Origin of the sequence: Consotaella aegiceratis, assembly GCF_036541425.1 — a bacterium.
GTDB classification, from domain to species: domain Bacteria; phylum Pseudomonadota; class Alphaproteobacteria; order Rhizobiales; family Rhizobiaceae; genus Consotaella; species Consotaella aegiceratis.
In genome coordinates this window covers 1-56,930 of the sequence record NZ_JAZHFT010000018.1, presented here as the reverse complement: position 1 = coordinate 56,930, position 56,930 = coordinate 1, and the positions used below count along the sequence as shown (strand labels likewise).

At 65.0% G+C, this 56,930-nt stretch carries 46 protein-coding genes and 1 pseudogene (1 of these 47 running past the window's edge); 24 read left to right on the top strand and 23 right to left on the bottom strand.

The features are described 5' to 3' along the window. Both SMD10_RS13560 and SMD10_RS13555 read left to right on the top strand, forming a co-directional pair. Window positions 1-1,659: the 3' portion of a thiamine pyrophosphate-requiring protein gene (locus SMD10_RS13560; protein ID WP_331686241.1), read on the top strand. It extends 117 nt beyond the left edge of the window; 1,659 of the gene's 1,776 nt are visible here — the last part of the coding sequence; its start codon lies beyond the left edge, outside the window; it ends in the stop codon at window positions 1,657-1,659. 10 nt (window positions 1,660-1,669) lie between these two features. After that, a complete protein-coding gene (locus SMD10_RS13555; protein ID WP_331686240.1) occupies window positions 1,670-2,770 on the top strand; it encodes an enolase C-terminal domain-like protein in 1,101 nt (366 codons plus the stop codon). Between the two features lie 95 nt (window positions 2,771-2,865). Here the strand turns inward: SMD10_RS13555 and SMD10_RS13550 are convergent, their stop codons facing one another. From SMD10_RS13550 to SMD10_RS13535, 4 genes are read right to left on the bottom strand one after another with little or no spacing between them, the layout of a single operon-like run. Continuing rightward, the gene (locus SMD10_RS13550; RefSeq protein ID WP_331686239.1) at window positions 2,866-4,371 is read right to left on the bottom strand and encodes a sulfatase; all 1,506 of its coding nucleotides are present in this window, start codon (window positions 4,369-4,371) and stop codon (window positions 2,866-2,868) included. 42 nt (window positions 4,372-4,413) lie between these two features. Continuing rightward, window positions 4,414-5,268, bottom strand: coding sequence for a carbohydrate ABC transporter permease (locus SMD10_RS13545; protein WP_331686238.1), 855 nt, complete (start codon window positions 5,266-5,268; stop codon window positions 4,414-4,416). Window positions 5,269-5,280: 12 nt separating this feature from the next. After that, on the bottom strand, window positions 5,281-6,225 hold the full coding sequence (locus SMD10_RS13540) for a carbohydrate ABC transporter permease (protein WP_331686237.1): 945 nt from the start codon (window positions 6,223-6,225) through the stop codon (window positions 5,281-5,283). 5 nt (window positions 6,226-6,230) lie between these two features. Continuing rightward, window positions 6,231-7,514, bottom strand: a complete 1,284-nt coding sequence (locus tag SMD10_RS13535; protein ID WP_331686236.1) for an ABC transporter substrate-binding protein — start codon at window positions 7,512-7,514, stop codon at window positions 6,231-6,233. Between the two features lie 266 nt (window positions 7,515-7,780). On the opposite strand from SMD10_RS13535, the gene SMD10_RS13530 reads away from it, so the two are divergent. Next, window positions 7,781-8,713, top strand: a complete 933-nt coding sequence (locus tag SMD10_RS13530; RefSeq protein WP_331686235.1) for a LysR family transcriptional regulator — start codon at window positions 7,781-7,783, stop codon at window positions 8,711-8,713. 242 nt (window positions 8,714-8,955) lie between these two features. Here SMD10_RS13530 and SMD10_RS13525 read toward each other — a convergent pair whose 3' ends face one another. Genes SMD10_RS13525 through SMD10_RS13515 form a run of 3 tightly spaced genes read right to left on the bottom strand, consistent with a single transcriptional unit; the run spans window position 8,956 to window position 11,963 of the window. Beyond that, window positions 8,956-9,600: a ThuA domain-containing protein gene (locus tag SMD10_RS13525; protein ID WP_331686234.1), complete on the bottom strand. Its 645-nt coding sequence runs from the start codon at window positions 9,598-9,600 to the stop codon at window positions 8,956-8,958. A 19-nt stretch (window positions 9,601-9,619) separates the two neighbouring features. Then, a complete protein-coding gene (locus tag SMD10_RS13520) occupies window positions 9,620-10,726 on the bottom strand; it encodes a Gfo/Idh/MocA family protein (RefSeq protein WP_331686233.1) in 1,107 nt (368 codons plus the stop codon). Between the two features lies 1 nt (window position 10,727). Beyond that, on the bottom strand, window positions 10,728-11,963 hold the full coding sequence (locus tag SMD10_RS13515; protein ID WP_331686232.1) for an ROK family transcriptional regulator: 1,236 nt from the start codon (window positions 11,961-11,963) through the stop codon (window positions 10,728-10,730). Window positions 11,964-12,178: 215 nt separating this feature from the next. On the opposite strand from SMD10_RS13515, the gene SMD10_RS13510 reads away from it, so the two are divergent. From SMD10_RS13510 to SMD10_RS13500, 3 genes are all read left to right on the top strand, one after another. After that, on the top strand, window positions 12,179-13,474 hold the full coding sequence (locus SMD10_RS13510; RefSeq protein ID WP_331686231.1) for an extracellular solute-binding protein: 1,296 nt from the start codon (window positions 12,179-12,181) through the stop codon (window positions 13,472-13,474). 170 nt (window positions 13,475-13,644) lie between these two features. Continuing rightward, complete coding sequence (locus tag SMD10_RS13505; RefSeq protein WP_331686230.1) at window positions 13,645-14,589, top strand: carbohydrate ABC transporter permease; 945 nt, start codon at window positions 13,645-13,647, stop codon at window positions 14,587-14,589. Continuing rightward, the gene (locus SMD10_RS13500) at window positions 14,582-15,457 is read left to right on the top strand and encodes a carbohydrate ABC transporter permease (protein WP_331686229.1); all 876 of its coding nucleotides are present in this window, start codon (window positions 14,582-14,584) and stop codon (window positions 15,455-15,457) included. Before SMD10_RS13505 ends, SMD10_RS13500 begins: the two co-directional genes overlap by 8 nt. Window positions 15,458-15,533: 76 nt before the next feature. On the opposite strand, the gene SMD10_RS13495 is transcribed toward SMD10_RS13500, so the two are convergent. Both SMD10_RS13495 and SMD10_RS13490 read right to left on the bottom strand, forming a co-directional pair. Continuing rightward, window positions 15,534-16,631 carry an ABC transporter ATP-binding protein gene (locus SMD10_RS13495; protein WP_331686228.1) on the bottom strand — a complete coding sequence of 366 codons (1,098 nt, stop codon included), beginning with the start codon at window positions 16,629-16,631 and terminating at the stop codon, window positions 15,534-15,536. A gap of 124 nt (window positions 16,632-16,755) precedes the next feature. After that, window positions 16,756-17,871: a mandelate racemase/muconate lactonizing enzyme family protein gene (locus tag SMD10_RS13490; RefSeq protein ID WP_331686227.1), complete on the bottom strand. Its 1,116-nt coding sequence runs from the start codon at window positions 17,869-17,871 to the stop codon at window positions 16,756-16,758. 490 nt (window positions 17,872-18,361) lie between these two features. Between SMD10_RS13490 and SMD10_RS13485 the strand changes: the two genes are divergently transcribed. Next, window positions 18,362-19,231, top strand: coding sequence for an IclR family transcriptional regulator (locus SMD10_RS13485; RefSeq protein WP_331686226.1), 870 nt, complete (start codon window positions 18,362-18,364; stop codon window positions 19,229-19,231). Continuing rightward, entirely contained in the window at window positions 19,228-20,298 is a 1,071-nt protein-coding gene (locus SMD10_RS13480) for an ABC transporter ATP-binding protein (RefSeq protein WP_331686225.1), read from the top strand. The genes SMD10_RS13485 and SMD10_RS13480 overlap by 4 nt, the downstream gene beginning before the upstream one ends. Window positions 20,299-20,313: 15 nt before the next feature. On the opposite strand, the gene SMD10_RS13475 is transcribed toward SMD10_RS13480, so the two are convergent. Continuing rightward, window positions 20,314-21,186 carry a LysR family transcriptional regulator gene (locus SMD10_RS13475; protein ID WP_331686224.1) on the bottom strand — a complete coding sequence of 291 codons (873 nt, stop codon included), beginning with the start codon at window positions 21,184-21,186 and terminating at the stop codon, window positions 20,314-20,316. A gap of 124 nt (window positions 21,187-21,310) precedes the next feature. Between SMD10_RS13475 and SMD10_RS13470 the strand changes: the two genes are divergently transcribed. Continuing rightward, complete coding sequence (locus tag SMD10_RS13470; RefSeq protein WP_331686223.1) at window positions 21,311-21,961, top strand: NADPH-dependent F420 reductase; 651 nt, start codon at window positions 21,311-21,313, stop codon at window positions 21,959-21,961. Between the two features lie 93 nt (window positions 21,962-22,054). Here the strand turns inward: SMD10_RS13470 and SMD10_RS13465 are convergent, their stop codons facing one another. Further along, window positions 22,055-23,989, bottom strand: coding sequence for a beta-galactosidase (locus tag SMD10_RS13465; protein ID WP_331686222.1), 1,935 nt, complete (start codon window positions 23,987-23,989; stop codon window positions 22,055-22,057). A gap of 261 nt (window positions 23,990-24,250) precedes the next feature. Here SMD10_RS13465 and SMD10_RS13460 point away from each other — a divergent pair, with 261 nt between their 5' ends. From SMD10_RS13460 to SMD10_RS13450, 3 genes are all read left to right on the top strand, one after another. Then, window positions 24,251-25,540 carry an ABC transporter substrate-binding protein gene (locus SMD10_RS13460; protein WP_331686221.1) on the top strand — a complete coding sequence of 430 codons (1,290 nt, stop codon included), beginning with the start codon at window positions 24,251-24,253 and terminating at the stop codon, window positions 25,538-25,540. 63 nt (window positions 25,541-25,603) lie between these two features. Further along, window positions 25,604-26,458, top strand: coding sequence for a carbohydrate ABC transporter permease (locus tag SMD10_RS13455; RefSeq protein ID WP_331686220.1), 855 nt, complete (start codon window positions 25,604-25,606; stop codon window positions 26,456-26,458). Next, window positions 26,455-27,282, top strand: a complete 828-nt coding sequence (locus tag SMD10_RS13450) for a carbohydrate ABC transporter permease (protein ID WP_331686219.1) — start codon at window positions 26,455-26,457, stop codon at window positions 27,280-27,282. Before SMD10_RS13455 ends, SMD10_RS13450 begins: the two co-directional genes overlap by 4 nt. A 157-nt stretch (window positions 27,283-27,439) precedes the next feature. Here the strand turns inward: SMD10_RS13450 and SMD10_RS13445 are convergent, their stop codons facing one another. From SMD10_RS13445 to SMD10_RS13425, 5 genes are all read right to left on the bottom strand, one after another. Then, on the bottom strand, window positions 27,440-27,967 hold the full coding sequence (locus SMD10_RS13445) for an exo-alpha-sialidase (RefSeq protein WP_331686275.1): 528 nt from the start codon (window positions 27,965-27,967) through the stop codon (window positions 27,440-27,442). Window positions 27,968-27,996: 29 nt separating this feature from the next. Continuing rightward, window positions 27,997-28,617, bottom strand: a complete 621-nt coding sequence (locus tag SMD10_RS13440) for an exo-alpha-sialidase (RefSeq protein ID WP_331686218.1) — start codon at window positions 28,615-28,617, stop codon at window positions 27,997-27,999. 70 nt (window positions 28,618-28,687) lie between these two features. Then, complete coding sequence (locus tag SMD10_RS13435; RefSeq protein WP_331686217.1) at window positions 28,688-29,989, bottom strand: TRAP transporter large permease; 1,302 nt, start codon at window positions 29,987-29,989, stop codon at window positions 28,688-28,690. 110 nt (window positions 29,990-30,099) lie between these two features. Then, the gene (locus SMD10_RS13430) at window positions 30,100-30,579 is read right to left on the bottom strand and encodes a TRAP transporter small permease (protein ID WP_331686216.1); all 480 of its coding nucleotides are present in this window, start codon (window positions 30,577-30,579) and stop codon (window positions 30,100-30,102) included. Window positions 30,580-30,618: 39 nt separating this feature from the next. Beyond that, complete coding sequence (locus SMD10_RS13425; protein WP_331686215.1) at window positions 30,619-31,617, bottom strand: sialic acid TRAP transporter substrate-binding protein SiaP; 999 nt, start codon at window positions 31,615-31,617, stop codon at window positions 30,619-30,621. A gap of 170 nt (window positions 31,618-31,787) precedes the next feature. Between SMD10_RS13425 and SMD10_RS13420 the strand changes: the two genes are divergently transcribed. From SMD10_RS13420 to SMD10_RS13410, 3 genes are read left to right on the top strand one after another with little or no spacing between them, the layout of a single operon-like run. Further along, entirely contained in the window at window positions 31,788-32,699 is a 912-nt protein-coding gene (locus SMD10_RS13420; protein WP_331686214.1) for a dihydrodipicolinate synthase family protein, read from the top strand. 28 nt (window positions 32,700-32,727) lie between these two features. Beyond that, window positions 32,728-33,420 carry a GntR family transcriptional regulator gene (locus tag SMD10_RS13415; RefSeq protein WP_331686213.1) on the top strand — a complete coding sequence of 231 codons (693 nt, stop codon included), beginning with the start codon at window positions 32,728-32,730 and terminating at the stop codon, window positions 33,418-33,420. Between the two features lie 39 nt (window positions 33,421-33,459). After that, a complete protein-coding gene (locus SMD10_RS13410; protein ID WP_331686212.1) occupies window positions 33,460-36,171 on the top strand; it encodes a family 78 glycoside hydrolase catalytic domain in 2,712 nt (903 codons plus the stop codon). 33 nt (window positions 36,172-36,204) lie between these two features. Here the strand turns inward: SMD10_RS13410 and SMD10_RS13405 are convergent, their stop codons facing one another. Then, window positions 36,205-37,407, bottom strand: a complete 1,203-nt coding sequence (locus tag SMD10_RS13405; RefSeq protein WP_331686211.1) for a CaiB/BaiF CoA transferase family protein — start codon at window positions 37,405-37,407, stop codon at window positions 36,205-36,207. Between the two features lie 319 nt (window positions 37,408-37,726). On the opposite strand from SMD10_RS13405, the gene SMD10_RS13400 reads away from it, so the two are divergent. The 4 genes from SMD10_RS13400 to SMD10_RS13385 all read left to right on the top strand — a co-directional run bounded on the left by SMD10_RS13400 (window position 37,727) and on the right by SMD10_RS13385 (window position 42,079). Next, a complete protein-coding gene (locus tag SMD10_RS13400; RefSeq protein ID WP_331686210.1) occupies window positions 37,727-39,340 on the top strand; it encodes a glycoside hydrolase family 43 protein in 1,614 nt (537 codons plus the stop codon). 175 nt (window positions 39,341-39,515) lie between these two features. After that, entirely contained in the window at window positions 39,516-40,460 is a 945-nt protein-coding gene (locus SMD10_RS13395; RefSeq protein ID WP_331686209.1) for an ABC transporter substrate-binding protein, read from the top strand. A 66-nt stretch (window positions 40,461-40,526) separates the two neighbouring features. Next, complete coding sequence (locus SMD10_RS13390; RefSeq protein WP_331686208.1) at window positions 40,527-41,300, top strand: ABC transporter permease; 774 nt, start codon at window positions 40,527-40,529, stop codon at window positions 41,298-41,300. Beyond that, the gene (locus tag SMD10_RS13385) at window positions 41,297-42,079 is read left to right on the top strand and encodes an ABC transporter ATP-binding protein (RefSeq protein WP_331686207.1); all 783 of its coding nucleotides are present in this window, start codon (window positions 41,297-41,299) and stop codon (window positions 42,077-42,079) included. The genes SMD10_RS13390 and SMD10_RS13385 overlap by 4 nt, the downstream gene beginning before the upstream one ends. 62 nt (window positions 42,080-42,141) lie before the next feature. Here SMD10_RS13385 and SMD10_RS13380 read toward each other — a convergent pair whose 3' ends face one another. Next, window positions 42,142-42,780: a S24 family peptidase gene (locus SMD10_RS13380; RefSeq protein ID WP_331686205.1), complete on the bottom strand. Its 639-nt coding sequence runs from the start codon at window positions 42,778-42,780 to the stop codon at window positions 42,142-42,144. A 289-nt stretch (window positions 42,781-43,069) separates the two neighbouring features. Here SMD10_RS13380 and SMD10_RS13375 point away from each other — a divergent pair, with 289 nt between their 5' ends. Both SMD10_RS13375 and SMD10_RS13370 read left to right on the top strand, forming a co-directional pair. Then, the gene (locus SMD10_RS13375) at window positions 43,070-44,815 is read left to right on the top strand and encodes a DEAD/DEAH box helicase (protein WP_331686204.1); all 1,746 of its coding nucleotides are present in this window, start codon (window positions 43,070-43,072) and stop codon (window positions 44,813-44,815) included. A 322-nt stretch (window positions 44,816-45,137) separates the two neighbouring features. Beyond that, a complete protein-coding gene (locus SMD10_RS13370; protein ID WP_331686203.1) occupies window positions 45,138-46,199 on the top strand; it encodes a YihY/virulence factor BrkB family protein in 1,062 nt (353 codons plus the stop codon). A 79-nt stretch (window positions 46,200-46,278) separates the two neighbouring features. Here SMD10_RS13370 and SMD10_RS13365 read toward each other — a convergent pair whose 3' ends face one another. Beyond that, window positions 46,279-46,749, bottom strand: coding sequence for a MerR family transcriptional regulator (locus SMD10_RS13365; RefSeq protein WP_331686202.1), 471 nt, complete (start codon window positions 46,747-46,749; stop codon window positions 46,279-46,281). Window positions 46,750-47,212: 463 nt separating this feature from the next. Here SMD10_RS13365 and SMD10_RS13360 point away from each other — a divergent pair, with 463 nt between their 5' ends. Next, complete coding sequence (locus SMD10_RS13360) at window positions 47,213-50,899, top strand: peptidoglycan-binding protein (protein WP_331686201.1); 3,687 nt, start codon at window positions 47,213-47,215, stop codon at window positions 50,897-50,899. Window positions 50,900-50,987: 88 nt separating this feature from the next. Here SMD10_RS13360 and SMD10_RS13355 read toward each other — a convergent pair whose 3' ends face one another. The 4 genes from SMD10_RS13355 to SMD10_RS13340 all read right to left on the bottom strand — a co-directional run bounded on the left by SMD10_RS13355 (window position 50,988) and on the right by SMD10_RS13340 (window position 55,758). Beyond that, on the bottom strand, window positions 50,988-52,040 hold the full coding sequence (locus SMD10_RS13355; protein WP_331686200.1) for a DUF2336 domain-containing protein: 1,053 nt from the start codon (window positions 52,038-52,040) through the stop codon (window positions 50,988-50,990). Between the two features lie 335 nt (window positions 52,041-52,375). Next, entirely contained in the window at window positions 52,376-52,981 is a 606-nt protein-coding gene (locus tag SMD10_RS13350; protein ID WP_331686199.1) for a DUF1254 domain-containing protein, read from the bottom strand. Then, the gene (locus tag SMD10_RS13345; protein ID WP_331686198.1) at window positions 52,974-53,558 is read right to left on the bottom strand and encodes a DUF1214 domain-containing protein; all 585 of its coding nucleotides are present in this window, start codon (window positions 53,556-53,558) and stop codon (window positions 52,974-52,976) included. The genes SMD10_RS13350 and SMD10_RS13345 overlap by 8 nt, the downstream gene beginning before the upstream one ends. A gap of 10 nt (window positions 53,559-53,568) precedes the next feature. Further along, window positions 53,569-55,758 carry a transglycosylase domain-containing protein gene (locus SMD10_RS13340; RefSeq protein ID WP_331686197.1) on the bottom strand — a complete coding sequence of 730 codons (2,190 nt, stop codon included), beginning with the start codon at window positions 55,756-55,758 and terminating at the stop codon, window positions 53,569-53,571. Between the two features lie 106 nt (window positions 55,759-55,864). On the opposite strand from SMD10_RS13340, the gene SMD10_RS13335 reads away from it, so the two are divergent. Then, on the top strand, window positions 55,865-56,335 hold the full coding sequence (locus tag SMD10_RS13335; RefSeq protein WP_331686196.1) for a YcgN family cysteine cluster protein: 471 nt from the start codon (window positions 55,865-55,867) through the stop codon (window positions 56,333-56,335). Between the two features lie 17 nt (window positions 56,336-56,352). After that, window positions 56,353-56,778, top strand: a pseudogene (locus tag SMD10_RS13330) (transposase); the annotation flags it as partial. Window positions 56,779-56,930: the final 152 nt, after the last annotated feature.

Here is a 56,930-nt window from a genome sequence, read left to right as displayed (position 1 = left end):
GACGGCGAGACGGCCCTCGACTTCATTCAGGTCCGTCACGAGGAAAGCGCGGCCTTCATGGCCTGCGCCCACGCCAAGTTCACCGGCGAGCCGGGTGTGTGCATGGCGACCTCCGGTCCCGGCGCGATCCATCTTCTCAACGGCCTCTACGACGCCAAGCTCGACCATCAGCCGGTGGTGGCCATCGTCGGCCAACAGTCGCGCGCGGCGCTCGGCGGAAACTATCAGCAGGAGGTCGATCTCCAGACGCTCTTCAAGGATGTGGCCAGCGACTATGTCGAGACCTGCATGTCGCCCACCCAGGCCAAGCATCTGATCGACCGCGCCTTCCGCATCGCCAAGTCGCGAAAGACCGTGACCTGCGTCATCTTCCCGAACGACGTCCAGGAGGCCAAGGCGGTCGAGGAGCCGCCTCAGGCACACGGTACCGTGCACACCAGTGAAGCCTATACGCCGGCGCAGGTCGCGCCGGCGCCCGCCGACCTGCAGCGAGCCGCCGAGATTCTCAACGACGGCGAGAAGGTCGGCATCCTGGTCGGGGCAGGCGCGCTGGGCGCTGCTGCCGAGGTGACGCAGGTCGCCAACATCCTCGGCGCAGGCGTTGCCAAGGCACTGCTCGGCAAGGCCGCGCTGCCGGACGATCTGCCATTCGTGACGGGCTCCATCGGCCTGCTCGGCACCGAGCCGTCCGACTGGATGATGCAGCACTGCGACACACTCCTGATGATCGGCTCGCGCTTTCCCTATTCGGAATTCCTGCCGAAGATCGGCAAGGCGCGAGGGGTTCAGATCGACATCGACCCAACCATGCTGTCGATCCGCTATCCGATGGAGGTGGCGCTCACCGGCGATTCCGCAGAGACGCTGAAAGGCCTGATCCCGCTTCTGAAGAAGAAGGAGGACCGGGGCTGGCGCGAGGAGATCGAAAAGCGCGTCGCCAAATGGTGGAGCGAGGAAGAAGAGCGGGCGATGAAGGAGGCCGATCCGGTCAATCCGGAGCGGGTGTTCTGGGAGCTGTCGTCGCGCTTGCCCGCTACCGCGATCATCTCGGCCGATTCCGGATCGTCGGCGAACTGGTATGCGCGGGCGCTGAAGTTCAAGCCCGGCATGATGGGCTCGCTCTCCGGCACGCTCGCCACCATGTGTCCCGGCGTTCCCTATGCGGTGGCCGCCAAGTTCGCCTATCCCGACCGCGTGCCGATCGCCTTTGCCGGCGACGGCGCGATGCAGATGCTCGGCATCACCGATCTCATCACGGTTTCCAAGTACTGGCGGGAATGGGCGGATCCGCGTTTCATCGTGTGCGTCCTGTCGAACGGCGACCTCAACCAGGTCACCTGGGAGCTGCGCGCCATGGCCGATTCGCCGAAGGTGCCGGAGACCCAGGACCTGCCTGCCTTCTCCTTCTCCGGCTATGCCGAGATGCTCGGCCTCAAGGGGATCAAGGTCGACAAGCCCGAGCAGGTCGGCCCGGCCTGGGATGCGGCGCTCGCTGCCGACCGACCCTGCGTCATCGACGCGTATGTCGATCCGGACGTCGCCAGTCTGCCGCCGCATATCACCCTGTCACAGGCGAAGTCCTTCACCGAGGCGATCGTCAAGGGCGACCCCGACGATGCCGGGATCATCAAGCAGACCATCAAGCGCGTCTTCTCATAAGGCGTCGGCAATGGCTCTCACCGACAGCCGCGTGCCGATCGAAAAGCTCGGCGCGCGGGCCTTTACGATCCCGACCGACAAGCCGGAATCCGACGGCACCCTCGAGTGGAACTCGACGACCCTCGTCCTCGCCAGCGTTTCGGCCGGCGGCAAGACCGGGATCGGCTATAGCTACAGCGACGCCTCGATCGTTCGGCTGATCGAGACCAAACTCGCATCGGTCGTCGAGGGCAACGATGCGCTCGGCATCGAGGCACTTTGGCATGCGATGCAGGTTAAGCTGCGCAATCTCGGCCATGAAGGCCTGGCGGCGATGGCAATCGCGGCGGTCGACACTGCGCTTTGGGATCTCAAGGGCAAGCTTCTCGGGCTTCCCGTCGCCGATCTGCTCGGCAAGGCGCGGACGTCGATCCCCACCTATGGGTCCGGCGGCTTTACATCCTACAACGACGAACAATTACGGGAGCAGCTCGCAGGCTGGGCCGCGGACGGCCATTTCGCCGTCAAGATGAAGGTCGGCCGTGACCCCGCCGCCGACCCGCGCCGCATGACCGTCGCGCGGGAGGCGATCGGCTCCGGAACTCAGCTCTTCATCGATGCCAATGGCGCGCTCTCGCGAAAACAGGCGCTGGCCTTTGCCGAAGAGGCCAAATCCTTCGACGTGCGCTGGTTCGAAGAGCCGGTGTCCTCCAACGATATCGAGGGGTTACGCTTGATGCGCGACCGCGGTCCGACCGGCATGGCGATCACCACCGGCGAATACGGATTTGGGCTCTGGACGTTTCGCGATCTGCTCAAGGCCAGCGCCGTCGACATTCTTCAGGCGGACGCGACGCGCTGCGCCGGGATCACCGGATTCATGAAGGTTGCGGCGCTGGCAGAGGCGCATGAAGTGCCGCTTTCTTCGCACTGCGCGCCGGCGCTTCATCTTCACCCGTGTCTGGCCGCCGGGCCGGCCGTGCACATGGAGTGGTTCCACGACCATGTGCGGATCGAACCGATGCTGTTCGATGGCGCGCCTGTCCCTCGACAGGGAGAAGTTTCCACCAATGGCGAGCCGGGGCTCGGCCTCGTCCTGAAAGAGGCCGACGCCGCCGAATTCGCCGATTGATGCGGGTCGACATCGGATGTTGCGGAACGCCGGAATCGGTGCAGGCGGTCCGAGGATGGTGCGAGTAGCGAAGCGAACCCTCCCGCGCCAAGCCGTCACTCGGAGGGACGACGCAGGTGCAGCCTGTCGTAAAGTTCGTCCGGGGCACCGCTTTCCGATACGAGGTTCGCCATCAACGAAAGCATGCGCTCGCGCTGGTCGGGCCGCTCGTCCCACAGATCTTTTTCCTGGCCGGGATCGGCAGCGCGATGAAACAACATCGGCTTGTCGTCGCCGGGCCGTCTGGCCGTCGCTCCGTCCATCGGCATCGGGATCTGCCATTGCGGCATCGGGACGTCCGGGATGAAGCGGCCATGGTTGACGGCATATCCGGCTGGGGACTGCATATGCGGGATCATGGTCGAGTAGGCATAAAGCGGCTGCGAGCGATCGGGCGGCTGCATGATGGTCCATTCGCCGTCGGTACAACAGAGCCCCTGTCCGAAGGTCCCATAGATCACGGCGTCGCGGCCCTGGCTTGAATCGCCGGCGACGAGCGGAACGATGCTGCGTGAATGACTGTTCTCCGGCGCCGTGCCGCCGGCCATTTCCAAAAGGGTGGCGAAGAGGTCGATCGTGGCGGTAAGGCCCGTTGCCGCGCGTCCGCCGCCGGGATGACGCGGATCCCAGACCAGCAGCGGAATGTTCGCGTGGCTGTCGAAATGGGGATACTGCTTGCCGAAATTGCCCCGCTCGCCGAGATCGTGGCCGTGATCGGTGGTGACGATGACCGCGGTGTCGTCCCAGAGGTTCTCTCGATCGAGGGTCTTCATGAGCTCGCCCAGCCAATGGTCGACCATCGTGAGCTTGGCGCCGTATTGCGAGCGGATGAAGGCCAGTTCTTCATCGCTGGTCGCCGCCATGAACTCCGCCTGTCGAGCCGCGTCCTGATAGGGTGGCCACAGGTCGAAGCGATCGCGGTCATCGCCGTTTCCATACATCGAGGCATAAGGTTCGGGCGCATCGAAAGGCTCGTGCACATCGAAGGATTCGACCTGCAGGAAGAACGGGCGTCCATCGCGATTCTCGCCGAGCCATTCGCAGGCCGCCGACATCACCTTGGCGGGGAAGAAGTCGCGCTCGTCGTCGAAATCGGCGACGTTGCTGTAATAGCGTCGACCCAGGCCGGGCCGGTAGCGCTCGATCAGCTGCACCCATTGGGGCAGGTCGGCGTCGGGCAGTTGCGGCTTCCAGAAGTCCAGCTCATGGCCACGGATGAGCTCCGAACTTTCGAAGGACTGGATGTAGCCATTCGCCGCCTCCTCCCAGTAATGGTAGTGATCGGTGACGATGGCGGTGCCGTAACCGAGTTCGCGCAGCATCTTCGGCAGGCGGTGGTCGAACGGTTCGAGCGGCCCCCAAGGGCGCCAGAGTACCTCGCGGAAGCCTGAAAAGATCTCGCGGCGCGCCGGCATGCAGGGCAGGCTGCCGACGAAATGGTTGTCGAAGCGCAAGGCCCGTTCGGCAAAGGCGGCCAGGTTCGGTGTCTTGAAGGCGGTGCCGCCATAGGGTTCGAGGTCGTTGCGGTTCACGCTGTCGATCAGCACGAGGATGATGTTCATTCTATTCGGTCCGCTCCAAAGAGACGGCCAGGACGGTCCTGGCTAGGCCTTGATTGCGACCGCCGCGATATCGGACACGAGCCGGCGCTGCATGATCATGAACAGGACGAGCGTAGGCACGGTGGAGATGACCGAGGCGGTCATCACCAGGTTCCACTGGGTGGTGTATTCGCCGAAGAAACTCGCCAGGCCGACGGGGACGGTCTTGTTTTCTTCCGACGTCATCAGGGTGAGCGCGAACAGGAACTCGTCCCACGCCGCCACGAAGGCGTAGATCGCCACGACCACCACGCCCGGCCAGGCCACCGGCAAGATCACGCGAAAAATCGTATTGAACGTCGAGGCGCCGTCGATCTTGGCGGCCTCGTCGAGCTCGCGCGGAATGGTGTCGAAATAGCCCAGCAGCAGGTAGATCGAAAACGGCAGGGTGATCGCGGTGTAGGAGATGATCAGCGAGGCGAAATTGTTGATCAGCCCCAGGCGGAAGAACAGCGTGTAGATCGGCGTGATCAGGATGACGAAGGGGAAGAGCTGGGTCGTGACCACGAGAACCAGCAGAACCCGCCGCCCGCGGAAATCGCGATGGCGCGAAAAGCCGTAGGCGGCGAGTACGGCGATGACGACCGAAATGATCGTCGCCGTGATGCAGACCATCAGGCTGTTGCGGACGTAGATCGGGAAATTCGAATCGACGAGCAACGCCCGATAGTTCTCGAGCGTCACGTCGGTGATCAACTGAAACGTCCGGGTAAAGACCTCCGAATTCGGCCTCAGCGAGATCAGCACGACCCAGATGAAGGGGAATGCCATAAGGAGCAGCACGATCAGCCCCGCCGCTGCCGTGACGGCGTCGCGGACGAAGAAGAGGGCGGATCGCTTGGGGGAACGCGAGCTCATCCGATCGGCATCCTATCGCTCGCGGAACACGAAGAGGAAATAGAAGAGCGCGAAGACGAACATGATCAGGCTCATCACAACGCCGATGGCCGCGCCGGCGCCGATGCGATAGTCGACGAAGGACGTCGAATACATCTGGGTCGCCAGAACCTGTGTGTAGTTGCCCGGACCGCCTCCCGTAGCGAGCCAGACATAGACGAAGTTGTTGAAGGTCCAGATGGTGGTGAGCATCGCGACCACTGCGATCACCGGCCGCATCAGCGGCAGGACGATGGACAGAGTGATGCGCCATTCCGAGGCGCCGTCGACGCGGGCAGCTTCCTTGAGTTCGCTGGGAATGGCTTGCAGGGCCGCGAGAAAGGCGACGATCATGAAGGGCAGTTCACGCCAGACGATCATCGTTTCGACCGCGCCCCACACCGTGGAGGTGCGCGCGAGAAAGGGGATGCCGTTGTCGATCCAGCCGAACTGCACCATCAACTGATTGACGACGCCGTAGCGCGGATCGAGCAGCCATTTCCAGGCGGCCACGGCCACCACCGGAGGGGTGACCCACGGAATGAGGATCAAAGAGCGGGTCAGCCAGACGATCCCCCAGCGCTTGAACACCGAGGTGTTGAGCAGCATGGCGATGGCGAGCCCCAGCAAAAGGCGCACCAGGACGGTGACGAAGGTCTGCCAGAACGCCGTATTGACGAAGGCGCGGTAGGTCGCCGGTTCCCCCGCCAGTTCGACGAAGTTCTGCAGACCGACCCATTCGCCGCCTTTTCCGAGCTCGAACAGGCTGATCCGCTGAAAGCTGAGGGCGATGTTGTAGACGGCCGGCCCGGCGAAGAACAAGGCCAGGACCGCGATGGCCGGCAGAACGAGCAGATAGGGCTCGGTCCGGCTCGAAGGGCCGCGCCGCCTCGCAGGGCGCCGGACGACGCCGGCGCTCTTGATCGTCTGGCTCGACATCACGGTCAGTTCGATCCGCGTTCCAGCAGGCTTTCCAGATCGCTCACGAGGGCCGCCGCGGCCTCCTCAGGCGAACTCTGGCCGGAAAAGACCGCGCCGAACCGGGCGTTGACGACCTTTTGCAGGCTGGTGACCCGGATCGGCGAGGAAATGTACCGCTCGAACGTGATCGCCTGCGGCAACATTTTCACGAACCCGTCCTCGGAAGCCGGAAAGTCGATCGCGTCGAGGATCGACTTCTGGGCCGGATACTGCTTGTAGCTCTCGAAGGTTTCCGGGCTCAGCAGATACTTGATGAATTCCCAGCTCTCCTTGGGGTGCTCCGAGTTGGGATTTATGCCCAGGGCCCGGCCGCCGAGATGCGAGATCCGCTTTTTTGAGCCGGCGGGAATTTCCGCCGTCATCAACGGCTCCTGCGACTGTTCCTCGGTGACCCGGAACGTCTGCGGCGGGAAGAAGGTAATGGCGCAATCGCCGCGCGCCAGGCCTCCGACGATCACCGGATCGGTCCAGCTGTTGATCGTGATCATGTCTTCGGAGGTCGATCCGTCCTCGAAGAAGCCGTTGAAGTAGGCCATGTCCTTGGCGAGGTCGTCAGCGGTGGCCACGATCTGCCACGCACCGGACGAATCCTGGTCGACGAGCGTCGAACCGTTGCTCCACAGATAGTAGTTGGCCAGGAACCAGAAGGCGCTGTCGGGCGAGCTGCCTGCGGGAAAGCAGAAGCCGTATTGATCGCCCTTGGTCAATGTCTTCGCGGCGGCCGTCAGATCGTCCCAAGTGGACGGAAAGCTGTCGATGCCGGCCGCTTCCAGCAGATCGGGCCGATAGGCCATGGAAAAGGTGTCGGCCGTCCACGGCACGCCGTAGATCTTGTCGCCCTCCCGGGCGAGATCCAGGGCGAGGAAATCGTCGATACCGACATTCGGAGGATCCTGCGCGATCAGGTCGTCGAGGGGGAGGAGCAGGCCCGACTTGGCCAGATCACGCGTCCATATGAACGCCAGATGCTGGACGTCGGGTCCGCCGCCGGCGGGTATCTCGCGGGCGAGCTGGGCCAGCGTGTCGCTGCCACCCATCGTCTCCATCTTGACCTGGATGTCGGGATGGCTCTCGTTCCAGGCGTCGACCGCCTTGACCAACCCTTGCGTATCGCTGGGCGGATCGAATTGGCGGAAGGTCAACTGCACCGGCTCTTGCGCAAGAGCTCCGCCTGCGCACATCAGCGCCGTCGTCGAAACGAGCGTCAAGATCAAGGCGACACGGCGCCGGCTTTGATGTCCAGTCATCGAAATCCTCCCTTTGTCGCCACGCCCCTTGAGGTGGCGCGGCCTGCCGGACACGATTCTTTTTATGACGGATGTCGGTTGTCCGCCGGGCGGCTGGTATGCGCCTTCGTGATACGAGGCGAGCAACCCTTAGCAATTTCGCAGTCGTGTTCTTGATATCCAGCGCGGATCTTCGCCTCCCGCGAGCCCGCTCCGACGGCTAAATGAAGTGCATGGGAGCCATTGGCAGTCAACTGCAATTTCGCTATGCGGTATGCAGGATTTGCATGGGGCTGGTCATGCGAGAATTGCGCCAATTCGTCGAAGTCGCCAATCGGCGTTCCATCTCGCGGGCGGCGGAACGGCTGAACATCTCCCAGCCGGCGTTGTCGCGAGCCATCCGCCAACTCGAGCACAGCTACGGCGTGCCTCTCTTCGTGCGAACCGGGGCGGGCGTGGTTCTCAGTCCGTATGGAACGGCGCTTTACGGCCGGGCCGTGCGCGCTCTGCGGGCTCTGGAGGAGGCGCGCGAGGAAATCAGCCTTCTCCAGGGAAGCGCCAAGGTGACCTTGAACATCGCGGCCGGCGATCTTTGGGGATTGGTGATCCTGCCGAACGTGATCAACCGCTTCGCCGAAACCCATGCCGACGTGCTGGTCCGCCTCGACGTCATCGAGGACCGAACACGTTACGAGGGCTTGCGCAACGGCATTTACGACATTGTGTTTGGGACGCCGCTGCCCAACTATGAGGCGATGGCTCCGATGCAGTTCGAGCCGCTGGTCCGGCAGGGCACCTATGTCTACTGCGACGCCACCCATCCGCTCGCCTCGCAGCCCGATCCGGGACCGAACGACTACGCCCGGTTTTCATGGGTCAGCCACGGCTTCGTCGAGGAGACCCGGGCATCGCACGGCGATACGCAGCGCGATTATGCCGTCCGCGCGGATACGATGATGCATGCTCTGGTGCTGATGCGTGGCTCGCGCCTGCTGACGTCGGCTTCGAGCGGGTTCGCCCCACTGTTCCGTCAATTCGGCGTCGTCAGCATCGGGGTCGACGAAGCCGCAGGCGTGGTCCTGTCCGGGCCGGCTTACCCGGACAATCAGATCGAGCGCACGGCGATGCGGGATTTTCTGTCGCTGACCCGGCAGCAGGTCGAGCAATTGGCCCTGCCGGACTGGCCGGCAGGCCGAACGCCGTCAGAGCATCGTTCGTAAGTCTTCGTCGAGGCGCAACTTCAGGACCCCGGCAGGATGCGCCCCACCTCTGCAACAGCCGTAGGCTCTCGGGATCGAGCAAGGCGGATGCAAAGCCCCGGATCCCAGACGCTACTCGGCTCGACGGCGCAAAACGGTCTGATGCGGCCTCGGTCGAGGCCGTCGGCATACCGCTCGGCTCGACGGTCGCCATCGAGCGCTGAGACCTGCCAGCGATCCAGTGCCCGAATGAGGGCCGCCGCCTACTCGCGGGCCGCCCAGTTGAGGCCGCGCCGCAGGATGGTGCGCATCTCCGGCACCTCGAACTCGCTCGCCACATGGCCGAGCGAGGAGTAGAAGACGCGGCCCTTGCCGTGACGGCGCTTCCAGACGACCGGCATCACCACGCCCTCGATCCAGTCGTCGTGATCGCCGCTGAAGGTGGTCGTGGCCAGCACCTCGATCGAGGGATCGACGTGCATGTAGTACTGCTCGGAGTGATAGGGAAAGCTGGAAATGCCTTCCATGATTGGATCCTCCGGCCGCGCCACGTCGACCCGATAGTCGATGATCTGGCCCGGATGGGCGACCCATTGGCCGCCGACCATGTACTGATATTCGACGGCCTCGCGGAAGGCGTCGCCCATCCCGCCATGGTAGCCGCCCAGGCCGACGCCGCCGCGCACGGCGCTCGTCAGCATGGCCAGTTCCTCCTTCTCGATCTTCGACATGGTGAAGATCGGAACGATCAGGTTCAGGTCCTTGATCGAGGGGTCGGCAAAGGCCTCGGTGGTGTTTTCCAGATAGACCTTGAACCCGTCTTCCTCCAGCATGCCGGCGATGATAGCGGCGCATCGCTCGGGCTCGTGCCCGCTCCATCCTCCCCAGACGATGAGCGCTTCGCGCATTGGACAATCCTCCTCTTGTCTAGACCTGGCCGATCCGCCCGTCGACGAGCGACGCCGACAACGGGGCCGGCTGCGCCACGGTGGTGCTGATCTCGACGGCCGTTCCATCCTCCGACGACCGCTGAAACGCCTCCATGACTTCCAGCACGTGCAGCGCGAGATCGCCGCTGGCGCGATGAGGTCGGTTCTCCCGGACCGCCTGGGCCATGTCGGCCAACCCGATCGAACGGTAGTTGCCGTCGGCATAAGGCTGGCTGGTGGCGATGTCGGCCCATTCGCCGCCCTTCTCCATCAGCTCGATCTGGCCGCCGAAACGGTTCGGATCGGGAACGATCAGCGTTGCGTCCGTGCCGTAGATCTCCAGCGGCAGATGCTTGTGGCCGGCGACATCGAAGCTCGTGGCCATCTGCACCACCGAGCCGCTGCGAAAGGCGAGCGTGCCGGCGACGTGCGTCGGCACGTGAACGGGGATGACCTCGCCGTAGCGCTCCTTGGACGTGATCGTGCGGGTGGCGTGGGGTGTCACCGCGAAGGCCGCGACCTTGGCGACAGGCCCGAGCAGATTGATCAGATCGGTCAGATAGTACGGCCCCATGTCGAGCATCGGGCCGCCACCGCGATCGTAGTAGAAGGCCGGGTTGGGGTGCCAGCGCTCGTGGCCGGGGCACATGAAGAAGGCGCTGCCGCCGACCGGGCGACCGATCGCCCCCTGATCGATCATGTGGCGCGCCGTCTGGTGGCTGCCGCCCAGGAAGGTGTCCGGCGCCGAACCGACCCGCAGCCCCTTCGCCCTGGCCGCTTCGATCAGTCGTCGACCCTCGGCAAAGACGACGCCCAACGGCTTCTCGGAATAGACATGCTTGCCGGCATCGAGTGCCCGCAGTCCGACCTCGACATGGGCGATCGGGATGGTCAGGTTGAGTACGATCTCGATCGCGGGATCGGCCAGCAGCTGGTCGACCGTCATGGCGCGAAGGCCGAACTCTGCCGCGCGCGCCTCGGCCGCGGCTGGATTGATGTCGGTGATGCCGCGGATGTCGAGAATGGGGAACGACGCCGCCGCCTTCAGGTAGGCCGGCGAGATGTTGCCCAGTCCGATAATTCCAATTCCAACCGGTTCCGTCATTTCAGTGTTCCTCCATCCATACGCTCGGCCGGGCCGTGCGCCGTGCAGGCCCCGTCGTCCCCCAAGGTGCGCCGTACAGCTCGCTGAGAGCGACGGCGGCCGCGCCACGCGCCCACACCGCGTCCTCCGCCTCGTCCACCACGATCTCCGCGACGTTCTGCAGCGATTTCGGCAACCCAGCCGCGAACGAGCGCCGCAGCGGCTCCAGCAGATGGTCGCCAAGCTTCAGCATGGCGCCGACCAGAATGACCCGTGGCGGGGCAAACAGGCCGACGAGGTTGGCCATGGCGACGCCAAGTGCGGCGCCGGCGCGCGTTGCAGCCTCCCGCAGGTTCTCGTCACCCGCTCGAATGAGTTCCGCTGCCAGGCTCATGCCCTGACCCAGGCGAATGGCCTCGCGGATACGCGGATCGCTGTGGCTGCTCGGCAGCACGGCACGATCTCCGGCGAGTTCATGCAGCTTGGCGGCGCGATCGCTGTCGGCACCCATGATCATGTCGCCGAGGGTCAGGCTCAGCTCCTGGGCGCCGCGAAAGATCTGGCCACCGTGCAGGACGGCGAGACCCAGCGCCTCCTCGGCAGCGACCAGCACGAAGTCGTCGAGCGTGCGCCCATGCCGGAACCAGTGCTGAGCCATGGCGGCGGCGTTGGCGTCGCTCTCGACGACCGTGGCGATCTCCAGGCGCGATTCCAGGGCGGTCGAAAGCGCGACGTTGGCTTCCTTGAAGATGCTGCTCGAGCGGACGAGACCGGTGCCGTGCTCGATAACGCCGGGCAGGGCGATGGCGACCGCCGTCAACTCGGTCAGCGCCAAGCCGGCATCCATGACACAGCGCCGGACGCCGTCTTCCACGAGATCGACGATGACATCGACCGGCAGCCGGTCGACCCTGACCGGCAGGGCCAGGCTGGACAGCACGTCGCCGCGGAAATTGGTGACGACGAAATCCATTTGGCAGGATCCGATTTTGGCGCCGACCACCCGCGCCGCATCGGGATTGATGGACAACATCACGCGGGGCCGGCCGCGGCCGTTGCCGTTGCGCAGATCCCCTTCATGGCGCACGGAAATCAGCCCGTCATCGAGCAGCGAGGCCGTGATCGCCGAGACGGTGGTGGCCGACAATTCGGTTCGTTCGCCGATTTCGACGCGGGAAATCGCTCCGGCCCGCCTCACGGTATCGAGCACGTGAAAGCGGTTGATGGCGCGCATCAATTCGGGGTCGGCAGTTTTCATTGGCGTGGAACTTTCAATGCCGAGCCCAATTATCACGCGCTGCGGATAAAATCGAGCCGGCGTGTCGCTTTTGTTGTGCGCATTGGGCCGGAGCTTGGTGTTCAAGCCCTCAAAAGGCGGCTTATCGCATTTATAGACGGTTCGTCTCTTGACAGCGGGCTTCCCTCAGAGATTAATTTGTACACAAAGGGTAGAAAACCCAAAGGGAGGAAATGATGGGGATTTTCGGGGGCGGTACGGCCCGTAGACTGCTGTTGGCCGGTGGCGGCGTCATCGCTCTTGCCGCGGGGGTGTCGGACGCCTCGGCGGAGAGCGTTATCCGATGGCTGCACGTCGAAGCCAACGCGGACAATCTGGCCGTCTGGCAGGACATCGCCGACCGCTACATGGCGGACCATCCCGACGTGAAGATCGAATTCCAGTTCCTGGAAAACGAGGCGTTCAAGGCCAAGCTGCCGACCCTGCTGCAGTCCGACGATGCGCCCAGCATGTTCTATAGCTGGGGCGGCGGCGTGTTGAAGGCGCAGTCCGAGACCGGCGCGCTGCGCGACATCACGGCTGCTCTCGACGCCGACGGCGGTGCATGGCGCAATTCGCTCAACGCCGCGGCCGTGGACGGGCTTACCTTCGACGACAAGGTCTGGGCCGCGCCGTTCAAGTCGGGCGTGGTCTCGTTCTTCTACAATAAGGAGCAGTTCGAGAAGGCCGGCGTCGACGCCACCCAGATCAAGACCTGGAGCGATTTCGTCGCCGCCGTGCAGAAGCTCAAGGACGCCGGCATCACCCCGATCGCCGGCGGCGGTGGCGACAAATGGCCGATCCATTTCTACTGGAGCTACCTGGCCATGCGCGAGGCCGGCAAGGAGCTCTTCGACCAGACCAAGGCGCATGAGGGTGACGGTTTCACCGCCGAACCCTTCGTCAAGGCGGGCGAGCTTCTCGCCGACCTGGGCAAGCTCGAACCGTTCCAGAACGGCTATCTGGGCGCCACCTGGAACGACACGCTGGCCGCATTCGGCGACGGCCGGGCCGCCATCCTGCTCGGTTTCGAGAACACGTATTTCACGCAGGCGAGCAATTCCACGGACGGCAAGGGGCTTGCCGCAGACAATATCGGGCGCTTCCCGTTCCCGGTGGTCGAGGGAGCGCCGGGCGTGGCGACCGACGACTTCGGCGGGCTCAACGGCTGGGCCGTCACAGCAGTCGCGCCGCCTGAAACCGAAGATTTCCTCAAATTCTACACCAACCTGGAAAACGAGAAGCTGCTGGCGGCAAAGACCGCGATCCTGCCGACGACGAAGGGCGCGGCCGAGGCGGTGACGGATCCGCTGCTCAAGCAGGCGGCCGACCAGATGGCGGAGGAAACCTGGCACCAGAACTATTTGGACCAGGATCTCGGTCCCAATGTCGGACGCGTCGTCAACGACATGTCGGTCGGCATCGTTGCCGGGCAGATTTCTCCCGAGGACGCCGTTCAGCAAATCCAGGACGCCTTCTCGATGGAAATGTAGGCCATTGTCGGACGGCCAGCCGCAGACGGCTCGCCGTCCGGTCTTGGCCGGATCCGTCGATTCCGAAAATCACGGATCCCCCGGCCCCGGATCTTCGAGGAGGCCGCTCGTTCCAGAGAGCAGGGCGGCCGCTTCATTCGCCCAGACGCCATGCGACAAAGACGGCTGAAATGACCGAACTGCCCAGCGTTGCCGGCACCTTTGCCACGCCTCGATCCAGACGGTTCGGATTGAGCCAGAAGCAGCTCAACGGCCTGCGGACCAAGCTCCCCGTGCTGGTGCTGTTCCTGCCGCCGGCCCTGCTTCTGTTCAGCCTCTTCGTCGTGCTGCCCATGGGGGAGGCGGCCTGGTATTCCTTCTACAACTGGAACGGCTACGGGTTGCCGACGCAATGGGTCGGCCTGAGGAACTACGAGCTGATCTTCAGGAACGGCGCCTTCAGGCAGGCGCTGATCAACAACGGGCTGATCATCGTCATCTCGATCTGCGTGCAGATCCCGCTGGCGATGTGGCTGGCCACCATGGTGTCCCAGCACATCAAGGGTGCGCTGGTCTTCCGCCTGATCTTCTTCCTGCCCTACGTGCTGGCCGACGTGGCCGCCGGCATGATCTGGCGCTTCGTCTACGATGGCGATTTCGGCCTGGTGGCCGGCGTTTCCCATGCGCTGGGGGTGGAGGCTCCGTACTGGCTCGCCGATCAGAACGTGGCGATCTACGCGATCCTGGGCGTCATCGTCTGGAAGTATTTCGGCTTCCACATGATGCTGTTCATCGCCGGGCTGCAGGCCATCGACAAGAACGTCCTCGAAGCTGCCGACATCGACGGCGCCACGGGCTGGCAGAAGTTCCGGCGCGTGACCCTGCCGTTGCTGGGTTCGACGGTGCGGCTGTCGGTGTTTTTCGCCGTCGTCGGCTCGCTGCAGCTCTTCGACATGATCATGCCCCTGACCGGCGGCGGTCCCTTCAACTCCACCCAGACCATGGTCACCTTCCTCTACACCTTCGGGGTGATGCGCATGCAGGTGGGATTCGGCAGCGCCGTGGGCGTCATCCTGTTCGTCATCTGCGTCACCATGGCGTTCAGCTATAAGCGGGTGTTCATGCGCCATGACTGACGACACCGCACCGCCGATCGACGCGGCGACGGCCGGGGGCGGCCGCACCCTCAGCCTGGGAACGCGAAGCTATCTCTATGCCGCTCTGGTGGTGGTGAGCGCCATCGTCATCATCCCGTTGTTGACGACCGCCCTCGGCGGCTTCAAGACCATGGCGGATCTGCGCGGCGATCCCTTTGGACTGCCCGAAGCTTGGCAGTGGAGCAACTACACCGACATCCTGACGAGCCAGCGCTATTGGCTGCAGATGGGCAATTCGCTGTTCATCGCGGCGCTCACCGTCGGGCTGACCGTGCTTCTGTCGGCGATGGCCGCCTTCGTGTTCGCGCATGTCCGCTTCTTCGGTTCGACCATGCTGCTCAACTATTTCCTGATCGGCCTGATGTTTCCGGCGGCGACCGCCATCCTGCCGCTGTTCATCCGGATCCGCGATCTCGGATTGCTCGACACCTATTGGGGGGTGATCCTGCCGCAGGTCGCCTTCGGTCTCGGCATGAGCATCCTGCTGTGCCGCAACTACTTCCGCAGTCTGCCGACCGAACTGTTCGATGCCGCTTTCGTCGACGGCTGCGGTTATCTGCGATTCTTCTGGCACATGACGCTGCCGCTATCGCGCCCGATCATCGCCACGGTGGGCATCATCGCCTTCGTGCACAGCTGGAACAGCTACATCATCCCGCTGATCATGCTGAACTCGGAATCGAGATATCCCTGGCCGCTCGGCATCATGGTCTATCGCGGCGAGTTCGCGACGGAGTGGCAGCTGATCCTCGCCTTCATCACGCTGACCATCCTGCCGACGGTCATCGCCTTCTTCGTCGCCCAGAAGCACATCATCGCCGGGCTGACCGCGGGCACCGTGAAATAGGCGCCCGCGCAGGCGTCCCGCCCAAGGGCGGAACACCATGGGGAGATGTCGGGGGGAAGGGAATGCCGGCGGCGGATCAGGCCACCGATTTCAGCCGCTCGCCGCTGATCCGCTCGCCGCTTTCGGCGTCGAAGACATGGACGTCGTGCCGGGGGATGGTCACGGTCAAGGACCCGTCGGACGGCACGTCGACCGCGCCGCTGACGACCACCGTCAGCGGCTGTCCGCCGATATCGAGATGGACGAAGGTCTGGCCGCCGGTCGGCTCGACATAGTCGACCGTTCCGGTGAGCGCACTGCCTTCGCCGTCGAGAAGCAGGTGCTCGGGCCGCATGCCGATCCTGACCGGCTGGTCGGGACAGGCGGCCTGCGCCGGCTCGAAATCGAAGACGACGCCGGAATGGCTGCGCACCTTGAGCCCGCCGCCGTGCCGCACCACCGTGCCATCCAGAAAGTTCATCGCGGGCGAGCCGATGAAGCCCGCGACGAAAATGTTCTGCGGATCGCGGTAGAGCTCCATCGGCGTGCCGATCTGCTGGATCACGCCGCGATTGAGGACCACGACCCGGTTGGCGAGCGTCATCGCCTCGACCTGGTCGTGCGTGACGTAGATCGACGTGGTGCCGACCTTGCGGTGCAGCGCCTTGATCTCGCCACGCATCTGGACGCGCAGCTTGGCGTCGAGGTTGGACAGGGGCTCGTCGAACAGGAACACCGAGGGATCGCGCACCACGGCGCGGCCCATGGCCACGCGCTGGCGCTGTCCGCCGGAAAGCTGGCTCGGCTTGCGATCGAGCAGCGGCTCCAGTTCCAGCATCCGTGCGGCTTCGGCGACGCGCGCCGCGATCTCCGCCTTCGGCTTACCGGAGAGCTCAAGATTGAAGCTCATGTTCTTGGCGACGTTCATGTGCGGATAGAGCGCGTAGCTCTGGAACACCATGGCGACGTTGCGCTGGCGCGGCGTCATGTCGTTGACCACCGTCCCGCCGATGCAGATGTCGCCGCCGCTGATGTTCTCCAGGCCGGCGATCATCCGCAGGATGGTCGACTTGCCGCAGCCCGACGGCCCCACGAGGGCCAGAAACTCGCCTTCGTCCACGGCGAGATTGATGCCATCGATGACGTTGACCGCGCCATAGCTCTTGCGCACGTTTCGCAGCTCGACTGAAGCCACGGTTCCTCCCTTCCGAAATGGTTCGGATCTGCCTCCCGAGATCTCGATATTATACAGGGTGCGCATAAAATCAACGCGCGGTGCGCTTTGCCGAGAGGAAGTAGACGGACGTGGCGGAGGCCCGTCAGGCGATCCGCCGTCGGTCCAGCTCTTCGTCGATCACCTCCAGACCGAGGCCGGGCCCCCGAGGCAGCTCGAAAAACCCGCCGACGGGCTTCGGCGGATTGACGAAGGCCGGGTGCATGCGCGTCGAAGGATCGGAAAACTCGGCCGGTTTGGTCAGACGCATGAGGGTCGAAAGCACATGCAGATTGGCCGCGTGCGCCAATGTCGGCTGCGTCTGGTGCGGGACCAGCTCGACGCCGTGGGCAAAGCAGATGGCCGCGCACTGCACCAGGCCGGTGATGCCACCCATCTTCACCAGGTCCGGCTGCACCATGCGCACCCCGGCGTTGATCAGGTCCACCATAGCCTGGGTCGTGTAGCTCTGCTCGGCGGCCGAAACGGTGATGTCGAGCCGCCGCGCGACCTCGCCCATGGCGCGCACGTCGTAATGCTGCACCGGCTCCTCGAACCAGAGATAACCGAGCTCTTCGAGCACTCGGCCGACGCGGATCGCACCGCCGACCGAGTATTGGTTGTTGGCGTCGAAGGCGAGCGGGAAGTCGTCGCCAACCAGCTTGCGCACGGCCCTGGCCTTGGCGATGTCGCCCGGAATGTCCTCGTCCTGGCGAGCCCGGTTGCCGTCCCAGCGGATCTTGATGGCCGCCGGCGTCTCCGAGAGCCAACGGGTCTCGACCGCGCGGACCGTCTCCTCGACGGTGCGCACGGCGTTGCCGCCGACGGAGGAATAGAAGGGCAGGCGGGTGCGCCAGGCGCCACCCAGCAGCTTGTAGACGGGAAGGCCGAGCGTCTTGCCCTTGATGTCCCACAAAGCGAGGTCGATCGCCGCGAGCGCCCCCGTCAGCGCGCCTTCCGGGCCGAGCTTGATGAAGGTATGCAGAAGTCGGTCGTAGAGGACGCCCTGATCGAACGGATCCGCGCCGACGATCCTGGGCGCCAGATCGCGCTGGACAATGCCGAGCGAATGAAGACCGCCTTCCATGGGCGAGGCCTCGCCATAGCCGATGATGCCGTCCTCGGTGGTGATGCGCACGACGGCGCTGTGCCGGCCGGGCGGTTCGTTCGGTTCCCATCCGATCTGCAAGGCCTCGACGGACCTGATCTTGGCGGTCTGCATGGATTGTCTCCCCCCTCAATTCTTCCAAGTCGCCCGGACACCGCGTCGGCCTCGATGCCGTCGCGCGGTGCCCCCAGGCTCGGAGTTGCGGCCGGCTGAGTGCGGCCACACGAAGTGTCTATTTCTCCCCGGATCGTCATTCGGCCCCGGCGACATGCCGCTCCCGACAGTCGCGGCCGTCATCAGTATCGAATAAAATCGGGCGTCGGATAAAATAGTTTCAGGATCGGGGTCGCGGAAGTCTTCGCTTCTTTTTCTTCCGCCTGGCAGAAAGCAGGCGCAGCTCTTCGTTCGGCCGAGCCAAGCGGCATTTATTCCGCCACCTGCAACGCTGGTTTAAAGCCGATGCTCATCCGGACCCGGCAAGCGGGCGAGAGCGGAAGGTCCAACGACTGGAACTCTGTCTTGTTCATTGAAATCGGTGGCTCGTTCTCCTAGACATGGTGCCTGGACCCAAGCTACTGCAATGAACACGGGGAAGCCGCGCACCATGGCGAGGACGCCCTCCACGCCCGATATACCGGACTTGGCGGCGAAGCCGACGTCGGATCTCGTGAGCCCCGTTTCCCGGGCCTTGTATGTGCTGGACGTGATCGCGACGGCTGGCCGGCCCCTGCGTTTCGTCGAGCTGGAGCGCAGCGTCGCGCTGCCCAAGGCGACGCTGCACAGGCTGTTGCAGCAGCTGCGCGCCGAACGGATGCTGGAATTTCATTCCGAAACCCAGCGATACAGCATCGGCATGCGCGCCTTGCGTCTCGGCTATGCCGCGTGGGAAAGCGCGTCACTGGCCAAGGCGGCGCGCCCGGTGCTCGAACTCCTGCATGGGACGATCGGCCTGACCACGCATCTGGCGTGTCTCGAAGGCGGACAGGTGCTTTATCTGGTCACGCTGGCCGCCCCGATGATGGCCTGTCGCCTGTCGCGACCGGGCAGAGTAGCGCCGAGCTATTGCACGGCACTGGGCAAGGCGATGTTGGCGCGGCTGCCTGACGACGACCTGCACGCGGCGTTACAGCAGCAGACGTTTCGCCCACAAACGGACAAGACCATCGCGTCCGCCGACGATCTGCGACGCGAGCTCGAGACGATCCGCACACGTGGCTATGCTCTGGACGACGAAGAGAACGAGGACGGCGTGGTCTGCCTGGCAGCGCCGGTCGTCTCAAAGGCAGGCGGCCTGCTGGGGGCCATCTCGATCAGCGCCAACGTCCGGGCCAGCACGCTGGCGGCGATCGAGGGCCATGCACCCCAGGTGCAGGAAGCCGCCGCTGCGGTGGCCGAGGCGGCCGCCATTCAACTCGTCGACTTCGAGCAACAGGGGGCGAGGATGGAACTCTCCCGGGATGGATTGGTGATATGAGCCAGGTCGAACTGGAGAGAGTGCGCAAGCAATTCGGTGGGGTCGAGGTCATCCATGGCGTCGATCTGACGGTGCAGGAAGGCGAGCTGTGCGTTTTCGTCGGCCCGTCCGGCTGCGGAAAGTCGACGCTGCTCAGGATGGTCGCCGGACTGGAAGAGGTCAGCGAGGGCGAGATCCGCATCGGCGGCAAACGCGTCAACGAAGCCGAACCGGCTCAACGCGGCGTGGCGATGGTGTTCCAGTCCTACGCGCTTTATCCACACATGACGGTGCGCGGAAACATGACCTTCGGGCTGCGCACGACGGGCACGCCGAAGGCCGAAGCCGAACGGCGCCTGATGATCGCCGCCGACATCCTGCAACTGGGGGACTTTCTCGACCGGCGTCCCTCGCAACTCTCCGGCGGACAGCGCCAGCGCGTCGCCATCGGTCGCGCGATCGTGCGCGAGCCGCAGGTCTTCCTGTTCGACGAACCCTTGTCCAACCTGGACGCCGAGCTTCGTGTGCAGATGCGCGTCGAGATCGCCACACTGCATCAGCGGCTGGGCAACACGATGATCTATGTTACTCACGACCAGACCGAGGCGATGACGCTGGCCGACAAGATCGTGGTGCTGCGCGATGGCCGGATCGAGCAGATCGGCGCGCCGATCGATCTCTACGAGAACCCCGACAACGATTTCGTCGCCGGTTTCATCGGATCGCCGCGGATGAACTTCATCGAAGGCACGGTGCTCGCCGACGGCCGGATCGGGCTGCCGGGCGACGTGGTCGCCGACGTGCCACTGGCCGAGACGACGCTCGACCCCGGCACGAAGGTGCAGGTCGGCATCCGCCCGGAGCATTTCCATGCCCCGAGCGAAGGCCAGATCCAGCTGCCGGTGAAGACCGAGGTCGTCGAACGGTTGGGCGGCGTCACCTACGTCTACGGCCGGCTGCCGTCCGGCCAGCGCGTCGTCGTCAAGCAGGACGGCGTGTTCCATTCGCCGAGCGGCAGCGTCAACAGCTTTGGCTTCGCGCCCGGCGACGTGCGCCTGTTCACGCCCGAGGGGATGCGGCTGCGGTAACAGCCGCACCGACGGTCATCCGGCGCCGTACTCGTCGAGCAGCGTCTCGATGAAGCTTCGCACCTTGGCGGTTGGCCGGCGCCCCGCCGGATAGACCGCATGCATCGGCCAAGCAGGGCCTTCGAAGCCGGGCAGCACACGAACCAGCCGGCCAGCCGCGATCTCTCCGGCCAGAACGCTTTCCGGCCCGAGCGTCAGGCCATATCCCTCGATCGCCGCATGCAGCAGCGCTCGCCAGTCATTGCTGCGAAACCGCCCCTCGACCTCGATCTCCGTGGACTTTCCGGCGCACGTGAACTGCCAGCGGCAGACCGTCGAACCGCCGTAGCCGAAGAGCAGGCAGTCGTGCCGGACGAGATCGTCGGGCACGTCGGGCATCCCCCGCCTGGCGATGTATCCAGGCGAGGCGCAGGCGATCAGCCGATAGGGGGCGAGTGGATGGGCGATGAGCGCGGTGTCGTCGATCTCGCCGATCCGGATGATCACCTCGAACCCTTCCTCCACCACGTCGACGTAGCGATCGGTCAGCGAGAGGTCGACCCGCATTTCGGGATGCTGCGCCAGATAGCGGGTGACGAGTGGCGCCAAGCAGATGGCTCCGAACGTCACCGGAGCGTTGACGCGCAGGAGGCCCTTGGGGCGGGTGTGCATCTCCTGCGCCAGCAGGTCTGCGGCCTCGGCCTCTGCCAGAACCAACTTGCAGCGATCATAATAGGCGCGACCCACATCGGTCAGGCTGTGGCGGCGCGTCGTGCGATGAATGAGCGCTGTGCCGAGGCGATCTTCCAGATAGACGACGTGCTTGGCGACCATTTGAGGCGACATGTCGAGCATTTGGGCCGCCGCCGCGAAGGAACCCAGGTCCGCAACCTTCAAGAAGACGGACATGCTGGTTAGCCGATCCATTGATTGCCTACTGTTGGTTGGGAGTATGGTTCTATATTGGATATTTATCGCAAAAAGGCGCCGAATTAAACCGTGCCAAGCTCACTCATCGAACTTGGAGAAGACTATGAAGATCGGCATCATCGGGGCTGGATTTGTCGGGCGAACCGTCGGCAAGCTGGCGGTTCAGCACGGGCATCAGGTCATGCTCAGCAATTCGCGCGGACCCGAAACCCTATTCAGCCTGCGCTACGGGATCGGCTGCGAAACCGGCACGGCCGAGCAGGCGGCGGCGTTCGGCGACGTGGTCCTGGCCGCAGTGCCGCTCGTCGCCTACAGCCAGATTCCAGTCGAGCCCTTGGCCGGCAAGATCGTGTTCGACGCGAACAACTACTATCCGCAGCGCGACGGGAGGATCGGAGAACTCGACCGCAAGGAGACGACGACAAGCGAAATGCTCGCCCGTCATCTTCCCCAGTCACGGATCGTGAAGGTCTTCAATGCAATCACCATGAACGATCTGGAATCCGACGGCAGGCCTTCCGGATCGCCTGAGAGGCGGGCGATTCCGATCGCCGGAGACGACACGGAAGGGAAGGCGATCGCGGTCCGACTGCTCGATGAATTCGGCTACGACGCGGTCGATGCCGGCCCGCTTCGAGAAGGGTGGCGCTTCGAGCATGGCACGCCGGTCTATTGCGTGCCGCTTGATCGGGACACGCTGGAACGGACCATGGCAGCGACGAAGCGCCAGGACCTGGAACCCCTACGATCCTAGGTCGGCCCGGCTCAGCCCGTTGCGGGGGAGCCATCGCTGGCAGGGATCCTGCGACGGTGGGTGCCGCAGGGGCTGCTTAGCGGTGGCGCCGGCTCATCCGGCTCGCCAGATCGCCACGTCCTGCGGCCCCAGACGCCGCGAGCCGAGGAGGAAATCGGCAGTCGCGGGAGCCGGCACGTCGACCGCGTCGGGGCCGAAATTGAGCGCGAAGGTGAGACCGCCGCGGCGCTGAAGCCGCAAGCCCTTGGGCAGGTCGTCGACGCCGAGGCCCGCTTTGTCCGCGACGTGGCGGATCGTCGCGTCGAGCAGGCGCTCGTCCGGCCAACCCGCGAGATAGTGCTGCCGGCCAGCGGCGAACAAGGCGCCGTTTCCATCCTCGAACCGGGCGAGCGGCTCAAGATCGCTCTCGATGAATTCGCGCCAGATGAGGACCTGACCGCCGACCGCGCCTTCCACCGTCACCGGCATCTCGGGCCTCAAGGTTTCGACGCGTGCGACCTTGAGCGGCAAGACCTCCTGCAGCCGGCCGGGCGCCAGATCGGCGGGAATGGCGAAATCCTCGGTCTTCCAGCCGGTGCGGGGTCCGTAGAGGACGACAGCATCCGTCGTCTTCAGAGTCTCCAGCGTCTGTTCGCGCACCGTGCCGAGGCTCGGCACGACGACCAATTTGTAGTCGGTAAGATTGCGGCCGGGCGGCACGACGTCGACGTCGAGACCGAGGCTGCGCAGCTTGGAGTACCAGCCCCAGAGCAGGGTCTTGTAGCTGAACTCGTGGCTTTGCGGCAGGAAGCGGGTCATCCACTCCATTTCCATGTCCGCGACGACCGCGACGGGAGCCTGGGACGGAGCAGAAAGGGCAACATCTCGAAGCTCCCGGGCGACCTGGCTCGCCTCCTCGCCGCCGCAGTCGAGCATATTGTCCGGCCGGTTCAGGGCTGCATGCATCTGCTCCTGGGCGAAGGGCGCCTGGCGCCAGCGGAAGTAGGAGACGACCTCGGCGCCCTGGGCCAGCGCCTGCCAGGTCCAGAGCCGCACCATGCCCGGCAGCGGCGCCGGGTTGTGCAGAGCCCAGTTCACGGGTCCCGGCTGCTGCTCCATGATCCAGAAGCGACCCTCGCCGACGCCGCGGTAGAAGTCGTTGCCGAAGCCCGGCACGTCCGGGTGGCCGGTGCGCGCGAAGATGCGGTTCTCGTCCTCGGGCAACGTCATCCGGTCGGTCTGGCCGAGCGGATAGCTGTCCCAGGTGGCGAGATCGTAGGCGTCCATGGTCGCGAACGGATCGAACTCGAAGAAGAAGTTCATGAAGTTCGTCGTGACGAATTGCTCCCGGGTCCGTGACCGGATGATCTCCGATTGCATCCGGCCATAGGCGGCGATGCGGTCGCTGGCGTAGCGCTGGAAGTCGAGAAGATGCGCCGGGGCAGCATCGGCGACGACGAGATTGGGCGCCTCGATCTCCTCAAAGCTGCGGTATTCCATGCTCCAGAACACCGTGCCCCAGGCCATGTTCAGCGCCGCGATGGTGCCGTAGCGCTTTTCCAGCCATTGGCGAAAGCCGGCCTCGGCGGCGGGACTGTAGGAGAGCGTCGTGTCGTGGCAGCCGAACTCGTTGTCGATCTGCCAGCCGGCGACATGCGGGTTGGCGCAATAGCGCTCGGCCATCAGGGTGACGATGCGCTCGCTCTCCTGCCAGTAGACGTCGCTCGAAAAGTCGTAGTGCCGGCGGCCGCCATGGCGGCGGCGGCGGCCCTGGGCATCGACAAGCAGGATCTCCGGCGACCGGTCGGCGAGCCATTTGGGTGGCGTCGCCGTCGGCGTGCCGAGCACGATCTTCAGTCCGGCATCGCCGAGGATGGCGACAATCCGGTCGAGCCAATCGAAGTCAATCCGGCCAGGCTCCGGCTCGATCCGCGACCAGGCGAATTCGGAGATGCGCACATAAGTGATGCCGAGGTCGCGCATGCGCTCGGCATCACTCGCCCACAGGCTCTCGGGCCATTGTTCGGGATAGTAGCAAACGCCCAGCATCGACGATCTCCTCCGAGGGTGGCGCCCTTGCCCCGCGCCGCGATTACAGCCCCCGCCGCCACCGCTTCCAACAGCCGATCGGCTCCGGTCTCCGACTGTATTGGTCCGGTTCTGGGGGTGGGCTCGGTTCTGTTGACAGGGCTAGCGGCTCCACCTAACAATTTCAATCCAGATCTCGACTGGCAGGACTGTGTTCCATTCAGTGAAACTTTTGCCCTGCGCGAGACGGACAAAGAATCCTTGGGAAGGGGGATTTCAGCCATGACATCCAAGACAATCATATTCGGTGCCTGTCTGGCGTCGACGGCATTCGTCGTCGCGCCGGCGACAGCCCAGGACAAGCCGAGCGGCGAGATCACGGTTTGGGGGTGGAACATCGCAGCCGAGGCGCTGGAGCACATCGTGCCGGCCTTCAACGAGCAGTATCCCGACGTCAAGGTGACGGTCCAGAACATGGGCCATGCCGACCTGCACGACCGGGCGCTGGCCGGCTGTGCGGCGGGTGGCGTCGACCTGCCGGACGTGGTCCTGGTCGAAAACAGCGAGGCCGAACTCTATTGGCAGCGCTTCCCCGAATGCTTCTCCGACATGGGTGAACTGGGCTACGACGACTACAAGGACAAGTTTCCGGCGTTCAAGCAGACCGAGCTGAACTACGACGGCACGGCCTACGCGATGCCGTGGGACACCGGGCCGGTCATGGTGTTCTATCGCCGCGATCTCTACGAGCAGGCCGGCATCGACCCCGCCGCCATCGAGACCTGGGATGACTTCATCGCGGCCGGCAAGAAACTCGACGAGGCGACCGACGGGAAGGTCAAGATGGCCGCGATCGAGAAGGGCGGCAACGACGACTGGTTCCGCATGCTGGCGATCCAGAACGACTGCTTCTACTACGGCGACGACGGAGAAACGGTCACGGTGAACCAGCCCGGCTGCGTCGAGGCGCTGGAGACGGTGAAGAAGATCTGGGACGCCGGCATCCTCGCCACCGGCGGCTGGGATCAGACGATCCAGTTCTTCAAGGCGGATGCCATCGCGTCGGTGGTGAGCGGCGGCTGGTACGAAGGCACGGTGCGCTCCAGCGCTCCCGACCAGGAAGGCAAATGGGGCGTCTACAATATGCCGGCCTTCAAGGAAGGTGGCCAGCGTCTGTCCAACTCCGGCGGCTCGTCGCTGGCGATCCCGGCGAGTTCCGACAATCTCGACGCGGCCTGGGCCTATGTGACGTTCGCGCTCGGCACGCCCGAAGGGCAGATCGGCATGATGAAGTATCGCGGCCTGCCGGTGTCGCTGTTGCCGGCGCTCGACGATCCCTTCATCCACGAGCCGCAGCCCTATTGGGGCGGCCAGAAGGTCTGGGAGGACATGCTGTCCGATATCAAGGACATCCCGGTTTATCGCTCGACACCCTATTACTGGGATGGGCGTTCGGTGATGATCGTCGCCATGAACGACTATCTCGACGGCAAGTACGATTCCGCTCAGGCGGCGCTCGACGCGGTGGCCGAGCAGATTTCGTCGGCCACCGGATTGCCGATCCAGGAATAGCCCTCGGGCTTCGTGCGGGTCGGCCCGATGCCGGCCCGCACCCTTGAAGAGGGCGTGTGGCGCATGCAACGAAGAACAGTGGTAGCGTACGGCTTTCTCCTCCCGTACTTGACCGTGTTCGCCGTGTTCTGGGCTTGGCCGATCGTTCAATCCCTGATCTTCTCCTTCGAGAATACACGCAGCCGCAAGGCCGGCTTTTCGCTCACCAACTGGGATCGCCTGATCGCCGACCCGGTGTTTCACCGGGCCTTCGCGCACACGCTCAGCTTTCTGCTCATCCAGGTGCCGATCATGCTGGCCCTGGCCATTCTGCTGGCGGTGGCGCTGAACTCGTCGCTGCTCAAGGCGCGCGGTGTCTTCCGCTTTGCCTTCTTCGCGCCGGTGGTCGTCGGCGAGGTCGCCTATTCGGCCGTGTTCCGGCTGCTCTTCAACACGCAGTTCGGGGCGGTCAACAAGGTGCTCGGCTCGATCGGCCTGCCGACGCCCGACTGGCTGGCGCAGCCGACGGCGGCCTTCGCGGTGCTCGTCATCGCCGTCACCTGGCGGTGGACCGGCTATAACGCCATCATCATTCTGGCGGGGCTGCAGAGCATTCCGCCCGATCTGTATGAGGCCGCGAATGTCGACGGCGTCCCGAAATGGCGCCAGTTCCTCAGTATCACGCTGCCGCTGCTCGCACCCGTCATCACCTTTGCCGCGGTGCTGTCGATCATCGGCACGCTGCAACTCTTCGCCGAACCGCAACTGATCACCAAGGGCGGGCCGGGCGGAGCCACCGATACGCTCGGCACGTATCTCTACCAGCAGGGCTTCCGCAGTTTCAATTTCGGCTATGCCGCCGCCATCGGCTATACGGCCGCGCTGACTGCGCTCCTGGTCTCGCTGGTTCAGATGGCCCTGCTGAGGAGACGCGCATGACGCCGCGCCAGCGCCGTTCGGCCATCGGCCTGCATCTGATCCTACTGCCGCTGGCGCTGATCTGGCTGGCGCCGCTCTGGCTGATGCTGACCTATGCGACGATCCCGGAATCCGAATTCTTCCAGCCGGGGATTCCGCTGCTTTTCGGTCATTCCTTCGTGGAAAACTGGAGGACGCTCTTGAAGGTGACGCCCTTCGGCCAGGCGATGTTCAACAGCGTGGTGACCTCGACGCTGTTCACCGTGGCATCGGTGTTCCTGACCAGCCTGGCCGGCTATTCCTTCGCCCGCTACCGGTTCTTCGGCCGCAACGCCATCTTCTCGATCGTCATCGCGACGATGACCGTGCCCTATTTCGTGCTGGTCATCCCGCAATTCGTGCTGGTGGCGCGTGAGTTTGGCTTGACCAACACCTGGGCCGCGGTGATCATCCCGCCGCTGTTCAACTCGGTCGGCGTCTTCTTCATGCGGCAGAACTTTCTGTCGCTGCCGCAGGATATGCTGGACGCCGCGCGCATGGACGGCGTGGGCGAGGTCAAGATCTTCCTGTTCGTCGCGCTGCCGCTGGTGCTGCCGGCGACCGCCGCGCTGGCGATCATCCTGTTCCTGCAATCCTGGAACAACTATCTCTGGCCGCTGCTCGTGCTGAGCCAGCCGGCCGCGCAGACCGCGCCGGTGGCGCTCGGAGCGCTGGTCGGGCTCGACCGGGTCTATTGGGGGGCGGTGATGGTCGCCGCCGTCGTCATGACGGTGCCGGTGCTGATCGTCTTCCTGTTCCTGCAGCGCTACTTCATCGCCGGCATCACCGCCGGCGCGGTGAAATAGCCAGACAAAGCGCCGACCGTGCGCATCTTGAATCGTTTTCTGAAGACGTTGAATCAGTCTCGCAGAAGCGATCGGTCAGTCGGTTGATAAACTTACAAAAAAGCCGCCCGAACAATCAGCTCGGGCGGCTCTGGGCAAAGGGCGGCAGAACTCGGTCCTATTCGATGGTCAGGCTCTTCAGCGGAATACGCGTCACCTCCGCATCCTCCTTGTTGGTGGCGTAGGCGACATAGAGGTCATCGCCCCAGACGATGCTCTTCGGATAGGCATAGCTCGGCCGCTTGGCCTTGCCCTTGAAGCGCTGCTTCTGCATGTCGGCGCCGCCGTCGCGCAGGAGGTAGGCGTGGTCGAAGACACGGCCATCGTCGCTGAGCGCGATGGCGAGCGGGAAGCGAAACTTGGTGCCGGTCGGGTTGCCGACCAGGAAGGCCGTGCCGTCCGGCAGATTGCCGGCACTCTGCTTGGTGCGCGCATCCGGCATGGCGGTTTCGACCGGATCGGACCAGGTCACGCCGCGATCGGTGCTGACGGCGGCGAGCTTGTGGAACGTGTCGCCCTGATCGCGGAACACCATCACGGCCGCCCCGTCGGCGCGGCGGAACCAGCTCGGCTCGAGTTCGCGCGTGATATCGCCCTCATGCGGCAGGTTTGCCATCGTGCCGACCGTCCAGCCGGAGACGCCCAGCGAGTCGTCGGTCCAGATCGGCTTGGCGATCAGGCCGGGCTGGAGATGGCGGCGTTGATGATGCGACCATCGGGCAGGGCATGCGGATCCTGCTCGAAGATGCCCGGAAGCGGCGAACCATCGGCCATGGCGACCGCCGCCGGCTTGCTCCATCGCTCGCCGTCGGTGCTGGTGACGTATTCGACGTGGCCGCCGCGCGGCTCGACATCCTGGGGCCAGACGTTGAGATAAGCGACGAGCGTCTCGCCGTCGCTCCACCAGCCGCCATTCGAGACGTAGCCGCCGGACCACGCCACCGTCAGCTGGGCCGGCTCGGACCAGGTTGCGCCGCGATCGTCGCTGGTGGCGTAGACCACCACCGTTTCCGGCGCATCCTCGTCGGTCCTGGAGCTCTGCCACTGGGCATAGAGCCGATGCTTGAACGGGAAGACCACAACGCCATTGCTGAACTGGTGGGTGTTCGCCTCCGGATGGAAGATCGTGAAGGTTTCCACGCCGACGAGCCGCTCGAGGCCAAGCGTTTGGGCGTCATCGAGATCGAACAGCCCGTCGGCCACCTGAAGGGGTGCGTCTTGCGCGGCTGCGGGGCCTGCAAGCCAAGCCAAGGCCGCGGCCGCCGCCGCCGCAAGGGCGGTCCTGAAATGTCTCATCGATGTCTCCTCCTTCTCCCCAAGGCTCCATCGGCCCGCCGACGGAATCCGGCGGCCTTCGTCTTCCAGGTCAGTTGATCATGCCCGCCTGACGCGGGAGCCAGAGCGCGATTTCGGGCACGTAGGTGATCAACAGGAGCAGCGCGAGGAGCAGGCCCACCTGGAGCCAGATCTCGCGGATCATCTCGCCCAGCGGGATGCCGTTGAGCGCCTTGATGATGAACAGAAGAATGCCGTAGGGCGGCGTGATCAGGCCGATCATCATGTTGAAGACCAGCACCACGCCGAGATGGACGAGGTCGATGCCGAGCGCCTGGGCTGTCGGGATAAACAGCGGCGTGACCACCAGCATGATGGTCGAGACGTCCAGGAAACACCCCATGATCAGGTACAGGATGTTCAACAGCATCAGGAAGAACCAGGGCGTCAGATCGAACTGGGTGAACAGCTCGAACACCATCTGGGGGATGCGCTCCACGGTGACGACGTAGTTGAAGATGAAAGCGCCGCAGAGCACGATGGTGACGACGGCGGTGGTCTTGACCGTGTCGCGGACGACGAAGAAGAACGCCTTCAGCGTCAGCGTGCGATAGGCGAAGAAGGCGAGCAGCAGCGCATAGAAGGCCGAGACGGCCGCCGCCTCGGTCGGCGTGAAGGCGCCGGAATAGATGCCGCCCAGCAGAATGGCCGGCATCATCAACGGCGGCAGCGCGGCGAGCACGATCATCGGGAAGCGACGCCAGGGAATGGCGTCCTCGGTCGGGAAGCCGCGAACCTTGGCGATGATCATCACCGCCACGGCCTGGACCGCGCAGATCAAAAGCGCTGGGACGGCGCCGGCGATGAACAGCGCGCCGACCGAGGCCGACGAGATCAGCGCATAGAAGACCATCGGGATCGACGGCGGAAAGATCGGGCCGACCACCGCCGAGGCCGCCGTGATGGCGCCGGCGAAGCCGCGCGGATAGCGGTTTCCCTTCAGCATCATGTCGGTGAGGATCTTGCCGACACCGGCGACGTCGGAGATGGCGCTGCCGCTCATGCCGGAGAAGATCAGACTGGTCAGGATGTTGACCTGGGCGAGGCCGCCGGGCAGCCGCCCAACCAGGGCGAGCGCGAAATTGAGCAGCCGGTCGGAGACCTTGCTGGCGTTCATGATGTTGGCCGCGAAGATAAACAGCGGCACGGCCAGCGCGACGAAATTGCCGAAGACGCCGTTCAGCACGTTCTCGGCCGCCAGGCCGACGTCGCGGCCGGCCATGAACAGATAGAAGATGCTCGACACGATCATCGCGATACCCATCGGCAGACCGGCGACCGTGGTGCCGATCAGGATGACGAGCATGATGACGAAGGCGTGGTCGGCGAGCATTTCAGATATCCTTCGGCCTTGCGGAGGAAGGCGCGAGCGGCGGGACCGCCGCGCTTCGGGGCATGGCGGGGCATCGATGGGTCGGGCGGCGACCAGTGATCATCGCCGTCTCAGACCTGGGTGCGCCAGCGCGGCCCGAACAGAATCCACAGCCGCCACAGGGCCTGGATGGAGAAGTTCACCAGGAACAGGATGTAGCAGCCATAGACCCAATGCATGCGCACGCGGAGCACCGGGCTCTTCTTGCGCATCATGAAGGTCAGGTAGTCCCAGGTCGCCGGGATCAGCATCACGAAAGCCACCACCAGGAAGATCATCGCGACGATCGCCAGCACCCGCTGCGTGGACGGCGAGACCACGTCGTAGACGACGTCGAAGGATACGTGCTCCCGGATGCCCACCATGAAGGCCGCGGACCAGAACACGGTCCACATGAAGGCAATCATCGTGTACTCCTCCGTCCAGGCCAGCGGATGATTCAGGACGTAGCGGTAGAAGACCTGAATCATGAAGCCGCTGAAGGCCGTCAGGAAGAGAAGGACGCCGACCGTGTCGGCGCCCGTCTTGAGGATCCGGAGCCATCGGGGCATGGGCGTTTCGCCCTCTCGATGTTCGGACATGGATGCCGATCAGGGCGCGAGTTCGTTGATCCGGTCGATCCAGCCCTCCGGCCAGTCGGCGGCGCGTTCGAAGTTCAGGTAATAGTCCTGCACGTGCTTGCGGAAGGCGGCGACGTCGGGCGTCGTAACCTCCAGACCCTGGTCCTTGAAGAACTGGACGAGGCGGGCCTCTTCGGATTTGCGCTTGTCGTTGTTCCAGTCGCAGGAGGCCACGGCGGCCTCGGTCACGGAGGCCTGTTCGTCCTCGCTGAGATCGTCCCAGGTCTGGTTGTTGATGGCGATGGTGAGCCCGTCGACCAGATGGTCGGTCATCACGATCTGTTCGGTGACCTCGTAGAACTTGGCCGCTTCCACGGTCGGCAGCGGATTGTCCTGTGCGTCGATCGTACCGGTCTGGAGGGCCAGATAGACCTCGCCGAAGGGGAGCGGCGTCGGATTGGCACCCAGCGCCTGGCCGAGGAACAGCCAGGCGTCGGAACTCGGCATCCTGAGTTTGACGCCGGCCAGATCCTCAGGGGTCTTCACGTCTCGCTTGGAGCGCAGGTTCAGTTCGCGGGTGCCGAGATAGCAGACATCCAGGATATGGATGTCCATCTCGTCCGACACCTTCTGCTGGAATTCCTCGCCGATGTCGCTGTGAAGCACGGCCCTGTAGTGCTCGGGGCTCTGGAACAGGTAGCCGGCGGTGAACAGGCCGAATTCAGGAATATTGTCGGCGATCAGCTGGAACGAGACGTAGGTCATCTCGGCATTGCCGCGCTGCAAGGCGTCGAGATCGGCGCCTTGGGCGAACAGCGAACCGGAATCGTAGATCTGGACGTCGAAGCGGCCCGGCTGCAGCTCTTCAAGCTTGTCAGCGAACACCTTCATCGCCTGGGTGTGCAGGTCGGTAGGAACGCTGGCGGTGGTATATTTCAGCTCGATCTTGTCCTGGGCGGACGCCGCCGCCGCGAACCAGACCAGCGCCGTGGCGGACAGACCCGCCAGGGCCAGGGACTTCAGTCTCATCGTTCGATCTCCTCCAACTTCCGCCCAAGGCGGACCACGCGGGCATGCCGCCGATACATTCTCCCAAAGCGGCATTGGCGTCACTTTGCAACAATCCATTCCTGATGTAAATACTGATCCAATATGTAATAGGATGACTGATCGTATCAGTTGTCGATGGAGGGTCAGGAATGAGCCATGGGGATTTGAAGGGCGTCGTGGCGGCGGCGATCACGCCGCTCGACGCGGATTTCGAGGTGGATGTGCCGCGATTGGCACGGCATGTGGCGCGGGTGCTGGGGGTGGGGTGCAGCTTCGTCTCGACGTTCGGCACCACGGGCGAGGGCGTGTCGCTCTCCACGCGCCAGAAGGTCGCAGCCCTGACGGCTTTGCGGGACGAGGGCGCCGCCATGGATCGGCAGATCCCCGCCGTCATGACGCCGACGCTCGACGACGCGGCGGCGATGCTGAAGGCCATCGCCGATTTGGGCTGCCGCGGTGCGCTGGTGCTGCCGCCCTTCTATTACCAGGCGAGCGAGGAAGGGATTGCCGCCTTCATCGAGGCGATGGTCGAGCGGGCCCGCCATCCCGATCTCGATCTTCTTCTCTACAACATTCCGCAACTCAGCCGGGTGCCCTACACGCCGGCGCTGATCGAGCGGCTGATCGGCCGCTTCGGCTCGCGGATCGTCGGCATCAAGGATTCGACGGGCGATCTCGAAAACGGCCTGATGCTCGCCGGGACGTTTCCACAGCTTTCGGTGTTCACCGGCGACGATCGCGTGCTGGCGCCGCTTCTGAACGGCGGGGGTGCCGGCATGATCGGCGGCATGCCCAACCTCTTCGCGCGCGATCTGGTGGCGATCTACGATGCCCCTGACGGCGAAGGCACTGCCCGGCGCGTCGAGCGGCAGGCCCGGCGCATCGAGGCCGTCGAGGCCTATCGCTCGCAGGTCGCGTTGAAGAGCGCGCTCGCCCATTATGTCGGCGACGAGGAACTTGCCCGCATGGTGCCGCCGCAACTTGCCCTCACGCCGGAGGAGCGCCAGAATCTGTTGGCCGCGTTCCAGGCGACGGATTTCGTGTTCGACGAAACGCCCTGAACGGCGAGCTACGGTTGCGGAGCGCAGGATGGCGAATCGGACGTCGAACGCATTGGCTGGGGCCGGACGGCTGGACGAGCCGATGTCGGTCAAACAGTCGGCTTACCGGCTGTTCTGCGAGGCTTTGTTCGACGGCCGCCTGCGGCCAGGGCAGTTCGTCTCGCAACGTGAGCTGGTGGCCTTGCTGGGCCTGTCGATCGGCGCGCTGCGCGAATTGCTGCCGCGGCTTCAGTCCGAAGGGCTACTGAGTGTCATGCCGCAGCGCGGCATTCAGATCACCCAGATCGACCTGCCGATGATCCGCGACGCCTTCCAGATGCGCATGGCCTTGGAACGGGAGGCGGTGATCTCGGCCGTGCGCCGGCTGCCCGACGACATCCTGGCGGACGAACGGCAAAAGCATCTGGGCGTGATGGAAGAGGTGGCGCGTGCTGCGACCGCCGAAGCGCTGGAGCGCAGCCAGCAGATCGACGACGGCTTCCACAATCTGCTGATCTCCTGGACCCAGAACGAGCTCCTGGCCCAGGCCTACGCGGTCAACACGATCCGCATCCGACTGATCAAGCTCGACCGCATCACCCTGACGGCCAGCGTTTTGCCGTCGGCCTTTCAGGATCATCTGGCGGTGATCGAAGCGATCGGCGCGCGCGACGTGCATCGGGCGATCGACGCGATGGACCGTCATATCGCCAACGCCCGCGACCGCGCCATCGCCCTTTAGGGAACCGAGGCCGATGAACGATCGGCCACGAGCAGCAGCATGCAACCTCTCCAGCCTTTCGATCTGAAGTGCGAGCACCTGGCCGAACTGCGGGGCCTCAACACCGCGATTCCGCGTTTCTCGTGGGCTTTGGCCGGCGAAGGACGGGATCGATGCCAGACGGCCTACCGGCTGATCATGGGACCCGACCGGGACGATGTCGCCGCCGGTCGGGGCGGTCGATGGGATAGCGGCAAGACAGTCTCGGACGATACGCTGTTGGTGCCCTACGGCGGACCGCCGCTCGCTTCCGACGAGGTGCTCCATTGGAGCGTCGTCGTCTGGGACGAAGCGGGCCGCGAAAGCCCTCCGGCCGAACCGCGACGGATCTTTACGGGTCTGAGGCCGGAAGACTGGCTGGCCCGGTGGATTGCCCGCTATTTCGTGCTGCCGGCGGGCCGCGAGGCGCCGACGGACACGCTCTACGACAATCCGTGGCAGGCGCGACCGGCCGACCATCTGCGGCGGTCTTTCGCGGTGGAGAAGCCGGTCGAGCGGGCGACGCTCTATGCCAGCGCGCTGGGGCTCTACGGGGTCTCACTCAACGGTCGCCGCCTTGGCGACGAGGTGATGGCGCCGGGTTGGACCGACTATCACCAGCGCGTCGAGTATCAGGCCTACGATGCAACGGCGGCCCTGCGATCCGGGGCCAACGCGCTGGGCGTCGTCCTCGGCGAAGGCTGGTATTCGGGCCGTGTCGGCCACAACCAGCGCCGCGCCGGCAACCATTACGGTGGTCGCCCGGCCTTCTTCGGGCAACTCCACATCCACTACGTCGACGGATCGGTGGAAGTGGTGGCGAGCGACGAGGATTGGCAGACCCGCCAGGGTCCGATCTGCTACAGCGATTTCCTGGTCGGCGAGCGCTACGATGCGCGGCTCGAGATCGATGGCTGGGACCGAGCGGACTGCCGGATCGAGGGCTGGCAACCGGTCGAGGCCTTCGTGCCCGAGCCGTGCGCGCCGCGGCTGGAGGCCACCCGCATCCAGCCGGTGCGCGAAGTGGCCGAACTGCCTGCGCGCCTTCTGCACCGCACCGCCTCGGGCGCGGCGATCTACGATCTCGGCCAGAACATCGCCGGCTACATGCGGCTGGAGGCAACGGCCGGGCAGGGCGACACCTTCGTACTGCGCCATGCCGAGATGCTGACGGAAGAGGGTGAACTCTATCTCGCCAATCTGCGCTATGCCGTTTCGACCGATACCTATATCGCCAGGGGCGGGGGAGGCGAAACCTTTCGGCCGCGCTTCACCTTCCACGGGTTCCGCTATGTCGAACTGACCGCGCCGGAGGGCTTCGACCTCGATCGGGTTCGGCTCACCGGCATCGCAATTCAGACCGACGCGCCGGTGGTCGGCTCGCTCGTCACCGGCAACGCCATGGTGAACCAACTCGCCTCGAACATCCTGTGGAGCCAGCGTGGCAACTTCCTGTCGGTGCCGACCGACTGCCCGCAGCGCGACGAGCGCTACGGCTGGTCGGCGGATGCCCAGGTGTTCTGGCGCACCGCCGGTTTCAACATGGACGTCGCGGCCTTCCTGACCAAATGGATGGAGGACCTTGCCGACGGCCAGAGCCCGGACGGGGCCTTTCCCGATGTGGCACCGACCAAGCCGCTGAACCCCTATCGCCTGACTCCGCAGCCGGGAGCGCCGGGATGGGGCGACGCACCGGTAATCATGGCCTGGCAGCATTACCTGCGCTACGGCGACCGCGATTTCCTGACCGCGCATTACGACAAGCTCGCGCGCTGGCTGGCGCATATCGAGCGAGCCAATCCCGACGGCATTCGCCGCAACGCCGTCTACAACAATTACGGCGACTGGCTGAGTGTCGGGCCTCCATCGGACCGCGCGGTCGTCGCCACGGCCTATTGGATCCATCTGGCGGATCTGATGCAAAAGATCGCGGATGTGCTCGGCCAGCGCCAGGATGCCGCCGGCTATCGGCAATTGGGGACGCATCTGCGACGCGCCTTCGAGGCCGAATTCGTCGCGGCCGACGGCACCATCCGCGGCGATACCCAGACCGCCTACCTCCTGGCGCTCGACTTCGACACGCTGCGGCCCGACTTGCGGGCGGCGGCGATCGAGCGCCTTTTGCGCAAGATCGACGAGGCGGATGGTCATCTTCAGACTGGCTTCCTCGGGGTCAGGCATCTTTGCCCGGTGCTGAGCGATGCGGGCGTGGCGGGCAGGGCGTACGACCTCCTCCTGAAGGACAGCTATCCAAGCTGGGGGTTTTCGATCCGCCACGGAGCCACGACGATCTGGGAGCGCTGGGACGGTTGGACGCCGGAGAAGGGCTTCCAAAGCGCCGCCATGAACTCGTTCAACCACTACGCCTATGGCTCTGTGGGCGAGTGGCTGTGGGCGCGCGTCGCCGGCATCGACTGGAGCGAAGACGATCCGGGCTTCCGCACGATCCGCTTTCGACCGTTGTTCGATGACCGCATCGGATTCTGCAAGGCGGGCTATCGGGCTCCCACTGGTTTGGTCGAGAGCGAATGGACGATCGCGACCGATCATGTCGACTGGCGCATCGTCGTGCCACCGAACTGTCGCGGCGTGATCGAACTGGCGGCGGCTCCCGATGCCGTTCTCCGGGACGGAGAACCGCTCGATGATCGGGAGTCGCAAGGGGCGGACGGAACGACCCGCTTGAGCGTGTCGTCCGGAGACCATCGGTTCCGGATTGCTCGGAAACCCTGAGGAAACTCATCGGCGGCTGGTCGAGGCGCTCTCTCAAGTGTCCTGGTCGTCGGTTGGGACCGCGACCACCTCTCGGGCGATCAGGTCGTCGATCTCGGCATCCGAATAGCCGAGCCCTGCGACCAGGCTGCGCGTGTCGCCGCCGATGGGCGGCGGATCGGCGCGCAGCGTACAGCGATAATCGCCGATTTCGACCGGCAGGGCCGGAAGCCGGGTTTTGACCCCACCGGGCAGCACGGTCTCGAGCAGCCGGCCGCCTGCAGCCAGGTGCGCGTCATTGAACAGCTGCTCGGGCCGCGCGACGCGGGCGACCGGAAGGCCCGCCCGCGTGGAGCGCGCGACGATGTCGTCTGCCGGAAGCGTGGCGAGCATGTCGGCGATCGCCGATTTGAGGCGGGGGCCCTCTGCGATGCGCTGGTTGTTGGTCGACAGGCTGGCGTCGGCCTTGAGATCCGGCCTGTCGAACGCGTCGCAGAACTGCTGCCATTGGCGGTCGGAGGTGATGCCGAGAAAGACCTGCTCGCCATCGGCCGACTCGAAGAGGTTGTAGATCGCCCAGGCCGAGACGCGCGCCGGCATCGGCGGGACCGGTTCGTCCGACAGGGCGGCGAAGGCCAGGTTCTGCCCCATCACGAACACGGCGCTCTCGAACAGCGAGCTTCGTACCAGCGTGCCCTTGCCCGTTTGCTCGCGCTCGCGCAGCGCCGCCAGGATGCCGACGACACCGAAGATGCCGCCGAGCACGTCGACCACCGACGTGCCCGCCCTGAGCGGCCGGCCCGGCGGACCCGTCATATAGGCGAGGCCGCTCATCATCTGCACGACCTCGTCGAGCGCCACGCGGCTCTCGTAGGGGCCGGGCAGAAAGCCTTTGAGCGACAGGTAGACAATATGCGGATGGGTCTGCGAAACGGCCTCGTAGCCGAGGCCGAGGCGATCGATCGTACCGGGGCCGAAATTCTCCAGCATGACGTCGGCCGAGGCGAGCAGGCGCTGGACGATTTCCTGCCCCTCCGGGGCCTTCAGATCGACGGCGATGCTCTTCTTGTTGCGATTGTAGAACGGAAAGAAGCCGGTTCCGAACCCGCGCAGTTGCCGCGTCGGATCGCCGCCGGGCGCCGGCTCGATGCGGATCACCTCGGCGCCGAGATCGGCCAGGACCAGGCCCGCGGTCGGCCCCATCACCGTGTGGCCGAAGTCCAGGACGCGCAGGCCCGAAAGCGGCGCCGCGCTCATGCCGCCGATCCCGCCAACCCGTCGGCGGCGCCGCTGAAAGAAGGCTCCGGCCAAAGCGCCGGTCCGTCGGATAGCTGCATAGGTCCTCCCGGCGATTGGTTTGCTCAATTGAAGAGACGAACTGGGAAACTTCACGTTCCCTCTGGGCAATCGCGCAGTGCCAATGTGCCGGGTTTTACCGGGTTTTGGCAATGGGCGGCTCTTCCACAGGATGGACAACGTCCGTGAATTCTGCGAACACTTTTTTGTCTGAGTAATGCCGATCGCGGGAGGGAGCCGGTACAGCCACACTGCCGGCGACGCGAGGGAGGGGCGAGCCATGACAGAAGACGCAACCACGATCACCAATCCGATTTTGCCGGGCTTCAATCCCGATCCGTCGATCTGCCGCGTCGGCGATGACTTCTACATCGCGACCTCGACCTTCGAGTGGTTTCCGGGCGTTCAGATCCACCATTCGCGCGATCTGGTGAACTGGCATCTGGTGACCCGGCCGCTGACGCGCGCCAGTCAGCTCGACATGCGCGGCAATCCGGATTCGGGCGGCGTCTGGGCGCCGGACCTGAGCTATGCCGACGGCCAGTTCTGGCTGATCTACACCGACGTGAAGCGCAACATGGGCGGCTGGAAGGACACGCACAACTATCTGGTGACCGCGCCGTCGGTCTATGGTCCGTGGAGCGATCCTGTTCATCTGAATTCCAGCGGCTTCGATCCCGGCCTGTTCCATGACGAAGACGGCCGCAAATGGCTGGTGAACATGGTCTGGGACCATCGCCAGCCCGGCTATGGACTGCACTTCGCCGGCATCCTCATGCAGGAATATTCGCCGGCCGAGAAGCGTCTGGTCGGACCGGTCAGGAACATCTTCTGCGGCACCGATTTGCGCTTCACCGAGGGCCCGCACCTCTATCGCCGCGACGGCTTCTACTACCTGATCACCGCCGAGGGCGGCACTGGCTACAACCACGCCGTCACGATCGCGCGCTCGCGCGATATCGCCGGCCCGTACGAGGTGCATCCCGACAAGCACATCCTGACGGCGAAGGACGATCCCGACCTCACCCTGCAGCGGGCGGGCCATGCGGACATGGTCGATACGCCGGACGGGGAGAGCTATCTGGTGCATCTCACTAGCCGGCCGCTCGAGGGACTGCGCCGCTCGCCGCTCGGCCGCGAGACGGCGATCCAAAAACTCGTCTGGAGCGAGGACGGTTGGCCACGACTGGCGACCGGCGGTCACGCGCCGCAGGAGAGCGTTCCGGCGCCAGCGCTTCGGCCACATCCGTTCCCGCCCGAGCCCGTGCGGATCGAGTTCAACGAACCGGAACTGCCGCTCTGCTTCCAATGGCTGCGGACGCCGGAGCCCGGCCGCATCTTTTCGCTCACCGAGCGGCCGGGTTATCTGCGCCTGTTCGGCCGTGAATCGCCGGGCTCGTTCTTCGAGCACGCGCTGGTGGCGCGACGCCAGACCTCGATCCGCTATCGGGCCGAAACGGAACTCGACTATCGGCCCATCTTCTATCAGCAGTTCGCCGGACTGATCGCCTGGTACAATCGGCACAAATATCACTATCTCGCGGTGAGCGCCGACGAGGCCGGCCAGCGCGAGCTGATGATCCTGAGCTGCGACGGCGACTATCCGGAAGGCCGCGTGAAACTGCCGCTCGAGGCGCCGGTGCGGCTGCCGGTCGATGGACCGGTTCGCCTCGGCGCCGATGTCGACGGGGCCGAACTGCGTTTCCGCTACGCCCTTGCCGGTGGCGAGTGGACGGACATCGACTGCGTGCTCGACGCGAGCGCGCTGTCGGACGAGGCCGGCAGCGGCGAAGGCAAGAATTTCACCGGTGCCTTCGTCGGCATGGCGGCGCAGGACATTTCCGGACGCGGGACGCCGGCCGACTTTGCTCACTTCCTCTATGAAGTGCTGTGACGGCCGGGAGTCGCTGTCGGGCCAGAGTCGGAGATTGTCACGCAGACTCAGCGCTTGCCGCAAGGGCAGTCTCGGCTGACCCCAGTACGCTTACGGCGTATGGACAAGCAGGGTCGAGCATCGTATCGCTTAAGAACTCAACAGCGCACAATTCGTAAGCAGGGGAAACGAGACCATGAGGCTGACGCCGTATTGCTTTATCGCAGCCGCCCTATTGGCGCCGGTCGCCGCGCATGCGCAGACGACTTCGGTCAGCATCGGCTATTCCGGCTGGACTGGCTTCGGTCCGCTGACGCTGGCAAAAGAAGCCGGCATCTATGAAAAGCACGGCCTCGACGTCTCCCTGGAAAAGATTCCGCAAGCCAGCCGCAACCTAGCGCTCGCCTCCGGCGACATCCAGTGCGCGGCAACGACGGTGGAGACCTGGGTCATCTGGAACGCCAACGGGGTGCCGGCCAAGCAGCTCTTCCAGCTCGACAAGTCGTACGGCGCCGACGGCATCGTGGTGCGTGACGACATCAACGAGGTCGCCGACCTGAAGGGCAAATCCATCGCGGCGTCGGCGCCCGGAACCTCGCCCTATTTCTTCCTGGCCTACATCCTGGACCAGAACGGCTTGACCATGGACGACGTCACCGTCGTCAACATGGAACCCGGCCCGGCGGCGCAGGCCTTCATCGCCGGCCAGAACGACGCGGCGATGACCTACGAACCCTATCTGTCCAGCGTGCGCGACGCGCCCGACGCCGGCAAGATCCTGGCGACGACGCTGGACTATCCGGCGGTGCTCGACACCTTCGGCTGCACGCCGGATTTCATCGAGCATAACCCGGAAGCCGTGAAGGCGCTGGCCGACAGCTATTTCGAGGCGCTGGACATGATCGCCAGCGACAAGGACAAGGCCTATGAGATCATGGGCGCGGACGTGAACCAGACGGGCGAGGAGTTCGGCGCTTCGGCCGAATATCTGCGCTGGCAGGACCGCGAGGCGGCGAAGTCGTTCTTCGACGGCGAATATCTCGACTTCGCCAAGGCCGCCGGCGAGCTGCTGGTCTCGATGGGCCTGATCAAGGAAGCGCCGGACCCGGCGAGCATTGTCGACACGAGCTTCGTCCAGTAAGAGTGCGGCCCCATCATCATCCTGAAGGCCCGCGCAGACGGGCCTCCAGCCATTGCGTTGCTCATCATGCGTCCGCTTGAACCGATCGACAATCGCCTGCGGGTTTCGCTTGGCGTCCTGTTCTTCATCGTGTTCGTCGCAGCCTGGGCTTTCGTCACGCTGACGGGCATGGTCTCGCGCACCTTTCTCGCCGATCCGCTGACGATGCTCGGCGACGGCTGGTATCTCCTGAGCCAGCGGGGCTTTGTCGAGGATATCGCGGTGACGGTCTGGCGGGTAGTCGGCGGCTTCGTGCTGGCGGCCGTCGTCGGCGTCCCGTTGGGCATCGCCATGGGGGCCTACAAGCCGATCGAGGCGCTGTTGGAGCCCTTCGTCTCGTTCGCGCGCTATCTGCCGGCCTCGGCCTTCATTCCGCTCCTGATCCTGTGGGCGGGCATCGGCGAGACGCAGAAGCTGCTGGTGATCTTCATCGGCTCGGTGTTCCAGATCATTCTGATGGTCGCCGTCATCGTCTCCGGCACCCGCCGCGACCTGGTGGAGGCGGCCTATACGCTGGGCGCCCGCGACCGCGGCATCCTCACGCGCGTGCTGCTGCCGTCGGCCGCGCCCGACATCGCCGAGACGCTGCGCCTGGTGCTCGGCTGGGCCTGGACCTACGTCATCGTCGCCGAACTGATCGGCGCCTCGTCGGGCATCGGCTACATGATCATCAATTCCCAGGCGCTGATGGCGACCGGGCAGATGATTTTCGGCATCATCGTCATCGGCGTCATCGGGCTGATCTCGGACACCTTGTTCCGACTGGCCAATCGCGCGCTGTTCGCCTGGAAATACGCATGAGCCTGCTCGAGATCGACGGCGTCAGCCGCATCTTTCCGCCGGTGAGGGGCGGCGACCCGGTCCGCGCCCTGGAGCCGACCGACCTGGCGCTGGCCGAAAACGACTTCGTGACGATCCTCGGACCTTCCGGCTGCGGGAAATCGACGCTGCTGCGCATCGTCGCCGGTCTCGACCGGCCGACCACCGGCGAGGTGCGGTTGGAGGGCAAGCGGGTCGAGGGCCCCGGCGCCAACCGGGGCATGGTGTTCCAATCCTATACTCTGTTTCCGTGGCTGACCGTCGCCCAGAACATCGGCTTCGGTCTGCGCGAAAAGGGGGTAAAGACCGCCGAAAGCCGCAGGATCGTCGCCGACTATATCGACAGCGTCGGCCTGCGCGGCTTCGAGAACCATTGGCCGTCGCATCTGTCGGGCGGCATGCAGCAGCGCTGCGCCATCGCCCGGGCACTGGCCAACGACCCGAAGGTGCTGCTGCTCGACGAGCCGTTCGGCGCACTCGACAACCAGACGCGCGGACTGATGCAGGAACTCTTGCTGTCGATATGGGAGAAGCACCGCAAGACGGTGATGTTCGTCACCCACGATATCGAGGAGGCGGTCTTCATGGCGGCCCGCGTGGTGACGATGACGGCGCGGCCCGGCCGCATCAAGTCGATCACGCCGGTCGATCTGCCGCATCCGCGGGACTATACGATGAAATCTTCACCTGACTTCTCAGCGCTGCGGCTGAAGTTGACCGAGGAGATCCGCGCGGAGGCGATCGCCGCGGCGGCCCGCTGATTGCTTGGCTGCGATCCACGACGGGGCGGTGTGGGGCGGCGCGTCCGGTCAGGGCGCAAGCCCTATTGGCTCGCCCACAGAATGCGCGCCATCCACTCGATCTGGTCGAGATCGAACTGGCGATCCGGATAGTCCGGGTTGAAGGAGGAGAGTTCCACGGTGCGGGCCGTCTTGCGCTGCAGGACCTTGGCCATCACCTCGCCATCGCGGGTCTTCACCACGACGCGGTCGCCGCGCCGAAGCGAGGCGCTGGGCGAGACGATGACGATGTCGCCCTCGCGATAGAGCGGCATCATCGAATGGCCCGAGACCTCCAGCGCATAGACCGCCTCTTCGTCGGTGGGCGGCAGCCGGATCTCGTCCCAGCCTTGGCCGATGGGAAAGCCGGCATCGTCGAAGAAGCCTCCGCCGCCAGCCTGGGCGAGGCCGAGGAGCGGCACGGCGATGGATCGCAAGCGGCTCGGCGACCCGGCACCCCCCATCAGCTCGACGAAATCCTCCATGTTCGAGCCCGTGGCCTGGAAAACCTTGGCGATCGACTCCGTCGACGGCCAACGCGGGCGCCCATCAGAGGCGGTGCGCTTGGACTTGTTGAAGGTCGTGGGGTCGAGTCCGGCACGGCGCGCCAGCCCCGAGGGGGACATTCCGTAGCGTGTCGCCAGGGCGTCGATGGCCGCCCAGACCCGGTCGTGCGAGAACATCGGACTGTCTTCCGCAGGCCAAAGGAATAAATACCTTGTATGTGGTTTGACAGCGGGAGTCCATAGCCGTCACGACGGATCGCTCAAGGAGAGGTACATGGATTTCCGACCGCTGTTGCCCGCGATCCTGAAACCGGCCTTCGTTCGGTGTCATCCGATGCACGAACGATTGGCTTCTCGGCAAAGCCTTGGTATAGAGCCGCCAGCAAACCGGGCGCCTTGCCGCCTGCTTTTTGCGGAACCGCCGCGCGCCTGCGCCTAACCGATTCCGCCCCGTCTAGGACATGCCATGCCTCTTCCCACGACGAGCGCTCCGCTCGCCGCCGCCCTTGCTGCCCGTGGCTACGTCGACCTCACCGACGTTCAATCCGCGGTCCTGAAACCGGATGCTGCCGGCCGCGATCTTCTGGTTTCGGCCCAGACCGGCTCCGGCAAGACCGTCGCCTATGGCCTCGCTCTCGCGCCCTCGCTTCTCGGAGAAGGCGAGACGCTGCCGGAGGCCGGCGAGCCGATGGCGCTGATCGTCGCCCCGACGCGCGAACTCGCCATGCAGGTGACGAACGAACTCGGCTGGCTCTACGCGCAGACCGGCGCCAAGCTCGCCACGCTGGTGGGCGGCATGGACCCACGCGCCGAGCGCCGCCAACTCGGCCAGGGTGTCCACATCGTCGTCGGCACGCCGGGGCGGCTGCGCGACCATCTGACACGCGGCGCGCTGCAGATCGGCAGCCTGAAGGCTCTCGTCCTCGACGAAGCCGACGAGATGCTCAATCTCGGCTTTCGCGAGGATCTCGAATTCCTGCTGCAGGCGACACCGGCCTCGCGCCGCACGCTGATGTTCTCGGCGACGCTGCCGAAACCCATCATCCAGTTGACCAAGCGCTATCAGCAGGGTGCGCTTCGCATCGAGATCGCGCGGGGCGAGACCGGCCATGCCGACATCGAATACCGCGCCGTTCGGATCGCGCCGAACGAGGTCGAGCACGCCGTCACCAACATCCTGCGCCGCGCCGAGGCGCCGAGCGCCATCGTCTTCTGCAACACGCGCGAGACCGTCCGCCATCTGTCCTCCGGACTGATCGAGCGTGGCTTTGCCGCCGTGACGCTGTCGGGCGAACTGGGCCAGGCGGAGCGCAATCAGGCGATCCATGCGTTGCGGGACGGCCGAGCACGCGTGTGCGTGGCGACCGACGTCGCCGCGCGCGGCCTCGACCTGCCGAGCCTCGGCCTCGTCGTCCATGCCGACCTGCCGAGCGATGCCGAGACGCTGCAGCATCGCTCGGGCCGGACCGGGCGGGCAGGGCGCAAGGGCATCTCGGTCCTGCTGGTGCCGATCTCCCGCCGCCGCAAGGCCGAACGACTTCTGGCCGACGCCAAGATCGACGCGACCTGGGGTGCGGCACCGTCCGCCGAGGAAATCCGCGCTGCCGACGACGCTCGGCTGCTGGCCGATCCGGCCTTCACGCAAGAACCGAGCGAAGAGGATCGGGCGACCGCCGCCCGGCTATTGGCCGCCCACTCGCCGGAGGTTCTCGCCGCCGCGCTGGTGCGTCAGTGGCGTGCTCGCCTTCCTGCCCCCGAAGAGGTGTTCGACCCGAACTTCGGCCCCGACCCCAAGGCCGGAAAGCCTGGCCGCGACCGTGCCGAGAGAGGGTTCTCGAAGCACGAGCGCGGCGGTCCCACCATCTGGTTCCGCATGGACGTCGGACGGCGCAACAACGCCGATCCGAAATGGCTGCTGCCGCTTCTGTGCCGGCGTGGCAAGATCACCCGCCAGGAGATCGGCGCGATCAAGATCTATGATCGCGAAACCAAGTTCGAAATCGCCGAAAGCGTCGCCAAGCGCTTCGCCGAGGCCGCGGCGCACAGCGACGGCGACGACATCACCATATCCTATGCCGACGGTCCTGGCGGGCAGGGCGGGCAGGGCCGAGAGCGCAAGGCCTTCAAGCCGAAAGGCAAGCAGCCGCAAGGCACTGGCGGCCCCTCCCGCGACAAGCCGAAGCGCGCCAAACCGAAGAAAGCCAAAGCCTGATCGGACGCGGTGCCGCCAATGACGGATATGTCCTCGGCTTCGTTTCCCGCGTCGCTCGTTCAATAGCCGTCGGGTCCGGCGATCATGCGGACCCCGCTTGTCCAACCGGCGGCGCCCGGCCACCGCTGCTTCGTCCTGGAGGGCCGACGATCCGCTCTGCGGCCTGAAGCCTTCTTACCCTCTTCCAGGAACTCTGCGATCGGTGCACCATTGTTGAGGCGGGGCCGAGCGCCGTCGCGCTGCCGGCCCGAGGGGAAGGCCGCGTAATCGAGATGGTCATAGCGGAGGTTTGGAGAAGGGGATTGGTTGCGGAGGCCTACGCGTGAGCCCGCGTTTCGCGCCCAACACCACGGAGGAGATGCGCCGCCGCGCCAGCGAGCCGGGGCGTGGCCGCGACGCCAAGTTTCCTGCCAACATTCCCTGGAAGGGCTGGAAGGATATTCTGGCGCGCATCATTTCGTCCTTCTCTCAGGACCGCGTGATGCTGATCGCCGCCGGTGCCACCTTCTATCTGCTCCTGGCGCTGTTTCCTGCCGTGGCAGTGTTCGTCTCGATCTACGGTCTGGTGTCCGATCCCACCACTATTGCCGGCCATATCGCCTTCATCAACACGGTGTTGCCGCCGGCCGGCGCAGAGCTGATCCAATCGCAGCTGGAACGCCTGGTCGGCGAGACCAGCACCTCGTTGTCGATCGGCTTCGTCGGCGGGCTGCTGTTTTCGTTCTGGAGCGCGAACTACGGCATCATGACGCTGTTCGAGGCGATGAACGTGGCCTATGGCGAGATGGAGCGGCGCAGTTTTCTGAAGCTCTACGGCTTGGGCTTCGCCTTCACGCTCGGCGCCTTCCTGGTCGGCGTGCTGCTTCTGGTGACGGTGGGGCTGGTGCCGGCGATCATGGCGGTCTTCGGGCTGTCGGGCTTCGCCGATCTGCTGATCGGGATGCTCCGCTGGCCGATCGCCTTCGCGATCCTGGTCGGCTCCATTGCCCTCGTCTATCGATTCGGTCCAAGCCGCACACGAGCGCGCTGGAGTTGGGTGATCATCGGTGCCATCCTGACCTCGATCGTCTGGCTGGCGGCTTCCATGGCCTTTTCCTGGTATCTCCAGAACATCGCCAACTACAACGCCACCTACGGCCCGCTGGGCGCCGTGATCGGCTTCATGATGTGGGTCTGGGTCTCGGCGGTGATCTTCATTCTCGGTGCGGAGATCAACGCCGAGATGGAGCATCAGACAGCGCTCGACACGACCGACTATCCGGAAAAGCCGCTCGGCCAGCGGGGTGCGCGGGTGGCCGATACCATCGGCGAAAGCACGGCCAAGACGCCGCGACCGCACACCGAGAAGAAGGGTTTTCTGAAGCGGCGCTGGCGAAAGACCTGAGCGGCTATGGCGCAAAAGCCAGCGAGGATTCGGGAGGGCGGACGCGCAATTGGAGGACGGCGCCCGTCGGCCCTTGTCCTTAGGACTCCATCTCCTCGAGCAGTTCTTTGACATGGGCGACGGAGACATCCATCGCCCTGATCGATTCCTCGATCTCCTTGCGTTGGTCTTCGAGAATCCGGCGCTGCTCCTCAAACCGAGCGAGCACCGTTTCGAGCTGCAGGCGCTTGCCTCCCGGCCGGTCGTAGAGCTCGATCATCTGCTTGGCTTCGGTGAGCGAGAAGCCGAGAAGCTTTGCCAGCAGAACCATGCGCAGACGCGCGCGATCCCGGCGCGAATAGAGCCGCGTGGTGCCCCGGCGCTCGGGATTGAGCAGGCCGCGATCCTCGTAGTAGCGCAGAGTGCGCAACGTCACTCCGAACTCACGCGCCAGGTCGCCGATCCGGAAGACGTCCCTGCCGGCGGGCTCATCGCGACGGAGCCCCAACAGGACGTCCACATCAAGCGTCGTTTCGGTCTCTGGCCGCTCGGCCCGTTCTGTCTGGATCATCATCCGCATCCGTACGGTTTGGAAGCGAAGCTTCCGAAACAGCGCGCTCGATCCTGCCTTTCGGCATCGAACCCAAAGCGGATCCGATTCCGACACCTGCGCAACTTCGCGATGAAGCTCGGGCAAAAGCCGAATCGATGGACCGCCGCCAGCCATGGTTCCGCCGAACCCTCGAATCCAGCGGGTCAGGCCGCCCGATGCGGACCGGTTGCCGAGTTCGTGTCCCACGAGACCGAAAACCATATCGGGTTGCTATGGGCGCCTTACAAGACGTTGCGGCAGTTGGTCGCTTGGGAACCTGTGGCTGCAATCCAGTTTCAGTCACGGTTGCCTTACTAAAGGGTGAAGACGAGGTCGTGGATTTAACTCGAAGTTAACTTCGGCGACAGTCCTCAGCCGGCCAGGGTCTTCTCAGACGTCGACGGCAAGCCGCTCCCAGAGGCCCAAGAAAGGGATGGCCCAGATGAGAACCACATCGCAGACCGAGGCGACGGCACAGGATACCAGCGACGGCTCGTCTCTGACTGCGTTGAACCGTACCCTTGAGGACCTCGAGACCCGGTTGGCCAAGTTGACCGCAGCGCGCCGCCAGCCATCCGGCGTGGTGGTTCCGCATGCGGCGGCCGCCGTCGAGGATCATGCCCAGGAGGCCGCCAAGAGCCGGGGATGGGAGGACGCCGCCTCCGAGTTCGTGATGCAGCGCCGTATGCAGGACCAGAAAATTCGGGACGAGCGACCGCGCTCGCCCACGCCCCCGCAGCCGGTGGGAATGGACCTCGACGACCAACTGCGCACCTTGGCGCGCCAGGTGGAAGCTTGGCGAGCAGAAGGCACCGGCGTCGGGGCGATGGCGGGAATCGCCGACGAATTGCGCCATCTCCGCCGCGAGGTTCGCCATGAGGCGGAACTCCGGTTCCATGCGCGCCTTCGCGCCGTCGAGGAGATGTTGATGGACCTGCGCGGGATGGTCGCCAACGGCGAATCGATGGAGCTGCTGTCTTCCGAGATGACCCGGATGAGCGCCATGCTGGATGCGATGGCGGACGAGGGGGCCGACGAAGCGACCATCGAACGTCTGCGCGTCGAACTCGAGGAGATCCGCACGATTGCCGTGGACAAGGCCTGCGAGCAGAGCGTGACGAACGCCAACGATCTGCGGCGTCGCATGACCGCGGCCGCCGTGGCGGCGGAGGAAGAGCCGCACGAGCGCACCGAGCTCAAGCAGGAGCTGCAGCGGCTGCGCGATTCGTTGCGCTCGTTGGCCAAGGAAGACGATATTCGCGAGGTCGCCCGGCGCTGGGAAGACTTCCAGGCGCTCTACAACGCCAACGATGCGAAGACCGAGGAAAGCCTCCGCAGTCTCCTCAAGGACGAGTTCGAGGCGCTGCGCGCCAAACTGGAGAAGCTCGCCAGCGAAGAGTCCCTGAAGGCCGTCGAAGAGCGCTGGGACGGGCTCGAGGAGCGTTTTGCCAACAAGGATATCGAGCGGAACATTCTCAGGCTCGGAGAGCGGATGGAACAGATCGAGGCGTCTCTCGCGAGGATACCCGAGAATCTGGCCATTACGCCGCTGGAAGAACGAATCCACGCTCTCGCCTTGGGGATCGACGCTCTGGCCCGCCGCCAACAGGAGCCGGAGGTCGAGCAGTTCAAGGCAATCGAGGATCGTCTCGACGAAATCTCGCACGCCATCATCGCCGTGTCGCGCCAGGCCGTGCCCGTGGACATGGCACCGATCGAGCGTATCGAGGCGCGGATCGCCACCCTGGCCGCGCGCGTCGACCGACTGAGCGACGAAGGCGAGGCGCAGGCAATGTCGCAGCGCATCGCGGAACTGTCGCAACGCATCGACGCTCTCGCCGAAGACAGCTCGGCGGACGATCTGGCGGGGCGCGTGCAGGCGTTTGCCGAGCGTCTGGAAGCCGTTTTTGCGGAGATCGAGCAGCCGCAGATCGACACGTCCGCCATCGAGGCGCGGCTGGCCGCGATGATGGCGCGACTGGAGGATGCCGCGGCGCCGCAGGTGGATGCGGGGACCATCCGTTCGCTCGAAGACCAGATCGCCCGCCTGTCGGAACATCTCGGCGAGGCGGCTCTTGCGCCTTCCGGCGAGTTCGACAAGGAACTCGATCGCCGGTTGTCGGCCATCGAGCACCGTCTCGATGAGAATCGCGAGACGGTGCTCTCCTCGGCCCGTGCCGCTGCCGACGAAGCGGTTAGCCGGATGATCGAGTCCGGACGGGGCTGGGACAACGAGCACGTCGCCCGGCTGTCGGAAGATCTGCGCGCGCTGGAAGTTCTGGCGCGCGAGACCGACGAACGCGCCAACGACGTGTTCGAAGCGATGCATGGGACGCTGATCAAGATCGTCGGCCGCCTCGACCAGATCGAAAGCGAGATCGTGCAGTTCGGCGCGGTCCCGAGCGATCCCGGCCACGAGACGACCGGTCCTATGCTGGACGAAGACGAGGCCGAGGTCCCGCCGCAAGCCAGAATCGAGCCGTCCTTCGCTCCGATGGAGGATGATGGCGAGATCGACGCGACGGACCGCAGCGAGCCTCACCTGGCGTCGGTTCCGGGACCCGATGCCGCCGACATCATCGACGATCTGGAAGCGAACCGGCCGTTGGCGCCGGGATCGGGAATGCCGAATGTAGCGGCGCTGCTCGACCGGGTCCGCGCCGCGCAGGCGAACGAGATCGATCAGCGGCGTGAGCCGGCCGGCAAGGCCGACTTCATCGCCGCGGCGCGTCGCGCCGCCATGGCTGCCGCTGCGGAGGCCGACGAACTTCGTGCGAACCCGTCCGACGACGCCGAGACTGAAAAAGGCGGCCTGGCTGCGACGATCGGGCGGCGACGCAAGCCGATCCTGATGGCCGTGGGCGCGGTGATTCTGGCCTTGATGGCGATGCCGTTGGGCCGTGCGCTGTTGAATGTGGACCAGCCGACGGCGGACGAGGCAACGAATTTCGAGGCCGCTGCCGTACCGGCCGAAGACGATCAAGGTGTTGACGCTGAAGCCGCGAAAGGAGAGGACGCAGCAGCGGAAGCCGCCGCACTTCCCGACGACGCCAATCCCGACGAAACGATCGAACTTCAGCCTATGCCCGAATCGCTGCCGCCTCTCCCGATGGAAAAACTCCTGTCGGAGGCAAGCCTGGCCTCGGCCCCCGCCGCGACGCCGGCGCCCATGTCGCAGGCCGACGAAATAGCGCCCGAACCGACAGCGGGCGATATGACACTCATGCAAAAGGCCCTGGCCAAGCTTCCCGCTGAGGCCCAGAAGCCCGCGCCGGAGATGCCGAGCGGTATCGGTACGCAAGCGCTGGCGGACGCCGCCAAGGCATCGGACCCCAAGGCCCTGTTCGAAGTGGGGCTGCGCCTGATGGAGGGCCGCAACGGCGAGCCGGATGTCGACGGTGCGCTGGTCTGGTTCTCTCAGGCTGCCCGCCTCGGTTTCGCGCCGGCCCAGTACAGTCTCGGCACGCTCTACGAGAAGGGCAATGGCGTGGAGCGCGATACGGTCGCCTCGCGCGATTGGTACACGCTGGCCGCCGATCAGGGCAACGTGCGGGCGATGCACAATCTGGCCGTGCTCTATGCGACCGGTGTCGACGGCAAGTCCGAGCCGGAGACTGCGGCGCAGTGGTTCTTGAAGGCGGCCGAGCATGGCATGCGCGACAGCCAGTACAATCTCGGCATCCTGTACGCCCGCGGCGCCGGCGTGGAGCAGGACATGAAGGAGTCCTATCGCTGGTTCGCCGTGGCCGCGAAGTCGGGCGATGCCGATGCGAAGGACAAGATGGAGGAGGTCGCCAAGTCGCTGCTGCCGGCGACGCGCGACGCGGTTCAGGCCGAGGTGGACGCGTGGACGCCGCAACCCGCCGACGATGCGGCGAACGCAGTCGAGGTGCCGCCGGAGTGGTCCGTTTCGGGCGAGCAAACCGCTTCCGTCGACATGAAGCGCGCGATCCGCAACATTCAGGCGATCCTGATCAAGCTCGGCTTCGATCCGGGTACGCCGGACGGTATCGTCGGCAACAAGACGACCAGCGCCATCATGGCGTTTCAGGAGCAGGCCGGGCTGGAGCCGACCGGAGAGGTCGATGAGGCGCTGATCCGGGCGCTTCTCGAGCACAAGGACGGTTGAGCCTCAAGCCGCCGTTCCGATGAAATGCGTTGAGGGCATCCGCCGAGGCGGGTGTCCTTCTTCAGAAAGCGGCGATCGGGTTTGAAAATCAGGCGCGCCGACTGGTCGCCAGCGGCCGGGACTTGCGCCGCCCGAAGGCCGGGCGCGCCTCTTGCCGCTCGGGACGATCGATGTCCTGGCTCAACGGCTGCAGCTTGAGTAACGGCCGGACAGGGGTACCGAGGAGCCGTCGGCAATCCTCGGGGCGCAGAGCGCGATAGAACCGCTCCATCCGATCGAAGGCTTTGACCTTACGCCCGATTTCCGGTTTCAGCATCATCAGCAGCGACATGGCGTCGCCCGACGCGACCTGCAGGGCCCGCAGCGCTACCGCCAGACGCTCGCCATCTTCGTCCGACCGCAGGAGATCGGCATGGCTTGCGGAGAGACCCAGGGTACGCGCCAGTCGGGCGTAGAAGGTGTCGATCTGGCCATCCATGGCGAGGTCCAGCATCGTCTCGACCGTCAGGCGCTGTTCGCCGAGGCCCGCTTGCGCACCTTTGCCCACCAACCGTGCCAAAGTGCCTCGAACCTGCTCGGCGTCGGTCGCCGGACGCACTGACTTAGCCCGCGGGTCGATATCGGCAGGGCTCATCCCCCCCCGTTTAGCCTCGGGTCGGGCCTGCCGGGTCCGGGGCACCGGTTGGACGGCTTCCTGCGCTTTCGGTTCCGGACTCGTTGCGACACGGGCCGGCTCGCCGCCCGGTGCCGTCGACGTCGCAAGGTCCGAACGTTTCGCCAGCACCGACGCGATACGCTGGTCGCCGCGGGCGGACAGGGCGCTGAGATCGCCAGGCATCAGGACGGGGCTGTTTGCCAGAAACGGCTCGGAAATATCGATCGGGCAGGCGAGGAGGGCGTCCACGATCTCGCGCGGCAGGCGTGGCGAGCGGCTGAGCGTCGCGGCCAGGAGCTGCCGGGCCTCTGGCGACGTGCGGTCCCAGCTGGCCATGACCAGGCGACCGAGGTCCGCCGCCTGCGCCTTGTTAGGTGAGCGCAAGAAGGCGTACGCCGCCGCCGCGGCCGTGACGATCGTGTCGAAGCCGCTGTGCAGACGGTCGCGCTCCAAGGCGCGAAAGATGCAGGATGCGGCGTCCTTCATGAGGCTCCAGCCATACGGGGTGGGCGGTTCGTCAGTCAGAGGCAAGCATGGGGCGATAAGGGTTAGAAACCTATTAACCTTGACCAATCGCATATGGGCCGGAGAAAGGGTCTCGTAGGGATCGCTGGAATCGATGACCCGGAGGGGAGCGGAAACGATGTCAGTCGTTATCAGATTTCCAGATCGCCGATTTGCGCCGCGACCAAGCGCGGATCGTGAAGCCGCCGGTCCCGGCGAGCTTTTGATCCTGCCGTGCGTTCGTCGCGAGCCACTGGGCGATGCGGATGCGGAAAAGCGCGCCAACCGCGCCGGTTCGGACCGCGATAACCAGCTCGTCAGCTTGTGACGTCGTCCGCGCCGCTCGTCGTTGCCGACGATTTGAGCGGCTCGCAGCGGGTGGATCGCACGAAGGTGCCGACGTCGGCCCGCTCGCTCTCGTGATCGATCAGCGCCCGCAGGATCAGATAGCCTTCCTTCAGATCGACCTCGACCGGAATGGCCGTCTCGTCACGATCGACGGCGTTGGTGCGCATGTCCAACAATTGGTCGGCCGTCCCGACGACGAGGTCGAACACGCCACCCACCGACGACCGGTCGTTGATGCTGTAAAGATTGTTGCTCCGTCGGTCGTAGATCGACGCCGACCAGAAGTCGGTGTGCTCGCCGGCAAAAAGATGCACCGGCCCGTCCTCGATCGAGAACCGGCAACTGGCGACGGCAAAGGCGGGATCGAGAAAATCGAGGCGTTGCGGCGGGTTGGCAATACCGCTCGGACCGCCCGTGACGCCATCGATCTGCACCACTTCGTAGAGATCGCCGAGCTGCGACAGGCGTCCCCATCCATCGTTCTGCGCCACGCGGGGAATGGCGAAGATGACGGCAATGTGGACGATCGCCGCGCCGACCAGGCCGACCAGACAGGCGAACAACAGCCTACCCATCGCGGCATTCTCCGCGCACTAGGTCGGGCAGGGTGAGCCGGCCCATGCCGGTGCTCGAACTGGCCGGCGTATCGTAGAGCGTCAGCACCAGCACGAAGCGACCTTCACCGGCCAGGGCGAGCCAGTTGCCGGACATCGCTCCGTCGCCGACCGTCACCTCGACGGAATTGTCCTCGTTGCGCATGAGGCTGCTGGAGACCAGCCAGCTCGGCCGGCCACCGCCGGGATCGATCAGTTGGCCCTCGGCGTCATAGGCCGCCAGCGTCCAGACCCGAGCCGCCGGCGTCTGGCCCTTGAGCTGATAGACGCAGTCGCGCGCCAACGTGCTGCCGCTGGAGTCGCGAACCGCGTGGAACGCGATGCCTTCGCCCAGGCCCAGCGTCAGATTGCCGGTGCGCGCCAGAAGCGCCTTGGCATAGGGATCGGCATCCACCGAGCCGGCCAAAGGATTGGCCGTCCATGGGCCGACGACGATGCTGCCATTGTCGGCCGCCCTGCGGATGGCCCAGTCGGCTGTCCAGCCGCCAAGCCCGAGAGCGATCGCCAGCGTCAGGGCGAGAAGCGGAAGAAACCGCATCGTCCGCCGCTTAACGGGTTGCCGCGGCAACGGCATCCGACGAGCGTGCGGCAGCCACTTCCTCCGGCTCGAGCGGCGGTGCGTCGCTCATCAGCTCCGCGATGCCGGAGAGGACCTTCTGGGCCTCGCCGGTCAGCGTTGCCGGCCGTGGCGGCAGCTCAGGGCCGTCGCCGTCATCGGCCGCGATATCGGCCGCGCCGGGCTTGGGCAGCGGATTGTCGATCAGGGGCAGGGGCTTCAATTCAATGCCGTGATGGGCGGCTTCCATGAAGCGCTGCCAGGCCATGGTCGGCAGATTGCCACCAGAGACCTTGTTGGTCGGCTCGTAGGAGTCGTTGCCGAACCACACGGCGGCGGTGAAATTGCCGGTGACACCGCAGAACCATCCGTCGCGATAGCTCTGGGTGGTCCCGGTCTTGCCCGCCGCCTGGGTCATCGGCAGCTGCGCGCGGCGCCCGGTGCCGTTCTGAACCACGGAGCGCATGATTTCCAGCATCGAGCGGGTCGCCGGCTCGGACAGGATGCGATGGCGCGGCGGCATGTCCCGCTTGGCGTCCCACAGGGCCTCGCCATCGGCGCCGATCAACTGAAGGATGGCGTGCCGGTGGGAATCCATGCCCCCGGCCGCGAACACCGCATAGCCGGTGGCCTGGTCGAGCACCGTCACCTCGGAAGTGCCGAGCGCCATGGTCTTGTCGCCGCGCAGATTGGATTCGACGCCCATCGCCTTGGCCAGCGCCGTAACCTTGTCCATGCCGACCTCGCGGCTGAGCCGCACGGCGGGCACGTTGTAGGATTGGGCGAAGGCGCGCTCCAGCGTAACGCGGCCGTGGAAGTTGCGGCCATAGTTCTGCGGCGACCAGCGGCCGATGGTGATCGGCGTGTCGGACACGGTGTCGCCGGGCTTCATGCCAGCCTCCATGGCCGCCGCATAGACGTAGGCCTTGAAGGAGGAGCCCGGCTGGCGCAGCGCCTTGGTGGCGCGGTTGAACTGCGACAGGCCGTAGTCGCGGCCGCCCACCATGGCGCGCACGCCGCCGTCGTCGTCGAGCACGACCATGGCGCCCTGCTCGACATTGTAGGTCTTGCCGAACTGTCGCAGATGGTACTCGATCGATTCCTCGGCGAGCTGCTGCAGGCCCATGTCGATCGTGGTGCGGGCGATGAATGTCCGCTGCGGCAGGTCGGCCGCCACCCGCTGGACCTCCTGATAGGCCCAGTCGAGGAAATAGTCCGGCGAATTGATGGTGGAGCGGTCGACGGCGGTCGCCGGATGGCGCCGCGCCGCGACCACCTGGCCTTCGGTCATGAAGCCCGCCTGGACCATGTTGGTCAGCACCTCGTTGGCGCGGGCGCGGGCAGCCGGCAGGTTGATGTGCGGTGCGTACTTGGCCGGGGCCTTGAACAGGCCGGCCATCATGGCCGCCTCGGCGAGCGAGACGTCGCGCAGATCCTTGTCGAAATAGAAGCGCGCCGCCGCCGCCGCGCCGAACGTGCCGCCGCCCATATAGGCGCGGTTGAGGTACATCTGGAGGATGTCGCGCTTGCTCAGGCGCGCTTCCAGCCACAGCGAGATGAAGGCTTCCTTGATCTTGCGGTCGAGCGTGCGCTCGTTGGACAGAAACACGTTCTTGGCGAGCTGCTGGGTGAGCGTCGAGCCGCCCTGGACCACGCCGCCGGCCCGGGCATTCTCGGTCATCGCGCGGAGCAGACCGAGAAAGTCGATACCGAAATGCTCGAAGAAGCGCCGATCCTCGGTGGCGAGCACCGCCTTGATGAAATGATCCGGCATTTCCTCGATCGGAACCGCCTCGGAGCGCAGCACGCCGCGCCGGCCGATCTCATTGCCGTGGCGGTCGAGGAACAAAACCGAATAGTCGGACTGGCGCGGCAGGCCGGCAGCCGTCACCTTCATCGCCGGCTGCGCCAGGGCCAGCAGCAGGACGAAACCGGCAAGACCGAGGGTCAGGCCTTCGCAGGCGAGTTCCACCGCCAGCTTGTTGAAGCCGCGCGCCCGGAATCGGCGCGAAAAGATCGTGACGCTTTCCCAGAACACGGAAAAGCCACGAAACGCACGCCAAAGACTGGTGTCGATCCAGGCGTCGATCTCGATCAGCCGCGATGGCGCCCGGCGCTTTGGTTTTTCGCTCAACGGATCCCGTACGTTCTGTTCAATAATGCCCGTGGGCCGTTGTCGCATTGACGCGACGAACCGACCGCGGACCAGCGCCCCTTTCTGGTCTACGCACACGTTATATGGAAGGATAAGCAGAAAAGCATGGTGAATCGCCAGAGACTTTTCCGTGATGCGTGATTTCGGCAACAAACCCTTTTGGCAGGAAAAGCCACTTGAGGAGATGACCCCGCAGGAATGGGAGTCGCTCTGCGATGGCTGCGCCCGCTGCTGTCTCAACAAGCTGGAGGATTGGGACACCGGCGAGATCGCCTGGACCCAGGTCCGCTGCCGGCTGCTCGACGACGGCACCTGCCGCTGTTCCAATTACGAGAACCGCCAGGCCATCGTTCCCGAATGCCTGCCGCTCGACCCCGAGACGGTGCGAAACATCGAATGGCTGCCGCCGACCTGCGGCTATCGCCTGATCGCCGAGGGGCGCGACCTCTACTGGTGGCACCCGCTGGTCTCCGGCGACCCCGACACGGTGCACGCCGCCGGCATTTCGGTGCGCGGCCGCACGGTCAGCGAAGAGGGCATGGAACTGGAAGAATTCGAGGACCACCTCGCCGACTGGCCGGGCGAGAACCCGATGAAGGAGTAGGACGGGGACACGCCAACGAGATCGTGCGCGAAGTTCCAGTGCGCAATGCCGGCCGGGAGCCCGATCTCGTCATCAACGAAGTCCGTCTTTATGTCGAGATCGGCCAGGAACACGCCTCGCACCGTTCGACCAAGCATTCGGCTGGAAAGTATGTTCGTTATGAAGACGAGTTCGCCATCCATTCGAACACGATTGAGAATGTTTTCTCCATATTCAAACGCGGCATGACCGGCGTCTATCACCACTGCGGCGAAGCCCATATGCACCGCTACCTTGCCGAGTTCGATTTCCGCTACAACAACCGCACCAAGCTTGGCGTCTCAGACGTGCAGTGTCGTGACGCCGCATTGGCTGACATTGAAGGCAAGCGCCTGACCTATCGGCGGGCCGACGAGCCACGCACGCCTAAGCAGAAGGCAGGGGGATCGCATTTGGGAATTTGAATTGGCATTTGTTGGTTGAATGGATTCGGATGAGGGCCTGGCTCTGAGAGGAGAAGGCCGATGTCCTGGTTCACGGCGAGCTTTGCCGAGGTTCCGGATCCGCGCACGGGTAATGCCAAGCGCCACGATCTTCTGGAGGTTCTGACGATTGC

What these genes read in the sequence shown, in the direction of transcription:
- SMD10_RS13555 (WP_331686240.1), top strand. Translation starts at nt 1,670, where the DNA reads ATGGCTCTCACCGACAGCCGCGTGCCGATCGAAAAGCTCGGCGCGCGG.
- SMD10_RS13550 (WP_331686239.1), bottom strand. Translation starts at nt 4,371, where the DNA reads ATGAACATCATCCTCGTGCTGATCGACAGCGTGAACCGCAACGACCTC.
- SMD10_RS13545 (WP_331686238.1), bottom strand. Translation starts at nt 5,268, where the DNA reads ATGAGCTCGCGTTCCCCCAAGCGATCCGCCCTCTTCTTCGTCCGCGAC.
- SMD10_RS13540 (WP_331686237.1), bottom strand. Translation starts at nt 6,225, where the DNA reads ATGTCGAGCCAGACGATCAAGAGCGCCGGCGTCGTCCGGCGCCCTGCG.
- SMD10_RS13535 (WP_331686236.1), bottom strand. Translation starts at nt 7,514, where the DNA reads ATGACTGGACATCAAAGCCGGCGCCGTGTCGCCTTGATCTTGACGCTC.
- SMD10_RS13530 (WP_331686235.1), top strand. Translation starts at nt 7,781, where the DNA reads ATGGGGCTGGTCATGCGAGAATTGCGCCAATTCGTCGAAGTCGCCAAT.
- SMD10_RS13525 (WP_331686234.1), bottom strand. Translation starts at nt 9,600, where the DNA reads ATGCGCGAAGCGCTCATCGTCTGGGGAGGATGGAGCGGGCACGAGCCC.
- SMD10_RS13520 (WP_331686233.1), bottom strand. Translation starts at nt 10,726, where the DNA reads ATGACGGAACCGGTTGGAATTGGAATTATCGGACTGGGCAACATCTCG.
- SMD10_RS13515 (WP_331686232.1), bottom strand. Translation starts at nt 11,963, where the DNA reads ATGAAAACTGCCGACCCCGAATTGATGCGCGCCATCAACCGCTTTCAC.
- SMD10_RS13510 (WP_331686231.1), top strand. Translation starts at nt 12,179, where the DNA reads ATGGGGATTTTCGGGGGCGGTACGGCCCGTAGACTGCTGTTGGCCGGT.
- SMD10_RS13505 (WP_331686230.1), top strand. Translation starts at nt 13,645, where the DNA reads ATGACCGAACTGCCCAGCGTTGCCGGCACCTTTGCCACGCCTCGATCC.
- SMD10_RS13500 (WP_331686229.1), top strand. Translation starts at nt 14,582, where the DNA reads ATGACTGACGACACCGCACCGCCGATCGACGCGGCGACGGCCGGGGGC.
- SMD10_RS13490 (WP_331686227.1), bottom strand. Translation starts at nt 17,871, where the DNA reads ATGCAGACCGCCAAGATCAGGTCCGTCGAGGCCTTGCAGATCGGATGG.
- SMD10_RS13485 (WP_331686226.1), top strand. Translation starts at nt 18,362, where the DNA reads ATGGCGAGGACGCCCTCCACGCCCGATATACCGGACTTGGCGGCGAAG.
- SMD10_RS13480 (WP_331686225.1), top strand. Translation starts at nt 19,228, where the DNA reads ATGAGCCAGGTCGAACTGGAGAGAGTGCGCAAGCAATTCGGTGGGGTC.
- SMD10_RS13475 (WP_331686224.1), bottom strand. Translation starts at nt 21,186, where the DNA reads ATGTCCGTCTTCTTGAAGGTTGCGGACCTGGGTTCCTTCGCGGCGGCG.
- SMD10_RS13470 (WP_331686223.1), top strand. Translation starts at nt 21,311, where the DNA reads ATGAAGATCGGCATCATCGGGGCTGGATTTGTCGGGCGAACCGTCGGC.
- SMD10_RS13465 (WP_331686222.1), bottom strand. Translation starts at nt 23,989, where the DNA reads ATGCTGGGCGTTTGCTACTATCCCGAACAATGGCCCGAGAGCCTGTGG.
- SMD10_RS13460 (WP_331686221.1), top strand. Translation starts at nt 24,251, where the DNA reads ATGACATCCAAGACAATCATATTCGGTGCCTGTCTGGCGTCGACGGCA.
- SMD10_RS13455 (WP_331686220.1), top strand. Translation starts at nt 25,604, where the DNA reads ATGCAACGAAGAACAGTGGTAGCGTACGGCTTTCTCCTCCCGTACTTG.
- SMD10_RS13450 (WP_331686219.1), top strand. Translation starts at nt 26,455, where the DNA reads ATGACGCCGCGCCAGCGCCGTTCGGCCATCGGCCTGCATCTGATCCTA.
- SMD10_RS13440 (WP_331686218.1), bottom strand. Translation starts at nt 28,617, where the DNA reads ATGAGACATTTCAGGACCGCCCTTGCGGCGGCGGCGGCCGCGGCCTTG.
- SMD10_RS13435 (WP_331686217.1), bottom strand. Translation starts at nt 29,989, where the DNA reads ATGCTCGCCGACCACGCCTTCGTCATCATGCTCGTCATCCTGATCGGC.
- SMD10_RS13430 (WP_331686216.1), bottom strand. Translation starts at nt 30,579, where the DNA reads ATGCCCCGATGGCTCCGGATCCTCAAGACGGGCGCCGACACGGTCGGC.
- SMD10_RS13425 (WP_331686215.1), bottom strand. Translation starts at nt 31,617, where the DNA reads ATGAGACTGAAGTCCCTGGCCCTGGCGGGTCTGTCCGCCACGGCGCTG.
- SMD10_RS13420 (WP_331686214.1), top strand. Translation starts at nt 31,788, where the DNA reads ATGAGCCATGGGGATTTGAAGGGCGTCGTGGCGGCGGCGATCACGCCG.
- SMD10_RS13415 (WP_331686213.1), top strand. Translation starts at nt 32,728, where the DNA reads ATGGCGAATCGGACGTCGAACGCATTGGCTGGGGCCGGACGGCTGGAC.
- SMD10_RS13410 (WP_331686212.1), top strand. Translation starts at nt 33,460, where the DNA reads ATGCAACCTCTCCAGCCTTTCGATCTGAAGTGCGAGCACCTGGCCGAA.
- SMD10_RS13405 (WP_331686211.1), bottom strand. Translation starts at nt 37,407, where the DNA reads ATGAGCGCGGCGCCGCTTTCGGGCCTGCGCGTCCTGGACTTCGGCCAC.
- SMD10_RS13400 (WP_331686210.1), top strand. Translation starts at nt 37,727, where the DNA reads ATGACAGAAGACGCAACCACGATCACCAATCCGATTTTGCCGGGCTTC.
- SMD10_RS13395 (WP_331686209.1), top strand. Translation starts at nt 39,516, where the DNA reads ATGAGGCTGACGCCGTATTGCTTTATCGCAGCCGCCCTATTGGCGCCG.
- SMD10_RS13390 (WP_331686208.1), top strand. Translation starts at nt 40,527, where the DNA reads ATGCGTCCGCTTGAACCGATCGACAATCGCCTGCGGGTTTCGCTTGGC.
- SMD10_RS13385 (WP_331686207.1), top strand. Translation starts at nt 41,297, where the DNA reads ATGAGCCTGCTCGAGATCGACGGCGTCAGCCGCATCTTTCCGCCGGTG.
- SMD10_RS13380 (WP_331686205.1), bottom strand. Translation starts at nt 42,780, where the DNA reads ATGTTCTCGCACGACCGGGTCTGGGCGGCCATCGACGCCCTGGCGACA.
- SMD10_RS13375 (WP_331686204.1), top strand. Translation starts at nt 43,070, where the DNA reads ATGCCTCTTCCCACGACGAGCGCTCCGCTCGCCGCCGCCCTTGCTGCC.
- SMD10_RS13365 (WP_331686202.1), bottom strand. Translation starts at nt 46,749, where the DNA reads ATGATCCAGACAGAACGGGCCGAGCGGCCAGAGACCGAAACGACGCTT.
- SMD10_RS13360 (WP_331686201.1), top strand. Translation starts at nt 47,213, where the DNA reads ATGAGAACCACATCGCAGACCGAGGCGACGGCACAGGATACCAGCGAC.
- SMD10_RS13355 (WP_331686200.1), bottom strand. Translation starts at nt 52,040, where the DNA reads ATGAAGGACGCCGCATCCTGCATCTTTCGCGCCTTGGAGCGCGACCGT.
- SMD10_RS13350 (WP_331686199.1), bottom strand. Translation starts at nt 52,981, where the DNA reads ATGGGTAGGCTGTTGTTCGCCTGTCTGGTCGGCCTGGTCGGCGCGGCG.
- SMD10_RS13345 (WP_331686198.1), bottom strand. Translation starts at nt 53,558, where the DNA reads ATGCGGTTTCTTCCGCTTCTCGCCCTGACGCTGGCGATCGCTCTCGGG.
- SMD10_RS13340 (WP_331686197.1), bottom strand. Translation starts at nt 55,758, where the DNA reads ATGCGACAACGGCCCACGGGCATTATTGAACAGAACGTACGGGATCCG.
- SMD10_RS13335 (WP_331686196.1), top strand. Translation starts at nt 55,865, where the DNA reads ATGCGTGATTTCGGCAACAAACCCTTTTGGCAGGAAAAGCCACTTGAG.